General features: G+C 60.4%; 60 protein-coding genes and 1 pseudogene (1 of these 61 running past the window's edge). 48 read left to right on the top strand and 13 right to left on the bottom strand.

Translation table 11 applies throughout. From position 1 onward, the window contains the following. The 3 genes from BHQ40_RS10975 to BHQ40_RS10965 form a co-directional block, all read right to left on the bottom strand. Window positions 1–239 carry the start of an amidohydrolase gene (locus BHQ40_RS10975; RefSeq protein WP_435593912.1) on the bottom strand. Its footprint begins 1,324 nt before the window's first position, so only the first 239 of its 1,563 coding nucleotides appear in the window; it begins with the start codon at window positions 237–239; its stop codon lies beyond the left edge, outside the window. 44 nt (window positions 240–283) lie between these two features. After that, a complete protein-coding gene (locus tag BHQ40_RS10970; protein WP_070155861.1) occupies window positions 284–3,094 on the bottom strand; it encodes a TonB-dependent receptor domain-containing protein in 2,811 nt (936 codons plus the stop codon). Between the two features lie 464 nt (window positions 3,095–3,558). Continuing rightward, complete coding sequence (locus BHQ40_RS10965) at window positions 3,559–4,050, bottom strand: Lrp/AsnC family transcriptional regulator (RefSeq protein ID WP_070155816.1); 492 nt, start codon at window positions 4,048–4,050, stop codon at window positions 3,559–3,561. A gap of 136 nt (window positions 4,051–4,186) precedes the next feature. Here BHQ40_RS10965 and BHQ40_RS10960 point away from each other — a divergent pair, with 136 nt between their 5' ends. The 9 genes from BHQ40_RS10960 (at window position 4,187) to BHQ40_RS10920 (ending at window position 14,570) form a co-directional block, all read left to right on the top strand. Then, window positions 4,187–6,643 (top strand): zinc-dependent metalloprotease, encoded by a 2,457-nt coding sequence (locus BHQ40_RS10960; protein ID WP_070155814.1) that lies wholly within the window; start codon window positions 4,187–4,189, stop codon window positions 6,641–6,643. 197 nt (window positions 6,644–6,840) lie between these two features. Beyond that, window positions 6,841–7,101, top strand: coding sequence for a hypothetical protein (locus BHQ40_RS10955; protein ID WP_070155809.1), 261 nt, complete (start codon window positions 6,841–6,843; stop codon window positions 7,099–7,101). Window positions 7,102–7,175: 74 nt separating this feature from the next. After that, the gene (locus BHQ40_RS10950) at window positions 7,176–7,424 is read left to right on the top strand and encodes a hypothetical protein (RefSeq protein WP_070155807.1); all 249 of its coding nucleotides are present in this window, start codon (window positions 7,176–7,178) and stop codon (window positions 7,422–7,424) included. Window positions 7,425–7,537: 113 nt separating this feature from the next. Next, a complete protein-coding gene (locus BHQ40_RS10945) occupies window positions 7,538–8,641 on the top strand; it encodes a calcium:cation antiporter (RefSeq protein WP_070155805.1) in 1,104 nt (367 codons plus the stop codon). A gap of 162 nt (window positions 8,642–8,803) precedes the next feature. After that, window positions 8,804–9,520, top strand: a complete 717-nt coding sequence (locus BHQ40_RS10940; protein WP_171905829.1) for a TetR/AcrR family transcriptional regulator — start codon at window positions 8,804–8,806, stop codon at window positions 9,518–9,520. A gap of 145 nt (window positions 9,521–9,665) precedes the next feature. Beyond that, window positions 9,666–11,897, top strand: a complete 2,232-nt coding sequence (locus BHQ40_RS10935) for a TonB-dependent receptor (protein ID WP_083276848.1) — start codon at window positions 9,666–9,668, stop codon at window positions 11,895–11,897. Between the two features lie 79 nt (window positions 11,898–11,976). After that, on the top strand, window positions 11,977–12,417 hold the full coding sequence (locus BHQ40_RS10930; RefSeq protein WP_070155801.1) for a nuclear transport factor 2 family protein: 441 nt from the start codon (window positions 11,977–11,979) through the stop codon (window positions 12,415–12,417). 27 nt (window positions 12,418–12,444) lie between these two features. Further along, window positions 12,445–13,782 (top strand): aromatic ring-hydroxylating oxygenase subunit alpha, encoded by a 1,338-nt coding sequence (locus BHQ40_RS10925; RefSeq protein ID WP_070155799.1) that lies wholly within the window; start codon window positions 12,445–12,447, stop codon window positions 13,780–13,782. 41 nt (window positions 13,783–13,823) lie between these two features. Continuing rightward, window positions 13,824–14,570: an SDR family oxidoreductase gene (locus BHQ40_RS10920; RefSeq protein WP_070155797.1), complete on the top strand. Its 747-nt coding sequence runs from the start codon at window positions 13,824–13,826 to the stop codon at window positions 14,568–14,570. Between the two features lie 91 nt (window positions 14,571–14,661). On the opposite strand, the gene BHQ40_RS10915 is transcribed toward BHQ40_RS10920, so the two are convergent. The 5 genes from BHQ40_RS10915 to BHQ40_RS10895 form a co-directional block, all read right to left on the bottom strand. Further along, a complete protein-coding gene (locus BHQ40_RS10915) occupies window positions 14,662–15,432 on the bottom strand; it encodes an HvfC/BufC N-terminal domain-containing protein (protein ID WP_070155795.1) in 771 nt (256 codons plus the stop codon). Beyond that, window positions 15,429–16,256, bottom strand: a complete 828-nt coding sequence (gene bufB / locus BHQ40_RS10910) for an MNIO family bufferin maturase (protein WP_070155793.1) — start codon at window positions 16,254–16,256, stop codon at window positions 15,429–15,431. The genes BHQ40_RS10915 and bufB overlap by 4 nt, the downstream gene beginning before the upstream one ends. A gap of 54 nt (window positions 16,257–16,310) precedes the next feature. Then, the gene (gene bufA2, locus BHQ40_RS10905) at window positions 16,311–16,577 is read right to left on the bottom strand and encodes a BufA2 family periplasmic bufferin-type metallophore (protein WP_070155792.1); all 267 of its coding nucleotides are present in this window, start codon (window positions 16,575–16,577) and stop codon (window positions 16,311–16,313) included. An 84-nt stretch (window positions 16,578–16,661) separates the two neighbouring features. Continuing rightward, window positions 16,662–17,303: a DUF1109 domain-containing protein gene (locus tag BHQ40_RS10900; protein ID WP_070155790.1), complete on the bottom strand. Its 642-nt coding sequence runs from the start codon at window positions 17,301–17,303 to the stop codon at window positions 16,662–16,664. After that, on the bottom strand, window positions 17,303–17,839 hold the full coding sequence (locus BHQ40_RS10895) for a sigma-70 family RNA polymerase sigma factor (protein WP_070155788.1): 537 nt from the start codon (window positions 17,837–17,839) through the stop codon (window positions 17,303–17,305). The genes BHQ40_RS10900 and BHQ40_RS10895 overlap by 1 nt, the downstream gene beginning before the upstream one ends. 201 nt (window positions 17,840–18,040) lie before the next feature. On the opposite strand from BHQ40_RS10895, the gene BHQ40_RS10890 reads away from it, so the two are divergent. Next, window positions 18,041–18,313 (top strand): BufA1 family periplasmic bufferin-type metallophore, encoded by a 273-nt coding sequence (locus tag BHQ40_RS10890; RefSeq protein ID WP_070155783.1) that lies wholly within the window; start codon window positions 18,041–18,043, stop codon window positions 18,311–18,313. Between the two features lie 70 nt (window positions 18,314–18,383). Continuing rightward, window positions 18,384–18,863: a DoxX family protein gene (locus tag BHQ40_RS10885; RefSeq protein ID WP_070155781.1), complete on the top strand. Its 480-nt coding sequence runs from the start codon at window positions 18,384–18,386 to the stop codon at window positions 18,861–18,863. Between the two features lie 65 nt (window positions 18,864–18,928). On the opposite strand, the gene BHQ40_RS10880 is transcribed toward BHQ40_RS10885, so the two are convergent. Beyond that, window positions 18,929–19,579, bottom strand: coding sequence for an MBL fold metallo-hydrolase (locus tag BHQ40_RS10880; RefSeq protein ID WP_083276847.1), 651 nt, complete (start codon window positions 19,577–19,579; stop codon window positions 18,929–18,931). A gap of 167 nt (window positions 19,580–19,746) precedes the next feature. Between BHQ40_RS10880 and BHQ40_RS10875 the strand changes: the two genes are divergently transcribed. From BHQ40_RS10875 to BHQ40_RS10830, 10 genes and pseudogenes are all read left to right on the top strand, one after another. Beyond that, entirely contained in the window at window positions 19,747–20,949 is a 1,203-nt protein-coding gene (locus tag BHQ40_RS10875; protein ID WP_070155779.1) for a tyrosine-type recombinase/integrase, read from the top strand. 139 nt (window positions 20,950–21,088) lie between these two features. Next, window positions 21,089–21,472: a type II toxin-antitoxin system RelE/ParE family toxin gene (locus tag BHQ40_RS10870; protein WP_070155857.1), complete on the top strand. Its 384-nt coding sequence runs from the start codon at window positions 21,089–21,091 to the stop codon at window positions 21,470–21,472. Beyond that, window positions 21,456–21,758 carry a helix-turn-helix domain-containing protein gene (locus BHQ40_RS10865; protein ID WP_070155777.1) on the top strand — a complete coding sequence of 101 codons (303 nt, stop codon included), beginning with the start codon at window positions 21,456–21,458 and terminating at the stop codon, window positions 21,756–21,758. The genes BHQ40_RS10870 and BHQ40_RS10865 overlap by 17 nt, the downstream gene beginning before the upstream one ends. 70 nt (window positions 21,759–21,828) lie before the next feature. Next, window positions 21,829–22,602, top strand: a complete 774-nt coding sequence (locus tag BHQ40_RS10860; RefSeq protein ID WP_216094874.1) for a TIGR02391 family protein — start codon at window positions 21,829–21,831, stop codon at window positions 22,600–22,602. Window positions 22,603–22,615: 13 nt separating this feature from the next. Next, on the top strand, window positions 22,616–22,882 hold the full coding sequence (locus BHQ40_RS25050; RefSeq protein WP_253183324.1) for a hypothetical protein: 267 nt from the start codon (window positions 22,616–22,618) through the stop codon (window positions 22,880–22,882). Window positions 22,883–22,947: 65 nt separating this feature from the next. Then, window positions 22,948–23,451: pseudogene (locus tag BHQ40_RS10855) on the top strand (IS21 family transposase); the annotation flags it as partial. A 177-nt stretch (window positions 23,452–23,628) separates the two neighbouring features. Further along, window positions 23,629–24,018: an ATPase gene (locus BHQ40_RS10850; protein WP_070155773.1), complete on the top strand. Its 390-nt coding sequence runs from the start codon at window positions 23,629–23,631 to the stop codon at window positions 24,016–24,018. Window positions 24,019–24,807: 789 nt separating this feature from the next. Further along, window positions 24,808–25,635, top strand: coding sequence for a DUF932 domain-containing protein (locus BHQ40_RS10840; protein WP_070155769.1), 828 nt, complete (start codon window positions 24,808–24,810; stop codon window positions 25,633–25,635). A 65-nt stretch (window positions 25,636–25,700) separates the two neighbouring features. Beyond that, window positions 25,701–27,746 (top strand): ParB/RepB/Spo0J family partition protein, encoded by a 2,046-nt coding sequence (locus BHQ40_RS10835; protein ID WP_070155767.1) that lies wholly within the window; start codon window positions 25,701–25,703, stop codon window positions 27,744–27,746. Between the two features lie 64 nt (window positions 27,747–27,810). After that, window positions 27,811–28,020 (top strand): hypothetical protein, encoded by a 210-nt coding sequence (locus tag BHQ40_RS10830; protein ID WP_070155766.1) that lies wholly within the window; start codon window positions 27,811–27,813, stop codon window positions 28,018–28,020. Window positions 28,021–28,150: 130 nt separating this feature from the next. Here the strand turns inward: BHQ40_RS10830 and BHQ40_RS26170 are convergent, their stop codons facing one another. Then, on the bottom strand, window positions 28,151–28,315 hold the full coding sequence (locus tag BHQ40_RS26170) for a hypothetical protein (RefSeq protein ID WP_171905828.1): 165 nt from the start codon (window positions 28,313–28,315) through the stop codon (window positions 28,151–28,153). 808 nt (window positions 28,316–29,123) lie between these two features. Between BHQ40_RS26170 and BHQ40_RS10825 the strand changes: the two genes are divergently transcribed. Continuing rightward, the gene (locus BHQ40_RS10825; protein ID WP_070155852.1) at window positions 29,124–29,438 is read left to right on the top strand and encodes a DUF736 domain-containing protein; all 315 of its coding nucleotides are present in this window, start codon (window positions 29,124–29,126) and stop codon (window positions 29,436–29,438) included. A gap of 15 nt (window positions 29,439–29,453) precedes the next feature. On the opposite strand, the gene BHQ40_RS10820 is transcribed toward BHQ40_RS10825, so the two are convergent. Next, window positions 29,454–30,089, bottom strand: a complete 636-nt coding sequence (locus BHQ40_RS10820) for a hypothetical protein (protein WP_070155763.1) — start codon at window positions 30,087–30,089, stop codon at window positions 29,454–29,456. A gap of 52 nt (window positions 30,090–30,141) precedes the next feature. Then, on the bottom strand, window positions 30,142–30,432 hold the full coding sequence (locus BHQ40_RS10815) for a helix-turn-helix domain-containing protein (protein ID WP_070155760.1): 291 nt from the start codon (window positions 30,430–30,432) through the stop codon (window positions 30,142–30,144). Window positions 30,433–30,684: 252 nt separating this feature from the next. Between BHQ40_RS10815 and BHQ40_RS10810 the strand changes: the two genes are divergently transcribed. From BHQ40_RS10810 to BHQ40_RS10770, 9 genes are all read left to right on the top strand, one after another. Continuing rightward, a complete protein-coding gene (locus tag BHQ40_RS10810) occupies window positions 30,685–31,035 on the top strand; it encodes a DUF2958 domain-containing protein (RefSeq protein ID WP_070155849.1) in 351 nt (116 codons plus the stop codon). Window positions 31,036–31,401: 366 nt separating this feature from the next. Next, the gene (locus BHQ40_RS10805) at window positions 31,402–32,157 is read left to right on the top strand and encodes a DUF7011 domain-containing protein (protein WP_070155758.1); all 756 of its coding nucleotides are present in this window, start codon (window positions 31,402–31,404) and stop codon (window positions 32,155–32,157) included. Window positions 32,158–32,282: 125 nt separating this feature from the next. Further along, window positions 32,283–32,579 (top strand): helix-turn-helix transcriptional regulator, encoded by a 297-nt coding sequence (locus BHQ40_RS10800; RefSeq protein ID WP_070155756.1) that lies wholly within the window; start codon window positions 32,283–32,285, stop codon window positions 32,577–32,579. A gap of 41 nt (window positions 32,580–32,620) precedes the next feature. After that, complete coding sequence (locus BHQ40_RS10795; protein ID WP_435593911.1) at window positions 32,621–33,472, top strand: replication initiator protein A; 852 nt, start codon at window positions 32,621–32,623, stop codon at window positions 33,470–33,472. A gap of 265 nt (window positions 33,473–33,737) precedes the next feature. After that, complete coding sequence (parA, locus tag BHQ40_RS10790; RefSeq protein ID WP_070155755.1) at window positions 33,738–34,376, top strand: ParA family partition ATPase; 639 nt, start codon at window positions 33,738–33,740, stop codon at window positions 34,374–34,376. Further along, window positions 34,373–34,636 (top strand): chromosome partitioning protein ParB, encoded by a 264-nt coding sequence (locus BHQ40_RS10785; RefSeq protein ID WP_083276852.1) that lies wholly within the window; start codon window positions 34,373–34,375, stop codon window positions 34,634–34,636. The genes parA and BHQ40_RS10785 overlap by 4 nt, the downstream gene beginning before the upstream one ends. Then, window positions 34,633–35,166: a DUF2840 domain-containing protein gene (locus tag BHQ40_RS10780; protein ID WP_070155751.1), complete on the top strand. Its 534-nt coding sequence runs from the start codon at window positions 34,633–34,635 to the stop codon at window positions 35,164–35,166. The genes BHQ40_RS10785 and BHQ40_RS10780 overlap by 4 nt, the downstream gene beginning before the upstream one ends. Next, window positions 35,163–35,762 carry a S26 family signal peptidase gene (locus BHQ40_RS10775; RefSeq protein ID WP_070155749.1) on the top strand — a complete coding sequence of 200 codons (600 nt, stop codon included), beginning with the start codon at window positions 35,163–35,165 and terminating at the stop codon, window positions 35,760–35,762. Before BHQ40_RS10780 ends, BHQ40_RS10775 begins: the two co-directional genes overlap by 4 nt. Window positions 35,763–36,222: 460 nt before the next feature. Beyond that, window positions 36,223–38,199, top strand: a complete 1,977-nt coding sequence (locus BHQ40_RS10770; RefSeq protein ID WP_070155747.1) for a relaxase/mobilization nuclease domain-containing protein — start codon at window positions 36,223–36,225, stop codon at window positions 38,197–38,199. 26 nt (window positions 38,200–38,225) lie between these two features. Here the strand turns inward: BHQ40_RS10770 and BHQ40_RS10765 are convergent, their stop codons facing one another. After that, entirely contained in the window at window positions 38,226–39,131 is a 906-nt protein-coding gene (locus BHQ40_RS10765; RefSeq protein WP_083276842.1) for a LysR family transcriptional regulator, read from the bottom strand. Window positions 39,132–39,269: 138 nt separating this feature from the next. Here BHQ40_RS10765 and BHQ40_RS10760 point away from each other — a divergent pair, with 138 nt between their 5' ends. The 17 genes from BHQ40_RS10760 to trbL all read left to right on the top strand — a co-directional run. After that, on the top strand, window positions 39,270–40,064 hold the full coding sequence (locus BHQ40_RS10760; RefSeq protein WP_070155745.1) for a glutathione S-transferase family protein: 795 nt from the start codon (window positions 39,270–39,272) through the stop codon (window positions 40,062–40,064). Window positions 40,065–40,080: 16 nt separating this feature from the next. Further along, a complete protein-coding gene (locus tag BHQ40_RS10755) occupies window positions 40,081–41,046 on the top strand; it encodes a glutathione S-transferase family protein (protein ID WP_070155743.1) in 966 nt (321 codons plus the stop codon). A 19-nt stretch (window positions 41,047–41,065) separates the two neighbouring features. Then, window positions 41,066–42,421 (top strand): glutathione-disulfide reductase, encoded by a 1,356-nt coding sequence (gene gorA / locus BHQ40_RS10750; protein WP_070155741.1) that lies wholly within the window; start codon window positions 41,066–41,068, stop codon window positions 42,419–42,421. A gap of 42 nt (window positions 42,422–42,463) precedes the next feature. After that, a complete protein-coding gene (locus BHQ40_RS10745; RefSeq protein WP_070155739.1) occupies window positions 42,464–43,057 on the top strand; it encodes a 2-hydroxychromene-2-carboxylate isomerase in 594 nt (197 codons plus the stop codon). A gap of 35 nt (window positions 43,058–43,092) precedes the next feature. Continuing rightward, window positions 43,093–43,719 carry a glutathione S-transferase family protein gene (locus tag BHQ40_RS10740; protein ID WP_171905827.1) on the top strand — a complete coding sequence of 209 codons (627 nt, stop codon included), beginning with the start codon at window positions 43,093–43,095 and terminating at the stop codon, window positions 43,717–43,719. Window positions 43,720–43,874: 155 nt separating this feature from the next. Then, the gene (locus BHQ40_RS25025) at window positions 43,875–44,798 is read left to right on the top strand and encodes a catechol 2,3-dioxygenase (protein WP_083276841.1); all 924 of its coding nucleotides are present in this window, start codon (window positions 43,875–43,877) and stop codon (window positions 44,796–44,798) included. Window positions 44,799–45,329: 531 nt separating this feature from the next. Beyond that, window positions 45,330–45,731 carry an HlyD family secretion protein gene (locus tag BHQ40_RS10735; protein ID WP_253183323.1) on the top strand — a complete coding sequence of 134 codons (402 nt, stop codon included), beginning with the start codon at window positions 45,330–45,332 and terminating at the stop codon, window positions 45,729–45,731. A gap of 236 nt (window positions 45,732–45,967) precedes the next feature. Next, a complete protein-coding gene (locus tag BHQ40_RS10730) occupies window positions 45,968–46,912 on the top strand; it encodes a LysR family transcriptional regulator (protein WP_070155734.1) in 945 nt (314 codons plus the stop codon). Continuing rightward, window positions 46,909–47,187: an EexN family lipoprotein gene (locus tag BHQ40_RS10725; RefSeq protein WP_070155732.1), complete on the top strand. Its 279-nt coding sequence runs from the start codon at window positions 46,909–46,911 to the stop codon at window positions 47,185–47,187. Before BHQ40_RS10730 ends, BHQ40_RS10725 begins: the two co-directional genes overlap by 4 nt. Window positions 47,188–47,420: 233 nt before the next feature. Continuing rightward, window positions 47,421–49,424 carry a conjugal transfer protein TraG gene (locus BHQ40_RS10720; protein WP_070155730.1) on the top strand — a complete coding sequence of 668 codons (2,004 nt, stop codon included), beginning with the start codon at window positions 47,421–47,423 and terminating at the stop codon, window positions 49,422–49,424. Then, the gene (locus BHQ40_RS10715) at window positions 49,421–49,885 is read left to right on the top strand and encodes a ribbon-helix-helix protein, CopG family (RefSeq protein WP_070155728.1); all 465 of its coding nucleotides are present in this window, start codon (window positions 49,421–49,423) and stop codon (window positions 49,883–49,885) included. The genes BHQ40_RS10720 and BHQ40_RS10715 overlap by 4 nt, the downstream gene beginning before the upstream one ends. Then, window positions 49,882–50,934, top strand: coding sequence for a P-type conjugative transfer ATPase TrbB (gene trbB, locus BHQ40_RS10710; protein ID WP_070155726.1), 1,053 nt, complete (start codon window positions 49,882–49,884; stop codon window positions 50,932–50,934). Before BHQ40_RS10715 ends, trbB begins: the two co-directional genes overlap by 4 nt. Window positions 50,935–50,975: 41 nt before the next feature. After that, entirely contained in the window at window positions 50,976–51,308 is a 333-nt protein-coding gene (locus tag BHQ40_RS10705; RefSeq protein WP_435593910.1) for a TrbC/VirB2 family type IV secretion system protein, read from the top strand. Beyond that, complete coding sequence (locus tag BHQ40_RS10700) at window positions 51,305–51,574, top strand: VirB3 family type IV secretion system protein (protein ID WP_024110176.1); 270 nt, start codon at window positions 51,305–51,307, stop codon at window positions 51,572–51,574. Before BHQ40_RS10705 ends, BHQ40_RS10700 begins: the two co-directional genes overlap by 4 nt. 10 nt (window positions 51,575–51,584) lie before the next feature. Beyond that, a complete protein-coding gene (gene trbE, locus BHQ40_RS10695; protein WP_070155720.1) occupies window positions 51,585–54,035 on the top strand; it encodes a conjugal transfer protein TrbE in 2,451 nt (816 codons plus the stop codon). Continuing rightward, window positions 54,032–54,760, top strand: a complete 729-nt coding sequence (gene trbJ, locus BHQ40_RS10690) for a P-type conjugative transfer protein TrbJ (protein WP_070155718.1) — start codon at window positions 54,032–54,034, stop codon at window positions 54,758–54,760. Before trbE ends, trbJ begins: the two co-directional genes overlap by 4 nt. Before the next feature lie 11 nt (window positions 54,761–54,771). After that, the coding region (trbL, locus tag BHQ40_RS10685; RefSeq protein ID WP_070155715.1) for a P-type conjugative transfer protein TrbL at window positions 54,772–55,760 on the top strand (989 nt) is incomplete at its 3' end.

The raw sequence follows: 55,760 nt of genomic DNA, 5'->3' as shown, positions 1-55,760 counted from the left end.
ATGCCGGCCACGCCCCGTGTCACGGTAAAGCCATTCTCCTCCAATATTTTCGTCAGATATTCCGAGGTCCTGACTTCCTGGAAACCAGGCTCCGCATAACTGAAAACCTGATCCACCATCACCTGTATCTGCTTGGTCTGAGCGTCGACTGCAGCGGATGCCGCAGTCTTCATGGCTTTGGGCGCCGCAGCCTGTGCAAGCGGAGTGAACAGCGTTGTTGTAAGGGCGACGGCAGCCATCGCCTTCCTTATGCGGGTCATGGTCAGGATCCTCCTTGCTGGTCTTAGAATTGGAAGCGGGCTGCTACCCTGAAGACGCGGCCGACCACGTCATATTGGGAGCGGCTGGTCTGGGCGTAGGCGGGGATGTTGTTGCCGTCTGGACCATAAGCAGCCAGCACAGGATCCTTGTTGAGCAAATTGTTGACGATGAACGTCAGCGTGCCCTTGCCTCCATATGCGTTGAACTTGAACCCCAACGATGCATCGAAATAGGTCGCGCCGTTGATGTGATTAGTGTTCAGCGTCCGGTATTGCGTGCTCGATGTCGGGCAACCGGTCGTGCATTCGACGAAGTCGTTGCCGTAAACGCCGTCGCTAAATCCGCGCGCCACCAGATTGAAGGTAAACGGATCGGCCTCATAGAAGGCGCTGATGCGATAGACCCAGTTCGGCGAGGAGAAGGTTCCCGCCAGCGATCCACCGTTTACGCCTGCATAGTCGATCGGAAAGCTGATGCCATTGTCGATGACATTCTTGATATAATGCGTGACGATCGAATGAATGGTGAAGGTGCCCGGCAGGCTTTCGGACAGATTGGAAAGCGGAAGGCGATAGCTCGCCTCGATGTCGAAGCCTTCCGCCGTCTGCTGGGAAAAGTTGATCGGGCGCAGGACGATGCTGGTGAGCGTATTCCCGCTGAAGATAACATTGTTGCAGTAGCTGGAAATACCTTCGGAATAGCACAGATCGACCGTATCCTGAGCGGTCACGTTGCCGATCGCCTTGTCGATCTTGATCGAGTAATAATCGAAGGATGCAGAAAAGCCCGGCAGGAACTGGGGCTTGAACACAGCGCCCAATGTCCAGCTATCCGCCACTTCCGGCCTCAATGCAGGGTTGCCGACTTGGTTCTGAACGAATTGCAGCGACCCGGTGGCTGGGGCATTGGCTCCTGTGGGAATGATCACGGTGTTGGTTCGGGCCGTTCCGGCCGCGAACAGTTCCTGGAGATTGGGCGCGCGGATGTCATGACTGATGTTGCCGCGCAAGCGGATGTCCGGGATCGGCTCGAATGTTGCACCGATTTTCCATGTCTGGACCGACCCTGATGTCGAATAATCAGTATAACGCCCCGCGGCATTGACGTTGAGGCCCTTGATCACCGGCAGATCGACTTCAAGGAAGCCTTCCTTGACCGTATATTCGCCGCGATTGACGAGGAAATTGCCGTATAGCCAGCCGGTATTGAACTGAGGGTCCACCTGCCCGTTGATCTGCTCCTTGCGCCATTCAGCGCCAAATGCCACCGCAGCAGCACCACCTGGCAGATCGAACACTTCTCCGTTTGCGCTGACGGCGGCGACATCCTGCTTAATTGTCTGGTCACGCTGCGGTTGTGCTGCGCCGTAGATGTAAGCGAGGGCCTCAGCCGAAGGCCCCATGGTGCCCAAGCGATTGATGGGAACACAACCATTGGTGGGATTGGTCAGGGTTGACCGGCAGACAATGCTGCCGCCCGGCCCAAACACTGCATCTTGCGCCAGAGTCATGCGGGCGTTGAACCAGGTGTTGGTCAGTTCCTCATGCGCCTTGGTAACGCCATGCTGATAATAGCCATTCCACCCCCATTTGCGGTCGAATAGCTGGAACCGGCCTTCCGCGCCGCCGACAAAGCGGTAGACCTCACGCTTGATGTTGCTGCCTGGCACCGGGAAACCGGCATTGCTGGTGCCCATGGTAAAGGACCCCAGCCCGCGCGTGGCCATTTCCGCTGCGATCTGCGGATAATAGGTTGCGAGATAAGCATTATCCGCCTGGATGGTGACGCCGGTGCTGGGCGTCTGCTGATAGAAGCTGCGGCTGGTCGACCGGTTGTATGAGAATTGGCCAAAGACCGTCACATCTGGCGTGATGTCGAAAGCGGTGCGGTTGAAGAAATTCAACCGCTCATCGTGCGGGATCAAAGAGTTGGTGCCAATGTGGCCCGCCAACGTAGTTGCTGTGTCACCACCGACCATCCAGGGGCTGAGCACCGTACCAAAGGTCAACTGTCCCGTTTGGCCGGGACCCTGGAAATAGGTGCCGCGCAGTGGTCCTGCGCCGATCAGGCCGCCCGTCGTGTAACCGGACGGGCCAAAGCCCGACCCGACCAGCCTTTGTGGCTGGCCATTAGTGGCGGTATAGGCCGGATTGTTGATCATGAAGAAGCCGCTGTCATTCCAGTCGCGGTCGATCGTATCTACGCCCTCCTGACGGAAATATTCGGCGTTAAAGAGGACATGCAGCCGGCTATCGAGCAGTAGCAGCCCGGCGCTGCCGGTGAACTTGTAGTTATGCCCGTCGCCATATGTGGAAATGCCTTGATCAGCGCCGATGCGAAGGCCGGTAAAGGTCTTGTCGAGCACGAAGTTGACGACACCGCCGACAGCGTCCGATCCATAGGCCGCAGATGCGCCGCCAGTCACAACCTCAACCCGTTCCACCAGGTCCTGGGGGATGGTGTTAATATCAACAATGCCGCCGACGGTTGAGGCAACGGAACGCTGCCCGTCTACCAGGACGAGCGTGCGGCCAACGCCCAATCCCCGCAGACTGATGGAGTTGATGCCGGCGCCCGCGTTGGAAAGGGCGCCGGAATTCGTTCCTGAGGTGCCGCTGCCTGCGATCGATGGAAGCTGATTTACGAAGTCGGAGATATTGGCGGGCGCTTGAGCCGCGATGTCCGCCTTGCTCAAAACCGCTACCGGCGTGGGTGCATTATAACCATCACGGACGATGCGCGTGCCGGTCACGACAATCTCCGCCGCTGGAGCACCCTCCTGGGGTGCTGCGTCCTGCGGCGCGACAGGCATATCCTGTGCTGCGGCGGGCATGGTCGCCAGCGTAAAAAGCAGAGATCCCGCCGTGGCGAAAAGCTGAGCGCGTAACTTGCTGCGGCGATTATATGCTGTTCCCGGAATTTCCATTGTCGGTCCCCTTTTGTCGTGTCGGGCCGTCAGTTATCCTCCGGGCGAACGACGGGGCGCGCGCCATGCAGGCGCGCAGGCCAGGGGCTGGCTTGAGCGGTATTGTGCTTGTCCCCTGGGGCAACCCCGATACGGTCCCGACTTTCCGGGCACCACGATAACCCTGTTGTCCCTGCATCGCGTGCCGGCCTGCATGCCAGACAGCTCACTCAGGAACGCCCCAATGATACACAACAGAGGTCGCAGCTTCCCGTGAAATTTGGCGAACGAGCCGGTTGCTATTGATGGATTCAAGCAACCAAATTCAGAATGATGCAGAAATCCTGCATCGCTTTGGCAATGAAGCCGTCTGATTCGAACCAAGGCGCGACCTATTTTAGCCCGTCGAAAAGGACGGGAGGCACCGTGCGTTGCGCGACCGGCCTCATGACAAAGCTGCTTCGTATCTTGGCGACATGGGGCAGGGTGGACAGCTCCTTGCGATAAACCCGGTCATAGTCGTCGAAAGACCGTACATGCACCGTCATCATGAAATCGGTATCGCCAGAGACAAAGCTGCAATAACTCATCGACGGGCAGCGGATCACCGCATCCTCAAATTCCGTCAAAACCTGTTCTGTTTGGGATACAAGCTCAATTGACACATGGACCACGATGCCGAAGCCCAGGCGGACCAGATCTGGCTTGGCGGCATATCGGGCCACCATTCCGCGATCTTCCAATATCTTGCGGCGACGTGCAGCGGCGGTACTCGACAGATGGACTTTTTCGCCGAGCGCGACATCCGAGATACGTCCGTCTTCGACAATCTCGCGCAGCAGGCGAAGGTCGGTGCGATCAAGGTCATGAGGATCAATATTCATCAAAAATCACATCCTTCACGCTGAAATTCATCAATATCTGGGCAAAAATCCCCTGATTGTGACAGGATGTCCAACGGATCATATGGTACAATCCCCCATCGGTGAGATCGCTATTTCAACCAAATTGGGGGGACGCATGGGTTTTCCACAACGCGCTTTTTGTGCGGCATCTTGGGCTGCAATCGCTTTTGCCAGCCTTGGCGCAGGCATAGCTCAGGCGGAACCGGTCGATGTGCGGACCTCAAGTGATGGCGTGTTGTTGCCGGTCAAGGCTGACGTGGCCGACGGACGGGTCCTGCTTACATTGCCCCCGGCCGACGCGCAGGGCGTGTCCGGCCGCTTTCTCTACACCGCAGCGATCAAGACTGGTCTTGGCTCTGCGCCCATCCGTATCGATCGGGGGATGCAAGGCGATGCCCAGATCCTGGCCTTCCGGCGGTTGGGCAAGAAAATGGCGATCACTTACGAAAATCCGCGTTACCGGGCGATCGGCGACGCGGACATCCAGAAGGGCGCCACCGGCAGTTTTCCGTTCAGCACCATGGCGATGGCCGATATCGTTTCGACGGCTGCCGGTGGAGCGGTGACGATCGACATCGCGCCTTTCTTGACCAGCGACACGATGAAGCTTGCCGATGCGTTGAACAGCAATGGCAAGGGGTTCAAGCTGGCGGAGAGCCTGAGCGCGGCGGATCCTGCTTCTGTAAAGGTTTTCCCCGACAATATCGAAATGGAGGCTATCCAGACCTTTGTGTCGGACACGCCTGGCGAGGAAGTGGACACCATCGCGCCGGACGGCCGCAGGGTCAGTTTCACGGTCCACCATTCTCTCATCCGTCTCCCAGCGCCGGGCTTCCGGCCCCGGAAGTTTGACATACGTTCCGGCGCGCACGCTACGCAGGCCTATGATTTCACGAGCAAGCTTGGCGATCCCGTGATGGTTCAGTTCGCCAATCATTTCCGCCTGGATAAACTTGACCCGGCTGCTCCCCGCTCTCGTGTGCGGAAGCCGATCATCTTCTATATCGACAATGCTGCGCCGGAACCGATCCGCACTGCATTGGCCGAGGGCGTTGGTTGGTGGAGTCAGGCTTTCGACGCAGCCGGCTATATAGATGCTTTCCAAGTCAAGATTTTGCCGCCCGGCGTCGATCCGCAGGACGTGCGTTACAATGTCGTCAACTGGACGAACCGGCAAACCCGCAGTTGGTCCTATGGCGGCGGCATAATCGACCCGCGCACTGGCGAGTTCATCAAAGGCAATGTGGTATTGGGGTCGCTGCGGCTACGGCAGGATATCCTCATATATGAAGCGCTGGCGGGCACTGCGCAGAATGACAGCAATGGCCCCAACGATGCAGTGCGGATCGCGCTTGCGCGGATAAGGCAGCTTGGCGCGCATGAGGTGGGTCATGCGATAGGCTTTTCCCATAACTTTGCCGCAAGCCTGGACGACCGGGCGTCGGTAATGGACTATCCTGCGCCCTTGGTGAAAATTGTCGATGGCAAGCTGGACCTTGGAGATGCCTATGCAGTCGGCATTGGCGCATGGGACAAATTCACGGTCGATTGGCTTTATGGTCAGCCTATGCCCGGCGTTGATCCGGACGAGGATGCAGCGCGCAAGGCAGCGAAGATTGCGGCATCCGGCGCCCGTTACATGACCGATATCGATGGCCGCGCATCAGACTTGGCGGTGCCAGGGGTGAATATGTGGACCGAAGGCGCAGACCAGCCCGCCGATCTGGCTCACATTCTTCAGGTGCGAAAGATCGCGATCGCCAATTTCGGACCCAATGTTCTGAAGGCGGGTGAGCCTTTGTCGGACCTGCGCCGCAAATTCGTGCCGGTCTGGCTGTTCCATCGCTATGCTGTGGCGGCTATCGGGAAGGTCGTGGGCGGCGTCAACTATCATTATGCCGTTGTCGGAGATGGCACGCCATCGCCGACAACTGTAGCTGCGGCCGACCAGCGTGCGGCGCTCGACGCGCTGATCGGCACCCTGTCTGCAGATGTTTTGACGGTGGGACCGGATCTGACACTGGCGCTATCGTCCGGCGTGAATGGCCGGTCTGATCCGCAATTCGATACTGAGGTATTTGCCAATGCGGGCGCGTCGGTGTTCGACCCTCTGGTTGCAGCGGATGTGGCGGCGCAGCTTACGCTGGAGAGCCTTCTCGCGCCTTCCCGTCTCAGCCGTGTATATGCTCAATATGCGCGTGACCCCGCACAGCTTGGTCTGGGCGAACTGTTCGACCGGCTGCAGAGCGGCGTAATCGACCGGCATAGCACAGCGGTCGAACGGCGGATCGCGCAGCGCACTATTCTATCGATCGCCAAGGCCAGACGGTCGCCTGCAACCTCTGTCGACGTCGCTATCATTCTCGACGAACGCCTGCGCCGCATTGCTGACCAATTTTCCCGCGCCAAGGGTAAAAGTGAAGATGTGGCATGGCAGCATGGCATTGCCGCCCTCCTCAACAATGAGTCCGCATTGGCGCAGGAAATCAGCAAGGGAAGCCGTCCAGAACCTGTCATTCCTCCTGGCATGCCGATCGGTGGGGAAACGGGCTGGTTCGACGAGAACATCTGAGCGTTTCCTAACGGACCGAACACGCGACCTCCTCTCCGATCGGTGGGGCGTCAGAGGTATTCGTCAACCTGAGGAAGATATCGGGTCGCCGGGAAGCCGCATGTCTTGCGCTATTCCGCCAGGTCATTGTCAGGCTGGAGGTTATCGGCCTGACGCTGGACTTGCCTGTAATAGCATCGGCGACCATAGTTTCATTCATGGATTTGGATGACCAGTTGCGCCGTTATTTTGGCAGCGCAGACCTTATGGCATTGCCGGTTGCCGCCCTTGAGGCGGGTCTGGACCGCGCCAGGGTGGACTTTGGGTTGGAAAAGGACCCCGCCCGCCGCTTCGCGTTGTGGACTTTGTTATATAAGCTTGACGCTGCGCCAGACTTGGATGTCGCCTTCAAAAGCGACGAGGAACGCGACGCTGCTCGGACCTTCATGGATATGGTGGACAAAGCGGGCGAGGGCTGAAATTAGCCGCTGTTTATCGGGCTTGCCGCACCAATCAAAGTCGTCCAGGCGCGGCATGGCGAAGGGAGCAAGAAATGAAGACTGTCATATGGGATCAGACGGCGACCCTGATTGATCTGGATGGGAAGGCGCCGCTCATTTCCACCTTGCGCGAATGTGTGCGGCATTTCGCCATGATGAAATCGACCGCCCGCGCCGAAGCTCGCGTCCTTCTGACGCAACCGACATTTCGTGAGGGCCGCAAGACCCGGACCTGGATATTGGAGCCGTCCGAAATCGAACAACTCACCCTGCTGCTTCGTGAGGAGGAAGCATCAGCCTAGCCCTGATTATCTAATTGATATGTCTGTATATTTCTTATGATTTCTACCTTATAGCTCCGATGTAGAAAGAAGCATAAGGCGACAAACGCGCTGCCTCGCGCTAATGCCGTCCTATGAACCTGTCTCATTTTCGTCTGATTGCCGCCTGGGCGACGGTTGCGATCTTCCTGATCGCCGGTCCGGGCATGGTTGCAAATCCCCATCCGCTGGTGGCGGTATCGCTGTTCGTCTGGTTGCTGGGCGTCGTCCTTTGGGCAGCCTTTGGCGTGGTCCACGAAGCCGAAGAAGTGGCGGAACGCCTCGGTGAACCCTTCGGTACGCTGGTCCTCACACTGTCCATCGTGATTATAGAGGTTGCGCTGATCGCCGCCGTCATGCTCGGAACCAAGGGTGTGCCGACATTGGGCCGGGACACTATGTTCGCCGTGCTTATGATTGTTCTGAATGGCGTAGTGGGCCTCGGCCTGTTGCTCGGCGGTCTGCGTTTTCACCAGCAAAGCTATAATCTGCAGGGTGCCAGCGCCTATCTGTCAGTGATCATCCCGCTGACGGTGATTGCGCTGGTCCTGCCCAATTTCACCACTTCTACCGGGACGGGAACGCTGTCCCCGGTTCAGGCAGGCTTCTTCTCGCTTTTCACGGTAGGACTCTACGGCATTTTCCTGTGGTTGCAGACTGGCAGGCACCAGGGCTTCTTCACTGCCACAGATGACGGAGCCGATGGCGAAATAGGTTTGCCCTTGCCGCACACCCACCCAGAAGGCGGGTCGACAAGGACCCACGTCATCCTGCTCTTTGCCAATATCTTGCCGATCATCATATTGTCCAAAAGCCTCGCCAAGCTTCTGGATCATGGCATTGCGGCGCTTGGCGCGCCCGCCGCGCTAGGCGGTATCATCATTGCGATGATCGTGTTTACGCCGGAGGGCATATCCGCCCTAAAAGCTGTCGCGGCCAATCAACTGACACGCGCGATCAACCTGTGCCTGGGCGCAGCGACCTCCACGCTTGGGCTAACGGTGCCAGCCGTCCTGATCATAGGCTTGCTAACGGGGCAGCCGGTCATTCTTGGCCTGTCGGCTGCCAACATGGTGTTGCTGGTCGTGACGTTGATCCTCAACACCCTCACATTTTCGGGTACGCGGACGACCATGCTGGAGGGCGCGGTCCATCTCTCCTTGTTCTTCGTCTTTCTGGTTTTGATATTCAGCCCCTGACAGGTGGTTTAACGGTTCGCGATCAGCAACGATGTCGGCCCGACCCGTATCTGGCGGCGGCCGTTAACCCCTCAGCGCATCTGCGGAGACAGCGATTTGCGTTGACGGTGCGGAGATCATAGACATCCGGGTCGGGCTGGTTGGCCGTTCATGATGAGTTTGATGAAAACGAAGCACAAAATTGCGGATGGCGTTCCGTCGTCACTCAAGCGGCTGACGTCGAAAGGTGAGCGGACCCGCACAACCATTCTCGACGCTGCCGAGCGTCAGTTCGCTGCGCGCGGCTATGACGGTGTTTCTCTGCGGCAGATTATGGATGAGGCCGGCGTGCAGATGGGCCAACTCCAATATTATTTCCCCTCAAAGGAAGAGGTGTTCGTCGGTGTTCTTGATCGCAGGATCGAGGAAGTGATGATCGTCTATGGCCGCTCCGTCGAGGAACTTGAACGGTTGGAAGCGGCGGGTGATGTGACATTGCGTGTCATCATGCGCGCGGTGATGGCCATTTCACGCGCCTGGCTGAGCGAGGATGATATCGGCCGCCACCGTTATCTCCGGGTCCTTGGCCTTTCTACGATGAACTTCAATCAACCTGAATATGTGCGGCGGCACAGCCGGGTCTTTCACCCCCTCAACAATCGCGTTGCGGCGGCGATCGGGCGTCTGTTCCCCGACGTGCCGGAGGCCAGGGTGCTGGATGCCTATCATCTGATAGAGGCCAACCTTCTTTCACTCTACGTCAATATTGATTCCGTTCTCGCCCGTCGCGGTGAATTGCGCACCGGCGAAGCCGTCGAGCGGATGTATGATGAACTTGAGACTTTCCTGGTCGGCGGCGTCGAGCGCCTGCTGCGCGCACCTAGCACATTAGGTAGCTAGCTCTTTCCCAAAAATGGTGCGATTGCACTAAATATGGACAGGCCAAAGGCGTGTTCCAGATGGAAACGGTGCGCCGTTGCCATTGAATCGACCGGTCATCGCGCCGGCAAAATCGGCTTGCCGATATAAAATTGGGAGAAAAAGGATGTTGGGGAAATTCAGGACCCTTCGCACGATATTGTCGTGCAGCGTGCCGCTCTTTCTGATCGGCATACCGCAGGCGATTGCGCAAACTGCCGAAGCCGACGCTGTCACTGGCGCCGGACAGATTGAGGATATCGTCGTTACGGCGCAAAAAAGTGCGCAAAACCTGCAGACGGTGCCGATTGCGGTCACAGCCATTAGTGGCGACACGCTCGCGCGTACGCAGGTCACCAACATTCAGGCGTTGGCGAACGCCATACCGAATGTGCAGATCAACAGCTTTTCCAACTCCCCCGATTCCGCCGTTTTCACGATCCGGGGCGTGGGTGTGAACGACGCCGACCCCTATGTTGGCACGACCGTATCGGTGGTGGTGGATGGGGTGCCCGTCGGCGTCAATACCGCGGCCCTGCTTTCCCTTTTCGATATCGAGCGCGTGGAAATATTGCGCGGACCGCAGGGGACGTTGTTTGGCGCGAACACCACGGGCGGTGTCGTCAATGTGATCACGAAGCAACCGACCGGGAAATTCGGTGGAGAGGCGCAGATTGTCTACGGCAACTATAATCGCCTGGATATTAACGCCGCGATGAATTTCCCGATCACTGAAAATCTTGCGGGTAAAGTCAGCGTTCTGCACACGGGTTCGGACGGGTTCTTTCGCGATACCCAGGATAATCGCCGTTTGGGCAAGCGCGATATGACGTCGTTGCGGGGATATCTGAAATATTCCGTGGGCGATTATGACGCGACGTTGATCGCCGGATATGACCGGAGCCGCAACGACTCCCAGACCGGGGTGATGATCGCGGGACCGGGCGAGCTGTTTTACACGCCCGGCGAAACCGATCAGGGCATCAATTTCAGGCGTGGGCAGAGCCTCGACCAGCCCAATTTCAATAACCGGGACAGCTATAACGGGACGCTCACGCAAAATCTGAAAACCGGCATCGGCGACGTGGTTTCGATCACCAGCTATCGCGAATATAAGAATGATCTCTACAGCGACGATGACGGCGTATCCGCCATATTGCTGCAAACCCATCGCACGTCGAAACAGCATCAATTTTCTCAGGAATTGCGCCTGCATGCCGACCTGACCGACCGGATCAGGATGATCCTGGGGGGCTTCTATTTCAAGCAAGCCTATGACCTGCAGCAGGAAGGCAAGCTTGACGGCTTCGCTCTTGGCCTGGGGCAGCCGCAAACCCAGCATCAGAAGAACTGGTCGATTTCGGGCTTTGCACAATTCTATGCCGATCTGACCGATACGCTGCGCCTGCAGGCAGGTCTGCGTTACAGCCACGAAAAAACGACCGCCACGTCGACCACGGCGAATACCTTTACCACGGTACCGGGCGGCTATTCCTCCTTTGATGACCCGTTGATCCCCGGTTCTCTGATCGTGGCCAATGGCAGCAAGGCCTGGAATAATGTGGGTTACAAGGTCGGTGTCGACTGGCAGGCCACATCGGGCACGCTGCTTTATGGCTATTATGCCCGCGGCTTCAAATCAGGCGGCTTTACCGGCCGCATCGCCGTTGCAGAGGATATCGGGCCGTTCAACCCCGAACATCTCGACACCTTTGAACTGGGCATAAAGTCCGATCTGCTGGACCGGCACCTGCGCCTGAACCTGGCGGCATTCTATAATAATTACAATAATATGCAGGTCACGCAGAACCTGACTTACCCCAGCGGTGCCAACAGCGCCGCGATCCGCAATGCTGGTGGCGCCAAGACCAAGGGCGCTGAGCTGGAAATTACCGCCCTGCCGGTTGAAGGCATCACATTGACCGGGTCGCTCGCCTATCTCGATGCCTATTACACCACCTATGATACGTTCGTTCTGGACGGCACGGGCAACACGGTGCCGGTCAGTTTCGCCGGCAACCGGTTGATGAATGCGCCGAAGTGGAATGCCACCGTCGGCTTTTCAATCCGGCAACCAGTGGGCGGCGGATATGTCACGGCGACCGGCCAGTATAGCTACACCAGCAGCAAATATACGGCCTTCACGGGCAAGCCGGAGGAATTGGTCGCGCCGATCAACTTGGTCAACGCCACTCTCGGCTGGGCGCCCGACGGCGAAGCCTGGTCGGTGGTTCTGTGGTCCCGCAACCTGTTCAATGAAAAATATTATGGTCAGAAACTCAACCTGACCGGAATCGGCACTTTGGCGTCGCTCGGCAATCCCCGCGAGTTCGGCGTCGATTTTAAGGTGCATTGGTGACTGGTTCCGGCCGGAGGAACACCCTCCGGCCGGGCCTTTTTCCATTTGTTCTTACGTTTACCGGAGGAGAAGTTCCGCCATGATCGCTATCCCGCTCGAAGACCGGATAGGTCTGCAGGACCTGATGACCGCTTATTGTTATGCGGTCGACAAGCTGGACGATGTTGCTGGCCTGTTGTCTCTATTCACCCCGGACGCGGTGCTCGACTTTACGGCGATCGGCCTGCCGCTGATGCATGGGCATGGCGAGATCAAGGCGTTCTTTGATCGCGTGTTCGCGGATATGAGCCATCATTCCCACTATATCAGCAACTTCCGGCCCATCCGCTATGACGGCGCAAGCGGGGCGATGACGGCCTATGTGGTGGGCCTTGGCCGGGCCAAGGACGGGAACACTGTTGAGGTTAACGTGCAATATACGTTCGATGCGGTGAAGACCGGCTCTGGGTGGCTGTGCACCCGATATTCGATGTTTGCGATGATGCCGCTGCCCGGATCGCTTGCCGAAATCCACGGCTAGCTTTTCCCTTCTGCAAGGAGGCCCCTGATGGCCACGACAGCCAATACCCGCCCGACCTATCCCACGCATCCCGATGCGGCGCAGCCCGCTCCGCGCGGCGACGCGATTACCGGCGACCGCTACTGGTCAAAGGATTTCGCGGATCGCGAATGGGAGCATTTGTGGAAACGCGTCTGGCATGTCGGCGGCCGCGTTTCGCAACTGGAGGAAGCCGGCGATTTCATCGTCCACAATTTCCGCCATGAATCGGTGCTGATCGTGAAACAGCAGGATGATAGCATCCGCGCATTCTTCAACGTCTGCATGCACCGCGGGAACCGGCTGGTGAACGTGAGCGACGGCGCTGTCAGCGGCGCATTCAGTTGCCCCTATCATGGGTGGAAATGGAATATCGACGGCCGGCTGGACTGGGTGCAGGACCCGGAAGATTTTGCGCAGGGCGACCCGTGCGGAAAGCTTCGCCTAAAGGAGCTCCGCTGCGAAACATGGGGCGGGTTTATCTTCTGGTCGTTCGATCCCGATGCAGGACCGCTGCTCGATTTTCTCGATCCTATTCCCACGCTTTTTCAGGGCCGGGACCTGGAAAACTATACGCGGGTCGTCTGGCGCACATTGCGGGTCAATACCAATTGGAAATTCGCCTCCGACAATTTCAATGAAGCCTATCATATCCCGGTCGTGCACCCCCAGTTCATGCCCATGATCGACGACCATTATTCGACGACGATATTCGAGATGTACCCCAACGGGCACAACCGGATGATCGAGAAGCTGCAGCCTTCGAGCCGCTATCCCGATGCGCAGCAGGTCAAGCCGCTCTGGGCGTCGCTTTTGCAGGAATGGGATATTGATCCGGCAGACTATGAAGGCCGCGCCCAGGAGGGACGGCTGGCGCTGCAGCGTGCGCGTCGCGCCTTGGGGCCGGCGCGGGGCTTTGAATATTTCGAGCAACTGACCGAGGATGAGCTGACGGACCAGATGCATCACACCTGTTTCCCAAACCTCACCCTGACTGCGACACCCGAAGGATTGCACGTATTCCGCACGGAACCCGATGCAGACGATCCGAACTGGTCGACATTCGATTATTGGTATCTGGTGCCCCATGTGAAGGGCGCGCAAGAGGTCGCCACCCTGTACGGCATGCGTCCCTATCGGGAAGCCAGTCAGGAACTGGGCAGTTTCGACGATTATCAGGCAACGATCGCGCAGGGCGACTTCCTGACGCAGGACCTGTCGCTCGCCGAAACGCAACAGCGCGGCCTTCGCTCCATGGCCTTTGGGGACTGCTATCTCGCAGGGCAGGAGGCGCGAGTGCGCCGTTTCCACGAGGTTATCAACGATTATCTGGAGGGGCGGCGCTGACCCGCCCCCGCCAACGAAAATCATAAAGAGGATAATGAAGCGTGGGACGCATTGAAGGTAAGGTTGCCGTCATTACCGGCGGCGCGTCTGGACTGGGCGCGGAGGACGCCAGGGTCCTGGCGCGTGAGGGCGCAAAGGTCGTCATCACGGACGTACAGGATGAATTGGGCGCGAAGGTCGCGGCGGAAATTCCCGGCGCGATCTATCTCAACCATGACGTGCGCAGCGAAAGCCGTTGGGCCGAAGTGATAGCGGAGACGATCAAGGCATTCGGCCGCCTGGACATATTGGTCAACAATGCCGGAATTGTGCGCTTCGGCTCTGTCGAGGATATGTCTTACGCGGATTACAAGCTGCAAGTCGATGTGATGCTGGACGGCACGTTCCTGGGTTGCAAGGCCGCAATTCCGTTCATGACCAAGGGCGGTGGCGGTTCGATCATCAACATGGCCTCGATTGGCGGGATCAAGGGGATCAGCGCCATTCCCGCCTATGCCGGAGCCAAGGGCGGCATCATCGCCATGACCCGCAGCATAGCCGTGCATTGTCAGGAGAAACGCTATCAGATCCGGTGCAATACGATCGCGCCAGGCGGAATAGAGACGCCGATGACGGCGCAGGCAGTCTCTGAACTGGATGAAAACGATCCCGGCCTTGAACAGAACCGCGCCCTCGGCATGGGGAAGCCAGAAGATGTGGCAAATCTGGTCCTGTTCCTGGCCTCGGAAGAATCGCGCCACATCACCGGCACGACGATCACGGTCGACAATGCCGAAACCATCCGGTGACGGGGCGGTAAAGGCGGGGCATGAACGATTGCGCGGGTTTGGTTCGATTGCGCTCCCGTTGGTTTGGGGGAACATGATTCCGGCGAACTAACTAGCCAATCGTTCCGGGCTTGGAGTCTTTCACGCCAATAATCAGGCCATCCTTCACCCATCGCCCAAGCATTTCTCCTGCGCGCGGTACGCCTTGCTTCTCTCCATGTTGGGCAACCAGATCGTTACAGACGGTCCCGAAACTTTGACCCGCGGCCATGGCGTCGATCGCTGCGGCTTCGTCCGCTTCCAGAATACGGAAGCAGGATGTGAAGCCGGACCGCCAGACGAGGACGTGGGACGGCGTGGGCAGGGTTATGGCGTTTGGCGGCTCCTGCGCTGCGGCCAGCGCTGACCATATGGCCGGGGCGTTCGTGCCCATGCTGCGCGATCGCATGTTTGGCGTGAGCAGAAGAACCGCGTCCTCCCACATCACGTCCGCGAGCGCGCTTGGCGGCAGTGGATCATGGTCCGGTCCGACAAAGGCATCCGCCAGCGCGACCTCCAGCCAAGCCAATTCGGCGATTTCGGGGCTGTCGCTATGGATATCCGCCAAGGTCGAAGGGAAGCTGGACGGGTAGGCGTCAAGCGTCCATGCATGCGGCGGAGACCGGTCGATATGCGTCGCCGCAGCGGCGAAGAACGCCTCATCGCCAATCCAGGCGCGAAGCTGCTCACAGGTGGAGGCAAGGCAGTCGATCAATTGAGCGCGATAGGTGTTCTGATATACCCTCAGACCCGGCGCCGCCGAACTGCCAAAGCTGTCCGTAACGGCAGGGGACTCCTGCTGCAGGCGATCGCGAAAATTGCGCTGCATGGCGAGCAAACTCATGCCGCCCTCCGCGATGGCTGGACCGCGCGGGCGATGTCGAGTTCCATCAACAATGTTTCCAGCGGCGGGATGTCGTCATCACGTTCGATCATCGTCGCGACCGGACCCAGCCGATCGAGAGCGCAGGCATAGAGCGCCCACACGGATTCCGGCACGGGCCTGTCATGCGTATCGACCAGCAGATCTTCGCCCTGACTATGTCCTGCAAGATGTATTTGGCGGACATGGGCAGCGGGAATGCCATGCAGATAGTCGATGGCGTCGAAGCCGTGGTTGGCTGCACTGACGACTATGTTGTTGACGTCCAGCAGCAATTCACACCCTGTGCGCGCGCATAACGCATCAAGGAATTGCCATTCGGTCATCTCCGAATCTGCAAAGGCGATATAGCTTGACGGGTTTTCGATCAGCATGGTGCGGCCCAGCATATCCTGCGCCTGCGCGACATTGGCGCAAACGCAATCAAGAGCCTCCTGCGTGTATGGCAGAGGCAACAGGTCGTGCGACTGGAAACCGTCTATTCGCGTCCAGCACAGATGATCCGAAACGAAGATGGGATCTATTTCATCGACGAGCTGTCTAAGCCGCGCCAGATAGCGGCGGTCCAGACCATCGGCCGATCCCACCGACATTGATACGCCATGCAGGGCAACGGGATAACGATCGCGCACGCGCCGCAGGATGTCGAGCGGACGGCCGCCATCGATCATGAAGTTTTCAGAGATGACCTCGACAAAATCGACGGGCACCCGCCGCTCCAGAAAATCCTGATAATGCGGCTTGCGCAGGCCGAGGCCATAGCGGAAAATTTCGGGCTTGGTCATGGATCGTTCCCCGAAGGTCGGGATCCGGCCAGAGGGCGGCCGGATCCCGTCGCGTCACTTGGGTTCGGTAAGGGTGCCGCCTGCGGCTGCGCAGGCTTTCGTGGTCAGAATCTTGAAGCCCTGGGTTTTGCATTCATTCTGGCCTTTGCACTCGTTCTTGGCCGTTTTGCAGTCCGATGTGCCCTTGCAGCTATTGATGCCGTAGCAATGGACTTCCTTGGCCCCATCGGCGGCAAAGGCCGGGGCGACGGCCGCGCTGGCGGCGATGGCGACAAGGGCGGCCGAGGCCGCGTAACCTGCGCCGGATGCGATGCTGTTCATAGTCATTCTCCTGTGGATGCCTGATGTATGGCACTGGGATTTCGGAGTTTGGCTGGCAGCGGTTACGCGGTCCGGCAAATTTTCCTACCAGCGCAAAACGCGCGGTCCCAGAAGCGCGCCGACGCCGGCCGCCAGCACTATGCCCAGCGTATACCATGTCAGGACAAATATCGCGGAGACTTCGGGGCAATGGAGGCAATAGAGCGTTGCCGCCCACGCACCCGCAGCCAGCCCGGCGGTGCCGCCTGCCGCCCGCAACCGTGTGGGCGCAAGCCTGCGGAAAGACCAGAGAAAGCCGATGAAGATCGGCGCCGACAGCAGAAGCACCATCAGCGAACATATCCTCCAGCTATGGCCCAGCCACATCGCCAGCCAATCGGCGGACGGCGTACGCGCCAACTCGACAGCGCCAAATCCCGCCAGCGCGGCCAATGGCAACACGACAAGCCACAGGGACGGGGGACGTGCGCCATCAGGCCGCGCCAGCCGTGCGGTCGCCCATATGGCGATCGTGCCGAGCGAAATGGTGTAGGTCCATTTCATCCAGAAATTGAAACCCCGCATTGCAAGATCGAGGTCGGAGCGAAGCCCCAGCATCAGGGCGATGACAATGATCGTCACCATCCCGCCCCCGATAAGGCCAACCGCCAGACGCCAGCCAACGGCGTTGCGGCGGACGGGGGGGACATTCTGCGTCAGGCTTTCGATAAGCGCTTCAGTATTCATTACGCATCTCCCCGGATGCGCGCCGCCAGCGCCTTGATCCCGCGATGAACTGATACTTTGATATCGGACTGGCCAATGCCGGCCCGGTCCGCCGCCTCAGCGACGCTAAGGCCGTCGATATGGGTTGCGCGGATCGCATGCGCTTGCTTCGCGGGTAGCGTATCGAGCAAGTGGTTCACATCCAGGCGGGCGATGCTCGATGCCTCGAAATCGTCCGCCAGGGCCACATCCTCTATATCGTCCATTGCGACTGTGCGGCCGTTTCTGCGGAAATGGTCGATCATCTTGTAACGGGCGATGGCGAACAGCCATCCTGAAAAAGGGCGGCTCACATCATAGGTGGCCCTTCGGGTATGAACGGCGATAAGCACTTCCTGCACAAGGTCCTCGACAAATTCCGCCTGGGAGCCGCAACGCCGCTGATAGAAGACGCGCAGCAGCGGAACGATTGCGCGAAGCAGCGACGCGTGGGCGGCGGCGTCGCCACTAAGGCCGCCGATCATCCATTGCTTCAACTGATCCTCACCGGCTTTCATGCGCGCTCCCGTCATCCATTCGGTCGAGGCGGGGCCGAGGTTACAGCCTGGCCGGCGAGGATGCGAAAATTCTTTTCTGTAACCGCGCCGCCTTGCGCTTCGAAAAGGCCATCGTGACCGCATAGCCCCCATCGGTCACCGCGCGGCGGACCATTTACCGGCCGCCGCGCGAAGGGCGCGCCTTTCAATTGGAGAATAGGAATGACATCCACACATGCGGCCATCGCCGCCTCTCTCGCGCTGGCCTTCGCTGGCAACGCTACCGTTTCGCACGCGGCCGACACCGCCAAGATGGAGAAATGCTACGGTGTTTCCCTTGCCGGCAAAAACGATTGCAAGGCGGGCGCCGGAACGAGCTGCGCAGGCACCTCCAGAACCGATTATCAGGGCGATGCGTGGAAGCTCGTCAAGGCAGGAACCTGCACGCAGATCAAGACGCCCAAGGGGCCGGGATCGCTGACGCCAAAGGTTTGACCGTGGCGCGCGCCCGTACGGCCCGCTCGCTGTACGGGTGCGACGCCATCCGTCCGAAAAGGATGACATCATGCAATCATTTATCGATCTCTATGACCGCGGGAGCAGCGCGGCCCGCTTCATCCTGCCAACCAGCTTTCTACTGCTCGTCGACCGGCTCGGTATTGCGGCAGTGTTTTTTCTGTCCGGGCGGACGAAGGTGGAAGGCGTGTTGACCATCACGCCGGGCACCTACGATCTGTTTCGTACCGAATATGCCCTTCCGCTCATCCCGCCGGAAATTGCGGCGCACGCAGCAACCTATTCCGAGCACATCTTCCCGATCCTGCTCGTGCTTGGGCTCTGTACGCGGGGTGCGGCCTCGGCGTTGTTGGCCATGACGCTGACCATCCAGCTATTCGTCTATCCCGACGCATGGCCGACGCATCTGAGCTGGGCGGGACTGATGCTGCCGCTCGTCGCCCTGGGTGGCGGCCAATGGTCGCTCGACGCGGTCCTCCGGCGGAGGATCAAGGGGAATGCGAGATGGCCTGCAGAGAGCCTTGCTTAACTCGACGATCTGGCGATCCTATCGACCGGATGGGTCGATCCGCCTGGAGAGCGGCTGGGTTGCCTTCAGGGGGCAGGTCTGGGAGGAACCGGATAGACGATGAAGTCGGCTGCCCGGTCGATCACCGGGGCCGGACCGGCCTTGGCGGCCATATGCTGGAGAATGGTGATCGCCTCTGGCTTGAGCGGCAGCGGATGCTCCAGCGGGTGCGTTGCCGCCTCCATTGGATAATCCTGTCCGGGCGTGGTCGTCATTTCAATGTGCGCGCCAAGCAATGCGCGGACCGGATGCTTGGCGGCGAAGGCGGCAAGGCGGTCGGCGCTGGCGCGGAACTCGCCGAACTTGTCGGTCGGCACGTAGAGCCTTCCCGGGTAGAGCATGTCGCCGGAAAACAACAATCGCGTCCGGCCGTCATAGACCATGATGTGCGCAGGCTCATGACCGGGCGTAGGGATGATGTCGAGAACGCGCCCGCCCAGGTCGAAGCGGGCAATGTCGCGCGGCCAATCGCTGATGTGGAAATATGACGCGACGTCCTTCGGCGTCAGGCCCACAATGTCCGTGTCGGGCCGGTCGCGGAATTCGTCGTCCCCGGCATGATGATCGCCATGGCCATGCGAGTGGGCAATGATGAGACGAACCTTTGCGTTGTCGTGCTTCGCCTGCCAGTCATCGACCAGCCGATCGATGGCCGGACGGATTTTAAGCCAGAGCATGGAGTCCGCACCGGGGTAACGCTGGGCTTGGATGCAGCTTGCTATAGCAGGTTTTCCGTAAAGCCAACGTCTTGGATTATATGCCGGTGCGGGATGCAAACCGCCCCGGTTCTCTTTCGCCTGGCTCCTAGCCGGCTCCTGGAATCGGGGGACTCTAGGAGCGACAAATGGCAAAGATCAAGCTGACCAAAAGCGTTGTTGACGCGGCTCAGGCACAGACCTGCGACGTTGAACTCCGGGACACGATTGTTCCGGGCTTCTTATGCAAGGTTACACCAAGTGGCCGCAAGGTATTCATGCTTCAGTACCGCACGAACTCCGGCGTGCGCCGCAAACCGGCGCTGGGCCAGTTCGGCGAATTGACCGTCGAGCAGGCGCGGTCGCTGGCGCAGGACTGGCTAGCCGAAATCCGGCGCGGCGGCGACCCCGGTCACGACAAGGCCGAGGCCCGGAAGGCGCCGACGGTCAAGGAACTGTGCAGCCGGTTCATGGAAGACCACTCCAAGCTGCACAACAAACCAAGTACGCAGGCCGGCTACCAGTACCAGATCGATAACTTCGTCATCCCAGCCTTCGGAACCAAGAAGGTCCACGAGGTTACCCGCCACGACATCACTGCGCTGATGAAGCGCATGGAGAAGTCACCCACGCAGGCCAACCGCGTGCTGTCGCTCGTTCGCAAGATGCTCAACCTGGCCGAACTGTGGGGCTACCGGCCCGACGGTTCCAATCCTTGCCGCCATGTACCCAAGTACCCGGAGAAAGGCTCGACCCGCCTCATCACCGACGAGCAGATGGTCAGCCTGTTCGCCTATCTGGACAAGGCCGAGGCCGAGGGGCTGGAACACCCGATCTATTTGTTGGCCGTCCGGCTGCAATTCGAGTTCGCGGCGCGCATGTCAGAGATCCTGCTGTTGCAGTGGGACTGGCTCGACTTGCCCAATGGCCGGGTTGTCTGGCCGGACAGCAAGACGGGCGATATGTCCAAGCCGATGAGCGAGGAAGCCCGCCGGCTGCTGACGAACGCGCCTCGCTACGGTAATTCGCCCTATGTCTGCCCATCCATCCAGGATCACGACAAGGCACTTAGCCCCCATGCCTACTACTCGGCATGGCGGCGCATCCTTGAGCGTGCCGGCGTGCCAAAGGTGGGCACCCACGGTATCCGTCATCGCTCGGCAACCGACATTGCCAATTCCGGCATCCCCGTCAAGGTCGGCATGGCGCTGACCGCGCACAAGACCGTGGCGATGTTCATGCGCTACGTCCACACCGAGGATGACCCGGTGCGTAAGGCAGCCGAGTTGGTGGCCAGCCGGCGCAAGTCGGTCGTCGGCACGCGGCAAGAGCCCAAAGAGGTAACCGCATGATCGGCGACCAGTGCCCCGGCATGTCGGCCCTGATTGCCGTGTCTCCGTCACGCCAATCGGCTCGGCAACCCTCCCCGCCCGTGCATCGCGCTGGGGACTGGAAAAGTATGCCCGTTTCGGGTATAGTTTGGAGGTCAAGATGACGCGCATCCTCAAGCGAAAGGACTTTGCACGGTGGCAGGCGGGCGAAAAGCTGCGAGATGCCGCCTTGTGCAAGGCAGTTCAGGAGATGGAAAGCGGTCTGATTGACGCGGACTTGGGCGGCTTCCTCTACAAGAAGCGGGTTGCCCGCTCCGGCGGCGGCAAGAGCGGCGGCTACCGCACGCTGCTGTCGGCCCGGATCGGCAGCCGCTACGTGTTCCTGCATGGGTTTCCCAAGAGCGACAAGGCGAACATCACGCAGGACGAGAAGAAGGCGCTGCAATTCGCCGGCAAGGTGTTCTTGGAACTGTCTGCCGAGGCCTTGTCGAAGGCGTTGCAGTCAGGCGTGTTATTGGAGGTGCATTGTGAGCAAGATCATTGAATCCCTGCGTGGCGACCTGGCCGCGCTCCACGAAGCGGGAGCGATCAGCAAGGTAACGATGCGCGAGTTCGACACGATCTGCCCGCCGCCGGTGCGGGAGTTCAGTGCTTTCGACATCAAACGGCTGCGTGAAAACTTGAAGTTCAGCCAGCCGGTGTTTGCTCTTCATTTGCACACGTCGGCCTCGACCGTGCGCAAGTGGGAGCAAGGCGAAACCCATCCTACGGGGCCGGCGCTCAAGCTGCTCAACGTAATCGCCGACAAGGGCCTGCAGGCCATCATCTGATGGCCTGATGAGGGAAACAGGCATTGGCGACGCGAATTGACCCTTTCAGCTCACAGCATCTTGAAGCCGCGTGCCGCGTGCTCGCCGATACCGGGCGCGCGGCCTGAGCGGCACGCAGATCGAACGTCTGCTGCAAGAAATCGAGATTGCCGACACGTCGCCCGGCATGACCAAGTGGAAGCGGTTGTTCAATGCGCTGGCCGGCGCACAGAACCAGCACCAGGTTGGCAACCATCTCATCATGTTCATCAATCGCGCGATGAACCCGGTGAACTACGCTCGCGATCCTGCGACGTTTGCATGGCGGCGCGATGAACTCAATGTCGTCCTTGCCTTCTCCGGCTTCTACGTACGCGAAGACGGCAAGGTCGGGCACGCCGACAAGGCCACGACGCTCGATGCTGCGCGTGCCCGCGCGGGGCGACTCAAGGCCGCACTAGAAAGCCGCGTCGTCCACGCGGAAGTGCTGAACTACTGCCGCGCCGAGTTGCTGGACGAAAACTACTTCCATGCCGTGTTCGAGGCAATGAAAGGTGTTGCGGAGCGGATTCGCCTGCTGTCGGGCCTGAACGGCGACGGCGCGGACTTGGTGAACAAGGCATTCGCAGGCCAGCAACCCGTTCTCGCCTTGGGACCGCTCACCACCGAGTCCGAAAAGAGCGAGCAGAAAGGCTTTTCCAACCTGCTGATCGGCTTATTGGGCGCCGTGCGCAATCCGCTGGCCCATGCGCCCAAGACGAATTGGCCCATGTCCGAACAGGACGCACTGGACATCCTGACGCTGGTATCGCTGATTCACCGCAAGCTGGATGGCACCACGAAATTAGCGGCCGTATCGCCGTAAGGGAGAGACAGGGATGGACGAGGCGATCGTTGTCTTCTCTCGAAAAGGGATTTTCCAGACCACGATTGCCGCGCGCGACGTTCGCAGCCGGGAACATGCGCGCAAGCTGTGGCCCTTGGTGTCTCCAGGCGCAGAGCGCCAGATGGTGACATGGGTCAGCCCCTCCTTTGAAAGCGGGAAGCTGCGTCGGCGATCCCATTTCCGCGTACTTCCTGCCCAGCACACCTTTAACCCCAAAGCGTGTTGTTGCCGGCCGAAAACTGACCATCAATCGGGGTGAATTCCGGTTGAAATTTGACCAGGGTGTTTAACCTCCCTGCCTCTTTTTGAGGCAGAGGAAGCGAGGTGATCACCATGGAAATGCTGGGCAAGGTCAGACGGATGTATTACCGGGACGGACTGTCCCGTTCGGAGATTTCGCGGCGCACGGGCTTGTCGCGCAACACGGTCAAGAAGTGGTTGAGAGCTCCGGAAGGGGCCTCGGCGGCTTACCGGCGGGAATCCACGCCGGGCAAGCTGGGGCCGTACCAGGCTACCTTGATCCAAGCCCTTGAAGCGGACGCGCGAAGGCCCAAGCGGGACCGTCGCAGCGCCAAGGCACTGCTGGCTGAGCTCAGGGGCTTGGGTTACACCGGTGGCTATACGGTACTCACCGACTTCATCCGGGACTGGCGCCTTGGGGTGGGGGCGAATGCGCCGAGCCGCGCCTTCGTGCCGCTCAAGTTCGCACTGGGCGAAGCCTTCCAGTTCGACTGGAGCGAGGAAGGCCTGGTGATTGGCGGAGTCTGGAGAAAGCTACTGGTTGCTCACCTGAAGCTGTGCGCAAGCCGTGCCTTTGTGCTGGTGGCTTAGTGGTGTGAGACGGTCTTGCTATCCCCTTCACCGTATCACGGCGTTCTCGCCGTCAAGGGCTGCGCGCGCTTTGCGCGTTTGCTTCCTGGCGGCCGTCTGCGACCCCTGACTGCTTGCGCTGCGCCGTGCTGGCGACGGTTCCGGGCAATTCCGCCCGAGCAACCGGAGATCGTCATGAACGACAAATCACACGTTTCAATGGAACAACACGTCTGCCTAGTCTGCGGCCTGGCCTTCGATACCGGCGCCATCCTGCTGGACAAGCGCCTTCGCGCGAGCATGGAGCGCCACACGACGACGGGCTGGGGCCTGTGCGCCGAACACCAGAAGCTGGCCGACGATGGATTCGTCGCGCTGGTCGAATGCGACCCGCAGCGCAGCGGCTCGCCGGGTGGCAGCCTGAAGCCCGAGCACGCATATCGCACGGGCCGCTTGGCGCACCTGAAGCGTCATGTGTTCGCCAAGGTGTTCAACGTGCCGATCGAGGCCAACCAGCCTTGTGTCTTTGCCGAACCGGGCGTCATTGAGCAGCTTGAGGCGATGGTCTCGCCGGCGACGAGCTGATCGCGCGCTGACCACCTGGCGCGTCGTCCTTTCGGGCGACGCGCCTTTCATTTTGCTGCGCCCGATGTCGATGCTTTCGCGCCTGCGGCGCTGCGCGCTGCGCTTGCCTCCAGGGGAAAGCCCTGCGGGCTATCCCCGCCGCGCGATGCTTGGCTCCCCTCGAAGACCGCCTAACTGGCTGCGCCGGATCGGCCAGAAACCAATCACAGTCCCAGCAGAACCAGCTCCTCGATGCCTTGTGCATGAGGACTGTCCTGGGCGTGGTGTTCATCGTGCATCGAAGTCAGGGCGTCCCCGACCAAGGAAACATGACCGGTCGCGCTGTCGTGCTGCGCATCGAGCCACCTTGCAGTGTCTCGTCCCCTTCGGGCTTCCATCGTTCCCTCGCTCCGCTCGGCTGACGCCTCCGGCCCGGCTTCCAGATCCGGGCCTGCGCGCTTCGCTTGCCGTGCGGTCGGCACACAGGGCCGGCCGTTGCCTGTCCAGCCATCTTTCTTGACTCCATCACCTTGTTCGCGACTGTAGCCCGCGGCCATGTGCCGTCAAGGCGCGCAGGGCCGTGTCCTCGGCTGCGCCTGTGGGCCGCACCAACCCCGCGCTTGTCTCCTTGACGGCCCCCGTCCGCGCGCTCCTGACCGTCGCGGGCGATGAACTCAGGAAAGACGGTGGCAACGAGGCCAACCGGGTTCCTCGTGCCGACCGCACCGAACAGCCGAAAGGCTGGGCTCCGAATCTTGGAATCCGGTGTGCGGTGTGAATAGCAAACCCTTTTTTGTCAGGAGAAATGCCATGCAACTTGCATCCCGCTTCGCTTCCCGTTCCCCGTCGCTGCGCAGCGATGCCCCGCTGTCTGATGACAAAATCCTGCGCGTGGCCCCGTCCATCTTCGCGGACGCCCCGCATGAGAGCCGTTCCGAGCGGTACAGCTACATCCCCACCGCCGCCGTGCTGACCGAACTGCGCAAGGAAGGCTTCCAGCCTTTCATGGTGACGCAGACCCGCGTGCGCGATGAAGGCAAGCGCGAGCACACCAAGCACATGATCCGGCTGCGCCACGCCAGCCAGATCAACGGCGCGGAAGCAAATGAAATCGTGCTGCTGAACTCGCACGACGGCACCAGCAGCTATCAGATGTTGGCCGGGATGTTCCGCTTCGTTTGCAGCAATGGCCTTGTCTGCGGCGACACCGTGGCGGACGTGCGCGTACCCCACAAAGGCGACGTGGCTGGGCTCGTCATCGAAGGCGCTTACCAAGTGTTGGGCGGCTTCGAGCAAGTGAAGGAATCGCGCGACCTGATGCGCGGCATCACGCTGGACGATGGCGAATCCGAAGTATTCGCCCGTGCTGCGCTGGCCCTCAAGTACGACGACCCGGACAAGCCTGCACCCATCACGGAATCGCAAATCCTGATGCCGCGCCGGTTCGACGACCGCCGCCCCGACCTGTGGAGCGTGTTCAACCGCACGCAAGAGAACTTGACCAAGGGCGGATTGCATGGCCGCGCCGCGAATGGCCGCAGGCAGAGCACGCGCCCGGTGCAGGGCATTGACCAGAACATCCGTCTGAACCGCGCCTTGTGGCTGCTGGCCGATGGCATGCGCGCCCTCAAGGCCTGACCCGTTCCCCCGCCGGAGGGGCGGTTTCCCCTCCATTCCTTGTTTCATTCGATTGGAGATACACCATGAACGCCAACAGCCAAACCGAAACCCAAGCCATCCACGCTGCCACGCTGGAAGCCGCCGACCTGAGCAAGAACCTGATTCTGGTTCCGCTGTCGCGGCTGGTGCTGCGGCCCACGGGTCGCAACGCGCGCAAGACCCCGCGCATGTCCATTCCCGAACTGGCCGCGAGCATCCATCGCGTGGGCCTGCTGCAAAACCTGATCGTGATTGCATTCGCCGATGGTGAGCATTACGAGGTGGTCGCCGGTGGCCGTCGCCTCGCCGCGTTGAAGCTGCTGGCGAAGAAGCGCCGCATCAGCAAGGAATGGGACGTGCCTTGCCTGCTGGTGGCCGATGGCACGGCGCGAACCGCCAGCCTCACCGAGAACGTGCAGCGCGAAGCCATGCATCCTGCAGACCAGTTCGAGGCGTTCGCCGCGCTGGTGGCCGAAGGTCGGCCCATCGAGGACATTGCGGCGGATTTTTCCGTCACGCCGCTGGTGGTACAACGCCGCTTGAAGCTGGCGAACGTCTCGCCGCGCCTGATGGCCGATTACCGCGCCGATGCCGTTACGCTCGATCAGTTGATGGCGCTCGCCATCACCGACGATCACGCCGCGCAGGAAAGCGCGTTCTACGATTCGCCGACGTGGCAGCGCCACCCGTCAAACCTGCGCGAACGTCTCACCGAGCGGGAAATCGACGCCCACCGGCATCCGCTGGTGTGCTTCGTCGGGCTTGGTACCTACGAGCAGGCAGGCGGAGGCGTTCGCCGCGACCTGTTCGCGGAAGGCGATGCGGGCGTGTATCTGACCGATGCCGCGCTGTTGGAACGACTGGCGCAAGACAAGCTGGCGGGCATCGCCGCCACTGTCCGCGCCGAGGGGTGGGCATGGGTGGATGCCACGCCCGGCGTGACCCATGCCGACCTGCACGCCTTCCAACGTGCGCCGAGGGAGCGGCGCGAACCGACCAAGCGCGAAGCCCAGCGCATTGAGAAGCTGCAAGCCAAGATGCAGGAGGTAGGCGAAGCGCTCGACGCCGCGCTGGACGCGGAGGACGAAGAAAAGGCCGACGCACTGCAAGAGGAAGGTGAAGCCCTGGGCGAACAATTGCAGGCGCTGGAAGATGGCTTGCAGGACTACAGCCCGAACGTGAAGGCCGCAGCCGGGGCCATCGTCACCATCGACCACAACGGGCAGGCCGTGATTCATCGCGGGCTGCTGCGCGAGGCCGAGGCCAAGGCGCTGCGCACGTTGGAACGGCTGCGGCAAGGTTTCGTGGAGGGTGAAGCCGCAAATGACAACGAAGCCGAAACGGCAGACGACACGAAAGCCACCACCATGTCTGACCGGCTGGCGCAGCGCTTGAGCGCGCATCGCACGGCGGCGCTGCAAATAGAAGTGGCCCGGCATCCGCAGGTGGCACTGGCCACGCTGGTGCATGGCATGGTGCAGGCCATCTTGCAGGACAGCCACTACGGGAACGGCCTGCCGCTGGGCGTGCGCCTCACGGTGCAAGACCGGCTGGAAGGCATGGCCCCGGACTGGCCGGAGTCGTCTGCCGCCGTGGCGCTGCGCGAGCTGCAACAGGCATGGGCTGGCAAGCTGCCCGAGGACGGCACCGAACTGTTCGCCGCGCTGCTGGCGATGGAGCAAGGCGAACTGGTCAAGCTGCTGGCCGTGTGCGTCGCCTCGACGGTGGACGTAGTGACGCCTCGCGCCACGCCGCGCCAGCCCGGCGAGGAACTGGCGCAGGCGGTGGGCCTCGACATGGCCGCATGGTGGCAGCCGACCGCAGAAGGCTACTTCAAGCACGTTCCGAAGGCCGTGATTCTGCAAGCCGTGGGCGAGTACGCACCGGAGCGCGTCACGCGGCTGGCGAAGCTCAAGAAGGCCGACATTGCCAGCGAAGCCGAGCGGCTGGCCGATGGCACGGGTTGGATGCCCGCCATCTTCAATGTCGAAGCCCCGCAGGAGGATGTGCCGGAGGCTGTCCCTCAGCAGAACGCCCCAGAGGGTGCCGAAGCCGCGGCGGATGAACCTGCCGAGGCGCTGGCCGCTTGACCCGCGCCGAAAAGCAAGCGCCCCGGTTTCGTCCGGGGCGCTTCGCTCGGAAGGAGAAATGCCCATGACCAGCAGCACCACCAGTCGCCCGCGCATGGCGGCGATCTATGCGCCCGGCACGGTACGCGCCCGCCGTTGGCACGGCGATGGCGACGTGCGCGGCTATCGCCAGCCCTCGGGCTGGACGGCCCGCGCCGACGTCACCGACATTCACCCCATCACGGGCCGCGCCTTGGTGCGCGCCGTGTGGTGGCTAATCGAAACGAAGGAATAACCGCGATCAGCACCGAGCCCAGGCCGTTCAGCCCTGGGCTCGGTGGACGCAAAAATCCGGGCGCGGCAGTGGCCGCGCCCGGTGTCGAAGGCCGGCAGCCGAATCAAAACGATGCCGCCTTCACGGTTGCTCAGGCGGCGGTGTTGATGTGGCCGGGCATCCCGCCCGGTAGCTGCAGGCCCGCATGGGCCAGAAAGCCAAAGCGCGCGTAGTGCGCGGAATCATCCAGCGGCTCACAGCCCGCCGCCTGTATCGTTCGCAGCAGCACCGACAATTCCGATTCCATCAGGCGCATGTTCGCGTTTCTTGCTTAGAAATCTGGAACGGCCTGGGCGTGTCGGCGCGATGCGCCGCCGGGCTTTCGGGCTGCGCCCCGTGCCGTCCTTGCCGTCACGGCCATTCGGCTTCAATCCCTCACGCCTTCGCGCCTGCAGCGCTGCGCGCTTCGCTTGCCTCCAGGGGATCGGAGCAAGGCCCATCCCCGCCGCGCGCAGCTTGGCGCCCCTCGAATACCGTCGAACCGGCTTGCGCCGGATCGACCAAGCCTGCGCCCCGCCGCAATAGGCAGGGCATAGCGGATACGCCGTGGCTTGCTGCGGCAGGTTGTACGAATGTACGCCTTCCTCAACGCTGGCGGTTCTAGCCCGTCACATCACGAAAACGGTTCACCGACAGCCGCCCAGCTTCGCTATGGAGCTTCTACGTCACGCCTCAAGACCAGCACCGCGGGGTGCGGCGGGGGCGTTCTCGCCTGTCGTCGGGCGCTTGACCTGGCCCGCGTCAGCAAGCGTGCCGGCGCAGCCTTCGTGCGGGAAGCCGAGTCGGCCCCATCTCCTTTCGGAGCGGTTCGGCCCAAGGCGTCCTTGTCTCGTTGTGAATCCTGGCGAGGGCACGGCTGCGCCTCGGGCTTCATGGCTGCAACCGTCCGACGCAAACAATTTCCCCGCCGCTGCGCGGCTTCCTCGCGGGACAAATTCTTTGCGCCTTCCAGTTCTCCACTGCGTTGCGACCGCAAGCGGTGCAGCCCGCCCGTCCCCCGCCGGCCGGATGACAACAAGGACGCGATGGGCGCGAACCTTGTTCAACCGAAAGGAAAAATCATCATGGCCAACATCGGCACCTTCACCGCAGACAAAGACGGCTTCACTGGCACGCTGCGCACCCTGACCCTCAACGTCAAGGTCAAGCTGGTTCCCAACGACAAGGGCAGCAGCGAGAACGCCCCCGACTTCCGCCTGCAGGCGGCCAGTCACGATATCGGCGCGGCGTGGAAGAAGACCAGCGAGGCCGGGCGGGAGTACCTGTCCGTGACCCTCGACGATCCTTCGTTCCCGGCGACGGTCTATGCCCGCCTGATCGAAGGCGAGGACGGCACGCACGACCTCATTTGGTCGCGCAGCAAGCCCCAGGCGGCGTGACCGCCGCGGAAACGCTCAACCCATGACCCGGATGGGAGGCCGACCTTCAACCGGCATCTCCCATAGTTGCTTTCGCGTCATACGAATACCCGGCCGGTTGATTTCTCTGTCGTTGGCCATTTGCAGCGTCCGGGCGATGCTTGTGCGGAGATGGTCCAACGTACAAGGCGTCTTTTCCAGGTAGTCGTGAAAGCTGATGGTGTTTGCCACGTCCTTTTCCCAGTTCCTGACCTGATGGACGCCCGCATAGAAGCCACTGGGCGGGGGAACAAGACCGACGTGTAGTTGCTGCAGCCAGCCGTTGATCTCCGGATACTTGGTCGATATTGCGGTTGGAACGATCAGTTGTTCCGGCAGGCCATGGAAGAAGAAGTCAGGCTTCTTGACCCATGCACGCGCCAGGAATTCAACGGGCGTTATCAGCGTCTTGCTGGTTCTCAGTTCCGCGTAGAAGGCCGCAGAGGTGTGGTCAGCCACGATGTAGTGTACGACATGCTCTTTGTCTGCTTCCTCCACCTTGTCGAGCTGCACTTCCATGGCCTTGTCTTGCCATTTCAGCCGCCCGTCCTTCAGCACGTAGAGGTGCTTGGATGGCGTGACGAATAGCTGATGGATGTAGTTCGGATACGGGGAGCTGTAGCGGTTGATCATGCCGAAAGCCTGAGATGGGTTGACCGTAGATGTGGTTTGCGCTTCGGTCCGCTCACACCGTGTTCGACGCTGCTTGCAGTTCGGCAATTTCAAGGCGCACGCGCTCCACAAGCAGGTCGACGCCCTTGGCGTCGCCACCATATGCCAGAGCCAACAGGGTCATCGGGTGGATTTCCATCACCTCGCACAGCTCGGCCAGTTTGTTGAGCGTCGGGCTTTTCAGGTCACGCTCCAGCGAACTCAGGTAGGTCCGGCTGGAGACGTCGGAGAATGCTTCCTGGCTCAGACCGCGTGCCTTCCTGACCATCTTCAATGCCTTCGCCAATGAGCTTTTCGCTGCCATCCCGTGGTTTCCTCAAAAACCAAGATGACAGTCGATTGCGCTCTATAGGACTACAATCTATAGTGTTCATTCGACGGTGAATCATACGACTTTGCGCCTTTACAGAAATCCGCATCAGCGGATTTCGCCAGAACCGGAGAGCCGCATCCGTGTCTTTCCTGACCTCCACAAATCCGCTTCTACGTTTCTGTCCCTGTGCGGATTCGATGGCATGCGCTTTCGTGCATCCTCGGTTCCGTGGGGTTCCTGACCATGACCCAACTGCTCACCACTGCCGACCAGCGCGCGCAATTGCTCGCCAATGGCACGGCACGCGCCGCTGGCCAGAGCATTGACCCGATGCCCGTGGTGCGGCTGTTCACGCCGGATGCGCACGCGACTTGGTTGCTGGCTGCGCTCGACCCAGCCGATGGTGATTCGGCCTGGGGCCTCATCGACCTCGGCATCGGCATGCCGGAGTTGGGGACGGTCAAGCTGTCCGATCTGGCAACCATCGTCGGGCCGCGCCAGCGGCCCATCCTGCGCGACCAGTATTTCCACGCATCGCGACCCTTATCGGAGTATGTCCGGCTGGCGCAGATCGATGGCTCGATCCCCGACTGATCGAACCGCATGGCTCTGGCACGGCAGGCCATCCAGACACAGGCCGTTGCGGCGCATTGTGTCTTTTTCGGTCTGGCTTATGACACTGTCAGTCTGAATCGCCACTCTTGCGCCACGGCGGTGCGGCCCTGATCGAAAGGGGCATGATGCACGGCGCGGTTTGCGGCAGGGTGTCCGGCGCTGCGCCCCTTTTCCGGGGCAGCCGTCGCATTCGGACGATCCTTGCAAGACTTCGGAGCCCATCTGTCTTGACACCGCTCGTTACAGCTTGAGTGTATTTCTTAGGTGATAGCGCGTGGAGGTTTGATGGCCTAGCTTCAGCGTGCCGATTGTGGCGACGATGCCTGCCCAACAGGAGGTTGCCTCATGGCTGATCGAAGCGCCGAACCTTGGTATCCCACTGCAGCGTATCTCTACGTGCTGCACCTGGACGACTTGGCACTGGCCTGGGAGTATTTGCGCCGCCATCCCGACTACCGCCGCGACTGGCTGCGCCGTCGCCGCAAACCGGACGCCGCCCACGGTTGGGGTCTGCGCATGCTGGAAGACCCGGCCTTGGATGCGCGCGATGCGCATCCCGCCTGGCTTCCCGGCCATCCCTGCGCAGCACAGCTTCACCCGGACATCGACCCGCCACCGGATACCGTGGCATTCGAGTTGTGGCGCATTCCCGGTCAAAAGAACCTGGTCCACGATGGCAGACGCCTGATGCTTGCCACGCGCTGGCCTGGCTGCTGCCTGCGTCTGACGTTGGCGCCGGGCTTAGAAGATGGCATGGCCTATGTCTACGCCATCCGCGCGTGCGACATGCCTTGCGCGGGCCATTGCATGCTCCGCGCCGAACTGGACAAGCTGGCCGTGGCCCCTGAAGGTGCGCCCGCAGCGGCAGCTCGGCCACGGCCTGCGCCGACGGCGCTGCAGGAACTGCACACCCTGCAGGCGCTCGACGCCACCTTGGCAGGGGCGTCCTTGCGTGAAGTCGCCGAAGGCCTGTTCGGCACCGATGCCGTTGTCCATGGCTGGTATGCCGATGGCGGCCTGCGCTCCCGCGTGCGCCGCCTAGTGCGACGCGGCCTGACGCTGATGCGCGGCGGCTATCGCCACCTGGCTCGACTCCAATGACTTGAGCAGGGTCGTTTTGCCTTCGCTGCAAAACGACCCTCAACGGGACGCATCGCTTTCTTGAGACTGCCTCCATCTGGCCGCGCAGTGCGGCTGGACTGTCCTGACCGATGGAGGCATACCCGATGCGACCTGCTCCCTTGCGGCCTGCTGCCGCACACGCCACGCAGCAGCAACCCGCTGCTACTGCGCAACCTCAACGCTACCTGACGAACGACGAGGCCGCTGAATACCTGCGCCTGTCGCCGCGCACGCTGGAAAAGCAGCGCGTGATCGGTGGCGGCCCGCGCTTCCGTAAGTTCGGTCGTCGCGTCATGTATGCGGTGGCCGACCTCGACGCCTGGGCCGACCAGCGCAGCTTCGAGGCCACGTCCGATCCCGAATACGCCGAGCAGCACTCGGCTGACAGCCGTGCGCGCTGATCGGCGCTTCGCCGGTGGCCATCGCCATGTCCAGCGCATCGCTGCCGTCCCGATCATCGGGGCAGCGATCGACGCAGGAGCGGGAACAACTCGACCTGTTCCGCGCGCTGCCGGGCGACATGGCGCCGCGCGACAGCCAGGATTTGATGGCCTTTCCGTTCTTCTCGCTGGCGAAGTCGAAGCGCGTCCAGCCGATCGACTTTCGCGCTGGCGGCGTGACGATCCGCGTGGAGGGAACGCAGGAGCACGGCATCGCCACGATCTGGGATGCCGACATCCTGATCTGGGCGGCCAGCCAGATCGTGGAAGCGCGCGATGCGGGCATCCGCCCGTCGCGGCTCATGCGCGCCACACCCTACGAGATCCTGCGCTTCATCGGGCGCGGTACGTCGCTGCGCGACTACCAACGCCTCAAGGCAGCCTTGGATCGCCTGCAATCGACCACGGTGGCCACCTCCATCCGCGAGACGACCGGGCGGCGCTTGCATCGCTTCTCCTGGATCAACGAATGGAAGGAACTAGCCGACGCCCGCTGTACGCCACTGGGCATCGAGTTGATCCTGCCGGACTGGTTCTTTGTCGGCGTGATGGACGCGGCGCTGGTGCTGACCATCGACCCGGCCTATTTCAAGCTCACGGGTGGCATCGAGCGCTGGCTGTACCGCCTGGTGCGCAAGCACGGCGGCAAGCAGCCCGGCGGCTGGCAGTTCGACTTCAAACACCTGCACCGCAAATCGGGCAGCACGGCGAAGCCCTACGACTTCGCCTGCGACCTGCGCGCGCTGGTGGCCCGGCAGTCGATGCCGGGATACGTCCTGGGCATCGAGCGGATGCCGGACGACGGGGTCGAATTGCTGACCTTCCGGCCCGTGCTGCGCACGGCACGGGGATAACTCGGGGAAAACCTGTGAATGGCCTCGTGCTATCAGGCGTGCCGGGTATCGTGCTATCGGGCGTGTCCCTATCGTGCTATCAGGCGTGCGAAACCGCCGAAATCTTAATAGCGGCGAGGGTTTTCGGTCTCTCTAACTTCCCTAACTTAAATTCTTTAACTAATAAAAACAGCGCGCCGTTTCGGTGGATAAACGACAAACGGCACGGCACACGACGATTCGCGCAGTACAGAAAACCCAGCTTTCCAGCCAGGAGGGCCGGGCCATGATCATCGCCTTGCTCAATCAGAAAGGCGGCGTTGGCAAGACCACGCTCGCCACGCACATCGCCGGCGAGCTGGCCATGCGCGGCCAGCAAGTTGTTCTGCTCGACGCCGACCCGCAAGGCTCGGCGCTGGACTGGACTCAGCGGCGAGCCCAACAGGGCTTGCCACGCTTGTTCAGCGCCGTGGGCCTCGCACGCGAAACGCTGCACCAGGAAGCCCCTGAGCTGGCACGCCGGGCCGATCACGTCGTCATCGACGGCCCGCCGCGTATCGCCGCGCTTGCGCGCTCGGCGCTTCTGGCGGCCGAGCGCGTGCTGATTCCGGTGCAGCCCAGTCCCTACGACTTGTGGGCGTCTGCCGAGATGGTGGCGTTGATCCGCGAGGCGCAGGTGTTCCGGCCAGCGCTGAGCGCGGCTTTCGCCATCAATCGGCGTGTCAGCACGACCATCATTGGCCGTGAAGCGCGCCAGGCATTGGCCGACCAGCCGCTGACCGCGCTGCGCTCGGAGGTGCATCAGCGCATTGTTTTCGCCGACAGCGTGGCCGCCGGTCGGCTGGCCCGGGAAACGGCACCTGACAGCGCCGCGGCGCGCGAGATCGCTGCGCTGGTCGACGAACTGCTGCGGTGGCCGACATGACTGGAATAAACAGCAAGCGCGTCGGCATAGGAGTACGGCCACCCGCGAACCCGCACGCAGAGGCGTGGGTCCGCCAGGGCGAAGCCGACGCCTTACAGAAAGGCGATCTCTACACCGCGCGCCTGACCCTCGACATCACGCCCGCGATGCGTGCGCGCATCAAGGTGTCGGCCTTCACGCAAGGCGTGACCGTGGCCGAACTGCTGCGCGCATTGCTGGAACGCGAATTCCCGGACGTATCCACGGAGAGAACACCGTGAACGCTCATGCCTTGCCAGCCACGGCTGCACCACCAACGTCACTCGCTGAACTCGTTAACCGAGCCGGCACCGCACCACTGACCCGCGTTTCGCTGGCCTACATCGAACAGCGCATCGACATCTATCTGCGCTTCGGCGAACCGGTGCGCACCGTCCGGCTCGACCGTTGGCGGCGGGTTGCGATGTTCCAGCCAAGCGCCGTGTTTTGTCGCATCCGCTGGCACGCCAACGACTATGGCACCGTGCGCTGGCAGCTCATGGTGATGCAGGCTTGCACGCCGCTGGATGCGGCGCAGCGCATCCCCGGTGTGCTGCCCGGTGCGCGCCTGCTGCTGCACGCCGAGGGTGAACCCGCCGTGCGCGCCGTGTTGGCGCAACTCGACGCCATCGAGGCGCAAGGCATCGCGCCCGCCGACGTGTCACCCGCGTACTGGCGCACACTCGGCAACCGCCTCGCTGCGCGCCTATCGCTGCCGGCGTACACAGCCAAGCGGCACGCCGCCTGGCTGGCAGGGAGGGCGCTGTCATGACGATGCTTTCCACATCCGGTGCCACGCCGCATCCTCGCTCGCGACAGCGCGCTCGCCTCGCGCTGGCGGGCCTGTCCGTCAGCGGCCTCGCTGCGCTGGCCTGGGCATCCTTCCTGCCCGATCACATGCGGCCGTTGCCACGCCTGATCTACAACCCGTCCGACAGCGTGGCGGTCGGCTGGTATCGCGTCGAACCTCTCGACCATCGCGCCGGTTCGCTGCCAAGTCCATTGTCCGTGAACAGTATCGTGCTGGTGCCGCTGCAGGCCGAGGCCGCCGCATTGGCTGCGCAGCGCGGCTACCTGCCGACGCGCGTTCCATTGCTCAAGCGCGTGGGTGCGATTGCGCCGCAGGAAGTGTGCATCGCGGGCGGCATTGTCCGCATCGACGGCGTGCCTTCGGCCGCCGTGCTGCGAGCTGACCGGCTGGGCCGACCGCTGCCATCGTGGCAGCAGTGCCGCCGTCTTGAATCCGGGGAGCTGTTCCTGTTGAGCGTGACGAATCCGTCGTCGTTCGACAGCCGCTATTTCGGCCCGGTCAGCGCATCCACGGTGATCGGTGTTGCGCATCCGGTCTGGCTGGAGACACATCCATGATGGCCGCCGATTCGCTGGCCATTTCTGTGCACCTCATCGTGCCATCTGACGTGTCGTTTCACTGGTCGTCTCCGTGTCGTTGCGCGTGCAGTGCGAGCGTTGACTTTGCGTATTCGGCGCCGCACGTCGCGCAACATCCGGCGCCGCTTTCCCACGTGCGGGCGTCTTGCCTCGAACGCGCCCGGCCGAGGGCCGTCGCCGCGTTCGCCGGCGCGCTGGCTGCAAGCAGCGCAGCGTCGCCGGGCCGCCGACGTTCGGAGCGCCAGCGAGGGGCAAAGGCGGAAGGCAAGACAAAAGCACGCGGCACCGGGCCGCGTCGAAAACCAGTCTGCACATGGGGGTGGCGCGGCACGGAGCGGCGTGGGCGCCGTGCCGCGCAGGAAGCGAAGGCCGCGCCGATGCAGGCATGTCCGCGTGCTTCGTACGGCCGGACACGCCGGAGCTTGCAGGGAGAGCAGCCATGAGCGACCGTCGCGATGACGATTTCCGTATCCGCCCCAGCACCCCGAAGAAGCGGGGCCAGGGCTTCGTCTCCAAGGTTCTCAAGCAGGCAGGCAAGGCCAGCAGCGGCAAGTCGTCGGTGCGTCTTCCTGGCGTTGCCAGCGGCTCTGAGAGGGGCACGGGCCAGCGGCCAGGCTCGCGCCTGGGGCGCGGCCACACTGCGGCGCGCTTCGCCGGGGCGAAGCTGACGCCCATGTCGCGGCGCGTGACCATCAAGACGCTACTGGTCAACCAGCGCCGAGCCAGCCCGCGGTCGCTCGCCAAGCATCTGCGCTACATCGAGCGCGATGGCGTAGGCCGCGATGGCGAGCCGGGCCAAGCCTACGGATCGCAGACCGATGCCGCCGACCTCGACGCCTTCAAGGAACGCTGCGCTGACGACCGGCACCATTTCCGCTTTATCCTCTCGCCTGAGGATGGGGCCGAGCTGGAAGACCTACGCACCTACACGCGGCACCTGATGGGCCGCATGGAGGGCGATCTGGGCACGGGCCTCGATTGGGTGGCCGTAAACCATTGGAACACCGATAACCCGCATACGCACATCGTCGCGCGTGGACGCGATGACACCGGCGAAGACCTCATCATCGCGGGCGACTACATCGCCGATGGCTTCCGCCATCGCGCCGCCGAACTGGCGACCGAATGGCTGGGGCCGCGCACCGAGCTGGAGATCCAGCAGACATTGAAGCACGAGGTGGAACAGGGGCGGTGGACGAGCCTCGACCGTACCTTGCTACGAGAGGCTGGCGAGGATGGCCGGGTGCAGATCGAACGGTTCAACGAACCTCGGCTGCAACGCCAGCGCCTGCTGCTGATCGGCCGGCTGCAACGCTTGCAGCGCCTGGGCCTGGTCGACGAGATCCGGCCGGGCACCTGGGCCATCCATGCCGACGCGGAAAAAACCCTCCGCGCCCTGGGCGAGCGTGGCGACATCATCCGCACGATGCAGCGGGCCATGAGCGGCGAGCCGCGCGAACTGGCGGTGTTCGAGCCGGGCGACGACGGCCGAACCATCCTCGGCCACGTGGTGGCGAGGGGGCTGATCGACGAGCTGCGCGACCGGGGCTATCTGGTCATCGATGGGGTGGACGGCAAGGCCCACTACGTCGCGCTTAACGCCCGCGACGAACTGGAGAACTTTCCGACCGGCGCCGTGGTTGAGGTACGCAGTTCCGCCGAGGTACGGGCGGCCGACAAGAGCATCGTTGCTCTGGCGAGCGATGGCGTGTACCGCACCGATCATCACCTGGCGATTGAGCAAAGCCGGGCCAAGGCGGGCCGCGACCCACAGGAAATTGTCGCGGCCCTTGTCCGCCGGCTCGAAGCCCTGCGCCGGGCCGGTATCGTGGAGCGCGTGGCCGAGGGGCTATGGCGGGTGCCGGACGACCTGCCCGAGCAGGGCCGCCAGTATGACGCGCGGCGCCTGGGCGGCTTGGCCGTGGAGCTGAAATCGCACCTGCCCATCGAGCGGCAGGTGCGTGTGATCGGGGCAACCTGGCTCGACCAGCAGTTGATCGGCGGTGGCTCGGGACTGGGCGGCCTGGGCTTTGGCGGCAAGGTCAAGCAGACGATTCAGCAGCGCGCCGACTTCCTGGCCGAACAGGGTTTAGCCGAGCGGCGCGGGCAGCGCGTGATACTTGCGCGGAACCTCTTGGCCGCGCTGCGCAATCGGGAGCTGGCGCAGGCCGCCAAGGACATCGTCGCGGAAACTGGCCTGGAGCACCGCCCAGCGGCGGACGGGGAGCGCGTGGCTGGCATCTACAGGCGCTCCGTCATGCTCGCCAGCGGGCGCTACGCGATGTTGGACGACGGCATGGGTTTTAGTCTGGTGCCGTGGAAGCCGGTGATCGAGCAGCGGCTGGGGCAGCAGATTGTTGCGACGGTGCGAAATGGTGGGGTGTCCTGGGAACTTGGTCGGCAGCGCGGGCTGTAATTCCACGAATGCGTGAGGATGCGATGCTATCCAATATCGCCACCGAAAGAAGACGAGAATCTGCTTGTTAAAAAATCCAGAAGAATCTTCACTTTCATCGGCATATGCTTCCGATGCGGATAGACCGCGTGGATCTGTTGTCGCTCTATCTTAAATTCAGGAAACAATTGGACAAGCTGTCCGCGTTCGATGTCGCGCGAGACCATGAAGGCCGATAGACGTCCGATGCCCCCACCCAACTGCATGTACTCGTGGAGTAAGTCGACATTGTCGGTCACAAAGTTTCCCTTTACCTCGATGACCTCGATTCCCCGGGCGCTCCCAAAACTCCAACGGTTAAATGCTTCATTTGTCGATAACCTTAGGCAGTTATGTTCTTCAAGATCCGATGGAAAACGCGGCTCACCATGTTCTTTTAAATAGTTTGGACTTGCACAGACTATACGGCGGCTCTCCCCCAATTTCAGTCCTACAAGACTCGTATCTTTGAGCTTTCCAAGTCTTATCGCAAGGTCAACATCCTCCGCGATCAGATCTATAGCCTGCCCGGTCAATTGAAATTCCACGGTTAATCTAGGATACAGACGTTGGAATTCAGGCATCAAGGGCAACAAAAGATGCTTTGCGAAACCAGGTGTGCTGTTGATACGAAGCGTCCCGACAGGTACATGGCCAAAGCCGATAAGCGAGTCCTCCGCGCTCTCGACCTCAGCAAGAATATCCACACAGCGCTCGAAATAACAACGGCCGCCTTCTGTGGGACTGATAGCCCGAGTGCTTCGATTTAGCAATCGCACGCCCAAACGTGTCTCAAGGCGGCTCACCAACTTACTGACCGCCGATGGCGACAGGTTGAGATGGCGTGCAGCAGCGGAGAAGCTACCCCGGCGCACCGACTCAACGAATACTTGCATCTCAGTCCATTTTTCCATGCGACCACGCCAATCTATGAAATTCCTTCACAAATGATTTTCCACCTTTGACGATTATCGCACTTCCATGCAGCAGATACCATGCATCCACCTAGTCATTTATTCCCCGCTACCAGGGGTTACAAGGAAGGTGTCTTCATGCTTGAGCTCTATACGCATCCCATGTCGCCATGTGCCCAAAAAGTCCGAATTGTCCTGGCCGAGAAGGACTTGCCATGGGTTAAGCGCCACGTTGAATTGTCTCAGAAAGAGAATCTTCGGGAGGAGTACTTGAAGCTGAACCCGCTCGGCGTAGTGCCGACGCTTGTTCACGACGGACGGCCTGTAATCGAATCCAATGTCATCTGTGAATACTTGGAAGACATTCATCCGACGCCGAGCCTGAAGCCCAAATCGCACTACGAAGTCGCCGACATGAGGCTCTGGATGAAGCACGTCGACACAAAGCTTCATCCTTCGTGTGGTGCGCTTCAGTGGCCACTAGTAATGCGGCCCGCACTGATGGAGAAGACAGAGGAAGAACGGCGAGCACTGCTTGAGAAGGTTCCGGAAAAGCCTCGCCGCGAACGCCAAAAGCGATTGGTTGAGTTTGGCCTGGATGCGCCCGACGTTGTTGATGCAGTACATGTGTATCGGAAGACGATCCTTCATATGGAAGAGATGCTGAAAGCGCATCTGTGGGTTGTAAGTGACACGTTTAGCCTCGCCGACGCCAGTTTGGCTCCGTATTTTCAAACGATTCTTCAGTTCGGCTGGACTGAAATGTATGAGGACTGCCCTCGCGTGGCCGACTGGTTTGAACGCTGTCGTGCCCGCCATTCCTACGAGACTTCGGTTGCATGCGATTTCCCGCCTGAAACCATGGCAGACCTTCACGCAAAGGGCGAACAGGCTTTACACAAAATCCGCGAGCACATGAACGCTCTTAAGTAGCCGACAAGGAATAATCATGGGTTGGTCGACCGGACAAAAAGCTCCCGATAAAGACGGATCATTCGTTAGGGCTGATTCGGCGTTTCGCAACTGGATTACCAGAGACGGAGCGCCGGGACCAACTGGCAAAGGGGGCTTTCAAGCAGAGGTGGGGCGGTACCACCTAATCGTCGCCTTAACCTGCCCTTGGGCACATCGAACGCTGATCTACCTGCGTCTTAAAGGCCTTGAGTCAATAATATCCCTCGGCATCGTCCATCCTCAAAGGACATCGAAAGGTTGGTCATTTCATCCGTTTCCCGGTTCAACTGAAGATTCAGTGCTCAATACGGAATATTTGAGTGACTATTACTACCAAGCCGATTCTGACTACCAAGGTCGTTTTACTGTACCAATACTGTGGGACAAAGCGCAAAGAACCATCGTAAGCAACGAGTCTGCTGACATCATCCGTATGTTCAACTCAGCATTTGATGAACAGACCAAGTCAACTGAAGACTACTACCCTAAGCAGCATAGAAACGAAATCGACAAAATCAATGGATTCATTTACCAACATTTAAATAATGGTGTGTACAGGGCTGGATTTGCGACGAGTCAATGCGCATACGAAGAGGCGTATCACGATGTCTTTTATGCGCTTGAGTTTCTGGAATCTCAACTAAAGCGAAGGCGCTACTTGATAAGCGATGAACCCACAGAGGCGGATTGGCGCCTGTTTCCGACTCTAGTGAGATTTGATTCTGTCTATTATTCGTTATTCAAATGCAATCACCGGCGCCTTATTGACTATCCTTCTCTTTGGGAATATACGCGCCGCTTATACCATCATCCGCATATCCAAGAGACGGTTAATTTTACGCACATCAAGCATGGTTACTGGCGGAAAAGTGACCGAAATCTAACAGGAATTGTGCCCCTCGGGCCGGAATTGGATTTTTCGCTCCCCGGAGAAACGGAATCCTCGATCAGGTCACAATAAAACCTGCGGTGCTTTCAATATGACATCTTACGATTATGATCTTTTCGTTATTGGCGCTGGATCTGGGGGTGTGCGTGCCGCGCGCCTATCTGCAGCTCAGGGCGTCCGGGTGGCGATTGCAGAGGATTTATATGTAGGTGGCACTTGCGTCAACGCGGGTTGCATACCAAAGAAAATCCTGGTTTTTGCATCAGACTTCAACGCAGCCTTTCAGCTCGCGCCTGCCTATGGATGGAGCGTATCAAGCCCAACATTCAATTGGCACACCCTCATACAAAACAAGAACAGAGAAATCGGGCGTCTGAATAACATCTATAGAGAAATTCTCAATCGATCAGGCTGCACCCTAATTGAAGGACGGGCGAAGATTTTTGATCCTCATACGGTCCAGGTGGCCGATAAAAACATAACGGCTGAACGCATCTTGATTGCGACAGGGAGTTGGCCCTTTGTACCAGAATTTCCAGGGCGAGAGTTCGTCACTACCTCCAATGAGGTATTCCATTTCTCTGACATTCCAAAGCGCGTGGTCATCGTTGGAGGAGGATATATTGCTGTTGAGCTTGCTGGAATATTCTCCGGACTTGGCGCAAAGACGGAACTAGTGTGCCGTGGTGACAAACTGCTGCGTGGTTTTGACGAAGATATCCGCGTGATGGCTGGAGCTGAAATTGAAAAAAATGAAGTTTCTATTAACTACTCAAGCGAAATCCTTCACGTTGAACGTTCAAGCCTAGGTGAACTGAAGGTAACGCTAAACAACGGTAAGGAAGTGATCGCGGATCGAGTCATCTACGCCACCGGGAGGAAGCCAAAAACTGAAGATCTGGGATTGGAAAGCACCGCTGTCCAACAAGACAGCGATGGGGCGATCATGGTGAACGAAAACTTCCAGACAGCTCAATCCTCGATTTTTGCACTCGGTGACGTCATCAATCGCAAGGCTTTGACGCCGGTCGCTTTGGCTGAGGCTTCGCATCTTGTGCAGCACCTGTTCGGCCAAAAAGCGCAACCGATGAATTACGACTTAATCCCAACAGCGGTATTTTCGCGTCCAAACATCGGAACAGTTGGTCTGACTGAATCGCAGGCGCGACATATATACGGCGACATTTCGATATTCAAATCACACTTCACGCCACTAAGAAATGCACTAGGCGGTAGTAATGAACGAATCTTCATGAAAACTATCGTTGATAGATTGAGCGATCGGGTTCTGGGCGTCCACATGGTAGGGCAGGAGGCGGGAGAAATCATTCAGGGAATAGCTATTGCGTTAAAAGCAGGGGCAACCAAAGCGATTTTCGACTCTACGATTGGCGTACATCCAACCGTCGCCGAAGAGTTTGTGACCATGCGAGAAGAATCAAAATAAGAATAGTAGGCTATTAATTGATATTAATTAGTGGAGTAGGTAATGAGCGCAATTGTCCATGTTAAATTGTTTTTTAATTTCAGAAGCCCTTACTGCTATCTCGCCAGCAAAAAGATGTGGCCAATTCTCGATGATTTTAATAGCCGTTTGCTTTGGCGCCCGGTAGGCGGTTGGGATCTTCGTTCAACGCCGGACCGGGCCAAGACGAAAATGCCACTGTCGCGCCAGGATCTTGGCCGATTTGCACGGCGTCTAGGTATTCCCGTGGTGCCGCCTCCGGTAAGTACAGACCCAACCTTGGCGGGAGCAGGTTCGTTTCTGGCCGAAAAGAAGGGGCTGCTGCGTCCTTATATCATTGAAATGATGCGTGCAGAGTGGAGCTACGGTCGCGATATTGGGCAAGAGGACGTACTGCTTGATGTGGCAGCGAGTATAGGGCTCGACAGAAATGAGTTTGTTGAGGCCATCCACAGTACGTTCAACCACGAACAGCTCAGAAAGAACGCAGAGGAAGCGGTTGAGCTTGGGGTTATTGGTGTGCCGACATTTGTTATTGATGACCAAGTTTTTTGGGGTCAAGACCGTATTGATTTCGTTATTGATGAATTGCGTGAGAGGCGCGCTTCTAAGATTTAGGAAGCACACCTTAGCTTATGATTGGGGATTGGTTTATGGCAGATATTATTCTGTACAACAAACCGGAGTGTCCGTTTTGTTGGAAGGTACGAATCGCGCTCAATGAAATCGGCCTTTACGCGAATTTGGTAGATTCCAATGCGCCAGAAACACGCCTGGTATGGGAGCCACTCAACCCAAAAAAAACGGTTCCTGTTTTTGTTCATAACGAAGTCATAATTTATGAATCCAATGTGATCCTGGAATATCTGTCGGATATCACGGGTGAGCTAATTCCGTCCATTGCTCGCGATCGTGTCTTTCCTCGCCTAATTAATTCATACAGCGACACGGTCATTGGCGTCGGATTAAAAGAGGTGATTTTTGAAAAGCGAAGCAAGGATGAAGGTAGCTGGGATCTAAATCGAATTCAGGCCGGAACGAAAACTTTTTGGGAGTCCATTTTATATCTGGAGAACGCCTTAGGTGATGGTGATTTTTTTGCGGAAGAGTATTCGATTGCCGAATGTGCTCTGACAGCGCGATTTGGGCTTGCTGAAGCATATGGGGTCGCAATTCCAGACCAGTTTCCGAAATTGCGTAATTGGTATTCAAGGATGAAGAAGCGACCTAGTTTCCGCGCGACTGCTCCTGAAAATTTGCTCTTTGAGAGAACTAACTAGTGGATCGTAAAGCATTCAGCTTTAAATCGCGAAAATACTTAGTTTAAGAGCATTGAATTTGAGAATTTAAATCTGCTCGGAATCACTTCTTCGAATTAAGAAATGAAGCAAATTTTCATTCCAAAACCGATCTGATACATATATAGGTGACTGAAATGAGAAAAGGTGTAATCCGACCAGGCCATATACAGCTAAGAGTAATGGATATGGACGCGGCATTAGCCCATTACCGTGATCTACTCGGCATGATTGAAGTTGAGAGGGACGAATCCGGGCGGGTCTACCTCAAAGGCTGGACGGAAGTCGACTGTTTCTCCCTTGTACTCCGGGAAACTGATTCCGCTGGGATGGATTTTGTGGGGTATAAGTGTTTGGATAGCGCAACGGTCGGTACGCTTAAGCGTGAGCTGATTGAATTTGGATGTAATGTAGAAGAAATTCCAGCCGGCGAATTAAAAGGATGTGGGGCGCGGGTTCGGTTTGATTCGCCTACGGGGCATATTTTCGAGTTATATGCCGAGAAGGAGCAGACGGGCAAGTGGGGAATCAATAACACGAATCCCGAAGCATGGCCACGTGGCCTAAAGGGAATGCGAGTTCTTCGCTTCGATCATTGTCTGCTGTATGGTCCAAATATCGCCGGAAGTATTGATCTGTTTTGCAAAATATTGGGATTCGACATGGCAGAGCAGGTCGTCAATTCTGCCGGGGGGCGTCTTTCTGGTTTTCTTTCACTTGGCATGAAGGCTCACGACGTGGCTTTCATAGAGCATCCTGAGCCTGGCAAGCTCCATCACGCAGCGTTTTTCCTAGAGTCTTGGGACGATGTGCTTCGCGCTGCTGATTTAATTTCGATGACCGATACTTCGCTTGACCTGGGCCCAACAAGGCATGGGCTCACTCATGGGAAAACCATCTACTTTTTTGATCCATCCGGAAATCGCTCTGAAGTATTTGCTAATGGGGATTACCATTACCCCGATCATCCTACAGTTACCTGGACTGAAGATGCTTTGGGAAAAGCCGTTTTTTATCATGATCGAGTCCTAAACGAGGCCTTCTTGACTGTTCTTACATGAATATTCTCTTCGAGAATAGGCAAGAATAGGTGCTCCTAAAACTAAATCCTCCGTCTGAAATGCGTCTTTGTATGTATTTCAACGTCTCTTTCCGAGAGATCGAAAGGTCTCTCGTTTTTTTATCTACAGACGATCTTTGCCGGTTATTGGCTTTTTAATGTTATTGCCGCAATCAGTGTGGTCCGGATTCGGCCAATTGCGCGTCCATAGGTTTTTCGGCTGACCTTTATGTTTTTGTTTTGCGGAGATGAAATGTATTTATCCGCTCCCCATTTTGCTAAATTAACTTCCCTTAAGTGGCGTTTTCTAGGCTAAAAAAGGTTATATGGATATATGGGGCCCACGGCGTGGTCTGATACAGGGCGCCCTCCGTGGCTTTCGAGCGGTAGCCCCGTGGTTATCCCTTGGGCGCTGGCGTCGTCGATTGTTTCTGGTAGGTGCGACACTTCTTGCAGGTCTTGCGGCTATCACGTTTGCCATGTGCGCTGATCTCGCCATCGAAATTCACAGGCGAATCTACTTTGAGCTGTGGTGGTCGACCCTGATTATCGCACCTGCTGGTTCGGCCAGAAATCGGTACGTGTTGGCGCATTCGTGAATGCTGGCAAGCCGTTGCTCGCGGTTATCCCGCTCGATGCCGTTTACATCGCGGCCAACTTCCGCGAAACGCAGTTGGCGCGCGTACGAACCGGGCAGTTGGTGGACATCAAAGTAGATGCACTACCTGACACTGTATTGCAGGGAACGGTGGAAAGCTTGGGGCCAGCCAGTGGCGTCAGCTATTCGGCTGTCGCACCACACAACGCCACGGGCAACTTCACCAAGATCGTCCAGCGCCTGCCCGTGCGTATTCGCATCAATCAAGACCAACCAGGTGCGGCGAATCTGCGTGTCGGTATGTCCGTGACGCCGAAGATCCAGATCGGTAAATAGATCATCAGTCCAACATGAGGAGCCACACAAATGCGGAAATACCCTTATCAAGAAACTCTCGGGCAATTGACGGATTTACATGGTGGCCCCAGTTGTCATAAGCCTCTTGAGTGTGAGGAAGGAATAATGCCGATCTCATTTATTCCGTTACGTGGAATCGAAGCTGAGGTGATTTCAGTGACTAGGTGGACCCGGCTGCATTTGCGGTTGGTCTGAACAACGTGATGTGAATCGTCATGGAGCTTCGCCACCTTCGATATTTCCTGGCCGTGGCCGAAGAACTCCATTTTGCTCGTGCGGCGGAGAAGCTGCATATTGAACAATCGCCGCTGTCGCGGGCCATCAAGGAACTGGAGGAAGAACTCGGTGTGGCGCTGTTTGCACGTACCACCCGCAGTACGCGGCTAACCCATGCCGGAACATTGTTCTTGGTGCATGTGCGTCGTGTGTTTTCCGCCTTGGAACAAGCGCGTGATAGCGTAAAAGCGGCAGCTAATGGCTTCCATGGACAATTGCGAGTGGCATTGTCGGACGGTATTACACCGTCGCGTTTGCCGACTTTGTTGGCGTTATGTCGTCAGGAAGAACCCGAGGTCGAAATCCGCTTTTTCGAGGTGCCGCTATCGCAGCAGATAAAAGGGTTGCACGATGATCTATACGACGTGGGATTTGCTCAGTCCGACGAGGTAGGTGATGGCATCGTCGCGTTACCGGCTTGGAGTGATGTGCTGATGGTGGCGGTTCCCGCTCGCCATCCTCTATTGACCTACAAGCGTATCCCTTTGGATGAACTGTTGCGCTATCCGCTGGTATTGTGTGATCCGCAAGTGTGTGAAGGCTATGCCAAAAGCGTAGAACGAGTGCTGCGTCGTGCTGAAGTGGAACCGTTGATCGCAGAGCGAGTTACCACATGCGATCTGATGATGGCGCTGGTATCAGCCGGCTTCGCGCTCGGGCTGGCGGGCGCTGCGCACATTTCCGCCAGCCGTGAACCGGGAGTGGTAGCGCGGCCACTTGCGTCGCGTGTACCTCCGCTGACGACTTACTTGCTTCGTCTTGACGGTGATCCGTCCGACGAACTTGCACGGTTCATCGAACGGGTACAGACAATTGAAACGCCGGAGACTCCCAGGCCCATCCGAGGCCGTAGTTCTGATCCACCGGAGGAATTGATGCCGTGAAGAAAATCATTCCGTTCTTGCTCGTGACTGCCCTGTCCGCTTGCGGCCAAGCCGAGGCACCTCAGAAGGCCGCCGATTCGGAGACAAATATTCCGACGGTGGAAAAACTAGCGGCCAACCCTGACCGGCTTAAAGAACTGCGCCAACAGTGCAAGACGGATCGCCCCAAGCTGGGCGACGTGCTGTGCAACCGGGTGGCCGAAGCCACGCGCAAGCGGTTCTATGGCGACGGCGACACCCCCTACACTCCGCCGAAAGAGCCGCCCAAGTTCTGATTGTCGGAAGCTTGCCGCTTCGCCTGCTTTTTTTCCAACACGCCGCGAAGCGCCTGCGCTTGCGGTTTTTTTCTTTGGCTTGCCACCGCTCTCATTCTTTCTTTTTCCTCGACCTTTCTGCTCTAAACGGTCTTTGACCGGCACTGACCCGGCACCGATCCTGATGCCTGCGGCACGCCCTTATGCCGCTTCTTCCATAAGGAATCAGCGCAGGAGAAATCGGAGGACAGGTCATGCAAGGGACGAACGTGCTGTTCGGTCAGATTGCCGTGGTATTCGGCATCGTGATCGCCGGCGTGTTGGGCGCCACACAATGGACAGCAGCCGCCCTTGGCTATCAAGTGCGCCTTGGCTTGCCCTGGTTCGATTTTCTCGGCACGCCGATCTACCACCCGTGGAAGCTGTTCGAGTGGTGGTTCGTTTTCGATGCTTACGCGCCGCGCGTGTTCGATACTGGTGGCGCCATCGCGGGCGGCAGTGGGTTACTCGCGGTGGTCGTCGCCATCGGCATGTCGATCTGGCGCTCGCGCCAGTCGCGCCTGGTTACGACTTACGGCTCGGCCCGCTGGGCGAACGCGGATGACATTCGCAAGGCAGGCCTGAAGCAACCGGCCGGCGTGTTCGTCGGCCTGCACGACCGCCAGTATCTGCGTCACGACGGCCCGGAACACGTCCTGACCTTCGCGCCGACGCGCTCCGGCAAGGGCGTCGGCCTGGTAGTGCCAACGCTGCTCTCCTGGCCCGCGTCCACCGTCATCCACGACATCAAGGGCGAGAACTGGTCCATCACCGCCGGCTGGCGCTCGCGCTTCTCGCACTGCCTGCTGTTCAACCCCACCGATGCCAAGTCGGCGGCCTATAACCCGCTGCTGGAGGTGCGGCGCGGCGCGCATGAAGTGCGCGACGTGCAGAACATCGCCGACATCCTGGTCGATCCCGAAGGGGCGCTGGAACGGCGCAACCATTGGGAAAAGACTTCGCACGCACTGCTGGTCGGCGCCATCCTGCATGTCCTCTATGCCGGCGAGGACAAGACCTTGCGCGGCGTCGCCAACTTCCTCAGTGATCCTGCTTACCCATTCGAGCTGACGCTGCACCGGATGATGACGACGCGGCATCTTGGTGATGCCCCGCATCCCGTCGTCGCCTCGGCCGCGCGCGAAGTGCTCAACAAGAGCGACAACGAGCGCTCGGGCGTGCTGTCCACGGCCATGTCCTTCCTGGGCCTGTACCGTGATCCCACGGTGGCCGAAGTCACCTCGCGCTGCGACTGGCGCATTGCCGACCTGATTTCAGCAGAGCATCCGGTATCGCTGTACTTGGTCGTGCCACCGTCCGACATCAGCCGCACCAAGCCGCTGGTGCGCTTGATCCTCAACCAGATCGGCCGGCGCCTGACCGAGTCGCTCGATGGCAGCGACGGCATCGCGCGCCGCCACAAGCTGCTGTTGATGCTCGATGAGTTTCCGGCGCTAGGCCGGCTCGACTTCTTCGAGACGGCGCTTGCATTCATGGCCGGCTACGGGATTCGCAGCTTCCTGATCGCGCAGTCGCTCAACCAGATCGACAAGGCCTATGGCCAGAACCATTCGATCCTCGACAACTGCCATGTCCGGGTGACTTTTGCCACCAACGACGAACGCACGGCCAAGCGCATTTCCGAGACGCTGGGCACGGCCACGGAACTGCGCGCGCAACGCAACTACGCCGGCCACCGGCTCGCGCCGTGGCTGGGGCACTTGATGGTGTCGCGGCAAGAGACGGCACGGCCACTGCTCACCCCGGGCGAGGTGATGCAGCTTCCACCCGACGAGGCCGTGGTTATGGTGTCCAGCGTGGCACCGATCAAGGCGAAGAAGCTGCGCTATTACGCCGACGTAAATTTCAAGCAGCGCGTGCTGCCGCCACCGACGCTTGCGGCCAATCGCTATGCGGATGTGCCGCCAGTACGGCCCGACGACTGGAGCGAACTGGCAATTCCCGCCGTGCCAACCGCACCCGCCGCTGGGGTCATGGCCGACAGCGAAGCCAGCACCGCCGATGACGGTGGTCCGCGCCGTCAGCCAGAGCTGTCCGAAGTCGTCGAGTACCACCCCGAACAGGAGCCTGCCAGCAATGACCTGGCGCTGCTCGATGACGACGACTTGCCATTGCCGCTTCCTCGCCAGCTCGACCCGGCCATGCAGCGCACGGCCCGGCTGGCATCCCTCGACCCTGACGACGGAATCCAGCTATGAGCCAATACCGCCTCAACCTGTTCATTCCGCCCGAGCACGCGAAGCGTCTGGACGAACTGGCCGCCAAGAAAGGTGTGTCCAAGTCGTCGATCGTCGCGGCAGCACTGGCGTCCTGGCTGTCGCCGGATGCGGGCGATCAGCGCGAGGCGGCGATTGCCAAGCGACTGGATCGGCTGTCACGCCAGTTCGAGCGACTGGAACGCGATCAGAACATCGAGATCGAGACGCTGGCGCTATTCGTTCGCTACTTCCTGACCGTCAGCACGCCGGTTCCCGAGGCGCATCAGGAAGCGGCCCGCGCCCAAGGCAAGGCTCGCTTCGAGCAGTTCGTCGAACAGCTCGGCCGTCACCTGTTGCGTGGGCGCAGTCTGGTGCGCGACGTGGTGGAGGAACTTCAACCCGATTCTGTGCGGCTGGACAAAGCGGCGGCGTTGGCCGAAGCCCAGGAGCACGCCTCATGAGCGCACAACCCGAGTCCTTCGCCGCTACGTCGCTCGACCGGCGCATCCGCATGCTGCGCACGGCCATGGGGCCGGTGATCGCCGCCGCGCTGGAAGACCCGGACGTGGTGGAAATCATGCTCAATCCCGACCGGTCACTGTGGGTGGATCGCCTGTCCTCCGGCCGCGCACCGCTGGGCGTGGAGCTATCCGAGGAGGATGGCGAGCGAATCATCCGGCTGGTCGCCGCACACGTCAGCGCGGAAGTCCATCGTGGCCAGCCGCTCCTGACCGCCGAGTTGCCCGAGACGGGCGAGCGTTTCGAGGGCATCCTGCCGCCCGCCGCACCGGGACCTGCCTTCGCGCTACGCAAGCGGGCTGTGAACATCATCGGCCTGGATCGCTACGTGGCCGACGGCATCCTGTCCGCCGCGCAGGCCGAATTCCTGCGCCGTGCAGTGCGCGAGCGGCAGAACATCCTGATCGCCGGCGGCACCAGCACTGGCAAGACAACGCTGGCGAACGCCTTGCTCGCCGAGATCGCCGTCACCGGCGACCGCGTGCTGGTGCTCGAAGACACCATCGAATTGCAATGCGCTGCACGCGACCATGTGCCGCTGCGCACGCGCGCGGGCGTTGTGTCCATGACCGAGCTGGTGCGCGCCACGATGCGGTTGCGCCCCGACCGCGTGGTCGTCGGCGAAGTGCGCGGTGGCGAGGCACTGGATCTCGTCAAGGTGTGGGGAACAGGTCACCCCGGCGGCATCGCCACCATCCACGCTGGCTCAGCACTGGGTGCGCTGCTGCGCCTGGAGCAGTTGGTTCTCGAAGTCGCGGTCAACCCGCCGCGCGCACTGATCGCCGAGGCGGTGAACGTCGTCGTGTTCATCGTCGGCCGCGGTCGCAAACGCCGCATCGAGACCATCGCCCGTGTCGCTGGCTTCGACGGCAAGGGCTATCGCCTGGCGGACGTTCTAGAAACGCCGTTTCCAGAGCTGCTGCCGCAGTCTTCCATCGTTCGTTCCGTCGTTTCTTCCCCATCCCTCAACCACTCTGGAGAACTGCCATGACGCACGCCCATGCTTTCCGTATTTCCGCAAATCCGGCTTCGATCTTCGCTCGCCTGCGCCGTCTGGCCGAGCCCGCCCATCACGGCCTGTTGCTGGCTGCCGCGATGCTGATGACGGCTGGCACCGCGAAGGCGGCCGGTTCCTCGATGCCCTGGGAAGGGCCGCTGCAATCCATCCTCGACTCCATCCAGGGGCCGGTGGCGCGGATCATCGCGGTGATCATTATCATTTCGACGGGCCTGGCGCTGGCCTTCGGCGACACATCGGGCGGCTTTCGCAAGCTGATCCAGATCGTTTTCGGTCTGTCCATCGCCTTCGCCGCGTCCTCGTTCTTCCTGTCCTTCTTCAGCTTCTCCGGCGGGGCCGTCGTATGAGCACGGCCAACGACTTGCCGGGTTTCGAGATTCCGCTGCATCGCTCGCTGACCGAGCCGATCCTGCTGGGCGGCGCACCCCGCACCGTGGCGATTGCCAACGGCACACTGGCCGCCGCCGTGGGTCTGGGCCTGCAACTGTGGATTCCGGGCCTGGTGCTTTGGATCGTCGGCCACTCGCTGGCGATGTGGGGTGCGCGCGTCGATCCGCAGTTCATGCAGGTGTTTGCCACCCACCTGAAACACAAACCGCTGCTGGACGTGTGAGGACCATGCCATGCTGAACCTCACCGAATATCGCCAGCGCCCACCCTTGCTTGCCGACTGGCTGCCCTGGGCCGGCCTGGTCGCGCCGGGTGTTGTGCTCAACAAGGATGGCAGTTTCCAGCGCACCGCACGCTTTCGTGGGCCGGACCTGGACAGCGCCACGCAGGGTGAGTTGATCGCCACCACGGCAAGGTTGAACAACGCGCTGCGCCGGCTTGGCTCTGGCTGGGCGCTGTTCGTCGAAGCCGAGCGCCGGCCGGCGGCGGACTATCCACACTCGGATTTCCCGGAGCCCTTGTCCTGGCTGGTGGACGAAGAGCGGCGCGCGACCTTTGAAGAATCGGGCAACCACTTCGAGAGCGGCTATCACCTCACGCTGCAATACCTGCCGCCCGAGGAGTCCCGCGCCCGTGCAGCCAAGATGCTCTACGAGAACACGCCCACACAAGGCGTGGACTGGCGCGAACGCCTGGCTGCCTTCGTCGCGGAGACCGACCGCATCTACGACCTGCTGGACGGGGTGATGCCGGAGATCGCCTGGCTCGACGACAGCCAGTCACTGACCTACCTGCACGTGACCGTCTCGACGCATCGTTACCGCGTCGGCGTGCCGGAAGTGCCGTTCCACCTTGATGCACTGCTGGCCGATGCGCCCCTGGTCGGCGGCTTGGCGCCCATACTGGGCGACCAGCACCTGCGCGTGGTGACGGTGCGCGGCTTCCCGACCTCGACCTGGCCGGGCATTCTGGACGACCTCAACCGGCTCGGTTTCGCCTACCGCTGGAGCACGCGCTTCCTGTGCATGGACAAGGCCGAGGCAGAGAAGGAACTGGGCCGCCTGCGCCGGCAGTGGTTCGCCAAGCGCAAGAACGTCCTCGCGCTGCTGCGCGAAACCATCTTCCAACAGGAAAGCCCGCTGGTCGACACCGATGCCAGCAACAAGTCCGCCGATGCGGACGCGGCCTTGCAGGAGCTGGGCAGCGATCAGGTCGCCTTCGGCTACGTCACGGCAACCGTGACCGTGCTGGATGCCGACGTCGACGCGGCCGACGAAAAGCTGCGCAGGGTGGAGCGAGTCATCCAGGGCCGTGGCTTCGTGACGATCCCGGAAACGCTGAATGCCGTGGAGGCCTGGCTGTCGTCGGTGCCGGGCAATGCCTACGCCAATGTTCGTCAGCCCATCGTCTCGACGCTGAACCTCGCGCACCTGATGCCGGTATCGGCAGTGTGGGCCGGGCCGGAGAAGAACGACCACTTCGACGGCCCGCCGCTGATCGTCACGCGCACCGAGGGCGTCACGCCGTTCCGGCTGGTGACGCACATCGGCGACGTGGGGCACACACTGGTGGCTGGGCCAACCGGCATGGGCAAGTCGGTTCTGCTCGCCACGCTGGCGATGCAGTTCCGCCGCTATCCCGGCTCGCGCATCTTCGCCTTCGACATGGGGCGCTCGATGCGCGCCACCATTCTTGGCCTGGGCGGCGAGCATTACGACTTGGGCGCCGACGGTGCAATCGCGTTCCAGCCACTTGCGCGCATCGACCGGGAAGGCTATCGCACCTGGGCCGCCGAGTGGGTTGAAGGCCGCTTGCGACACGAGGGCATTACAGTTGGACCGGACGAGAAGGCGGCCATATGGTCGGCGCTCGTGAGTCTTGCAGGCGCGCCCGTAGAGCAGCGCACGTTCACCGGCTTGTCGGTGCTGCTGCAATCCAACGTACTGCGCCAGGCACTCGCGCCCTACGTGCTCGGCGGTGCGCACGGCAAGCTGCTGGACGCCGATCACGACCGCCTGGGCGCGGCCGACGTGCAGTGCTTCGAGATGGAGGAACTGATGCACAGCAAGGCCGCGGTGCTGGCCGTGCTGGGCTATCTATTCGCGCGCTTCGATGAGCGTTTCGACGGCGCGCCGACGTTGCTGATCCTTGATGAAGCCTGGCTGTTTCTGGACGACCCGGTGTTCGCAGCACGCATTCGCCAGTGGCTCAAGACGCTGCGCAAGAAAAACGTCAGCGTCATCTTCGCCACGCAGTCGTTGGCCGACATCAAGGACTCGACCATCGCGCCCGCGATCATCGAGAGCTGCGCCAGCCGCATCTTCCTGCCCAACCCGCAGGCGACCGAGCCGCAGATTCGCACGATCTACGAGGGCTTCGGGCTGAATACCCGGCAGATCGAAATCGTCGCCACCGCCCAGCCCAAGCGCGACTACTACTATCAGTCGCGTCTGGGCAACCGCCTGTTCGATCTGGACCTTGGGCCGGTCACGCTCGCCTTTGCGGGCGCTTCGACGCCCCAAGACCAACGCGCTATCGACAACGTGCTGCGCAATGCCGGAACGCCGGGCTTCGTAGGCGCCTGGCTGCGCCATCGTGGCCTCGATTGGGCGGCCGACCTGTTGCCGTCCGCCCCGTCGGCCGCGTCCTTCCTTGCTTCTCAACCTTTGGAGGTCTCACCATGAAGAAACGTCTTCTTGCCGTCGCTGCTGCCGCCTTGATCGCTGTCATGCCGGTCGCACAAGCGCAATGGGTCGTCATCGACCCCACGAATCTGGCCCAGAACATCCTGACTGCTGCGCACACGCTGGAGCAGATCAACAACCAGATCAAGCAGCTTCAGAACGAAGCGCAGTCCTTGATGAACGAGGCTCGCAATCTTGCGAGCCTGCCGTTCAACGTGGTCAATCGCCTGCGGAGCAACCTGGACACGACGCGGCAACTGATCGCCCAGGCGCGGGGGCTGGCCTTCGACATCCAGAACATGGACCAGCAGTTCGCGCAACTGTACCCGGAGCAGTACGCCGCCAGCGTGAGCGGCAACCGGATGTTCCAGGACGCGCACCAGCGCTGGCAGAACACGCTCCAGGGCTTGCAGACCGCCATGCGCATGCAGGCGCAGGTGTCGCAGAACCTGAACCAGGATGAGGGTGTGCTGGCCGATCTGATCGACCAGAGCCAATCGGCCACCGGCGCCTTGCAGGCGATGCAGGCCACCAATCAGCTCCTGGCCCTGCAAGCCAAGCAGTCCATCCAGACCCAGCAGCTCCAGCTCACGCAGGGCCGCGCGGCTTCTCTGGAACTGGCTCGACAAGCCGCCGCTGTCGAACGTGGGCGTGAGGTGACACGCCGCTTCCTCGGCGGCGGCACGGCGTACACGCCGCAGTCCGTGAACTTCTACGGCAACTGACGGGTGCGGCCATGAACGACGTCTCCGTCATCGACCGTTTCCTCAATGTCTTTTCCACGTACATCGATTCGGGGTTCGGTCTACTGCACGGTGAAGTCGCTTTCCTGACCGCGACGCTGGTGGCGATCGACATGACCCTGGCCGGTCTCTACTGGGCGCTGGGCCATGCCACCGGCCAAGGTGACGACGTGATGGCCAAGCTTTTGCGCAAGGTGCTCTACGTCGGCGCCTTCGCCTACATCATCGGCAACTTCAACTGGCTGGCGAGCATCGTGTTCCGGTCCTTCGCCGGCCTTGGCCTGACGGCTTCCGGTTCGACCTTGACCATGGCGACCTTCCTGCAGCCGGGGCGGCTGGCCAAAACCGGCATCGACGCCGCTGCGCCGATCCTGCAACAGATCAGCGAGATGGCCGGCTTCCCGGAAGTGTTCATCAACATCGCGCCCATCGTGGTGATGTTCCTCGCCTGGCTGATCGTCATCATCAGCTTCTTTGTGCTGGCGGTGCAGCTCTTCGTCACGCTGATCGAGTTCAAGCTGACCACGCTCGCCGGCTTCGTGCTGGTGCCGTTCGCGCTCTGGAACAAGACCGCTTTCCTTGCCGAAAAGGTGCTCGGCAACGTGATCTCCTCGGGTATCAAGGTGCTGGTGCTGGCCGTTATCGTGGGTATTGGTACGGGGCTGTTCGCCGAATTCCAGGTCACGTCGAATGAGCCCTCCGTCGACCACGCGCTGGTGGTGATGCTGGCTTCGCTCTCCCTGCTGGCACTCGGCATCTTCGGGCCGGGCATCGCCACCGGTCTGGTGTCCGGGGCGCCGCAGCTTGGCGCGGGTGCAATGGCCGGTGCCGCAATGGGCGCAGCCGGTACGGCTGTCGCGGTCGGTGCTGCCGCGACCGGCGTGGGCAGCGCGGTGGTGGCTGGGGCGCGCATGGCGCCCGCCGCCGCGAAGATGGCAGGCAATGGTGCGCGTGCCGCCGCCTCGACCGCAAGCAGTGCGCG

The sequence above is a fragment of the Sphingobium phenoxybenzoativorans genome (assembly GCF_001757355.1).
Classification (GTDB): domain Bacteria; phylum Pseudomonadota; class Alphaproteobacteria; order Sphingomonadales; family Sphingomonadaceae; genus Sphingobium; species Sphingobium phenoxybenzoativorans.
Note: the sequence above shows the minus strand (reverse complement) of the source record. Positions and strands in the feature narration are given on the sequence as shown.

What these genes read in the sequence shown, in the direction of transcription:
- bufA2 (WP_070155792.1), bottom strand. Translation starts at nt 16,577, where the DNA reads ATGAACAGCATCGCATCCGGCGCAGGTTACGCGGCCTCGGCCGCCCTT.
- trbJ (WP_070155718.1), top strand. Translation starts at nt 54,032, where the DNA reads ATGAAGAAACGTCTTCTTGCCGTCGCTGCTGCCGCCTTGATCGCTGTC.
- BHQ40_RS10875 (WP_070155779.1), top strand. Translation starts at nt 19,747, where the DNA reads ATGGCAAAGATCAAGCTGACCAAAAGCGTTGTTGACGCGGCTCAGGCA.
- BHQ40_RS10720 (WP_070155730.1), top strand. Translation starts at nt 47,421, where the DNA reads ATGCAAGGGACGAACGTGCTGTTCGGTCAGATTGCCGTGGTATTCGGC.
- BHQ40_RS10800 (WP_070155756.1), top strand. Translation starts at nt 32,283, where the DNA reads ATGCGACCTGCTCCCTTGCGGCCTGCTGCCGCACACGCCACGCAGCAG.
- BHQ40_RS10950 (WP_070155807.1), top strand. Translation starts at nt 7,176, where the DNA reads ATGAAGACTGTCATATGGGATCAGACGGCGACCCTGATTGATCTGGAT.
- BHQ40_RS10815 (WP_070155760.1), bottom strand. Translation starts at nt 30,432, where the DNA reads ATGGCAGCGAAAAGCTCATTGGCGAAGGCATTGAAGATGGTCAGGAAG.
- BHQ40_RS10785 (WP_083276852.1), top strand. Translation starts at nt 34,373, where the DNA reads ATGACTGGAATAAACAGCAAGCGCGTCGGCATAGGAGTACGGCCACCC.
- BHQ40_RS10825 (WP_070155852.1), top strand. Translation starts at nt 29,124, where the DNA reads ATGGCCAACATCGGCACCTTCACCGCAGACAAAGACGGCTTCACTGGC.
- BHQ40_RS10820 (WP_070155763.1), bottom strand. Translation starts at nt 30,089, where the DNA reads ATGATCAACCGCTACAGCTCCCCGTATCCGAACTACATCCATCAGCTA.
- BHQ40_RS10730 (WP_070155734.1), top strand. Translation starts at nt 45,968, where the DNA reads ATGGAGCTTCGCCACCTTCGATATTTCCTGGCCGTGGCCGAAGAACTC.
- BHQ40_RS10775 (WP_070155749.1), top strand. Translation starts at nt 35,163, where the DNA reads ATGACGATGCTTTCCACATCCGGTGCCACGCCGCATCCTCGCTCGCGA.
- BHQ40_RS10810 (WP_070155849.1), top strand. Translation starts at nt 30,685, where the DNA reads ATGACCCAACTGCTCACCACTGCCGACCAGCGCGCGCAATTGCTCGCC.
- BHQ40_RS26170 (WP_171905828.1), bottom strand. Translation starts at nt 28,315, where the DNA reads ATGCGCCTGATGGAATCGGAATTGTCGGTGCTGCTGCGAACGATACAG.
- BHQ40_RS10925 (WP_070155799.1), top strand. Translation starts at nt 12,445, where the DNA reads ATGGCCACGACAGCCAATACCCGCCCGACCTATCCCACGCATCCCGAT.
- BHQ40_RS10830 (WP_070155766.1), top strand. Translation starts at nt 27,811, where the DNA reads ATGACCAGCAGCACCACCAGTCGCCCGCGCATGGCGGCGATCTATGCG.
- BHQ40_RS10970 (WP_070155861.1), bottom strand. Translation starts at nt 3,094, where the DNA reads ATGCCCGCCGCAGCACAGGATATGCCTGTCGCGCCGCAGGACGCAGCA.
- BHQ40_RS10890 (WP_070155783.1), top strand. Translation starts at nt 18,041, where the DNA reads ATGACATCCACACATGCGGCCATCGCCGCCTCTCTCGCGCTGGCCTTC.
- gorA (WP_070155741.1), top strand. Translation starts at nt 41,066, where the DNA reads ATGACATCTTACGATTATGATCTTTTCGTTATTGGCGCTGGATCTGGG.
- BHQ40_RS10840 (WP_070155769.1), top strand. Translation starts at nt 24,808, where the DNA reads ATGCAACTTGCATCCCGCTTCGCTTCCCGTTCCCCGTCGCTGCGCAGC.
- BHQ40_RS25025 (WP_083276841.1), top strand. Translation starts at nt 43,875, where the DNA reads ATGAGAAAAGGTGTAATCCGACCAGGCCATATACAGCTAAGAGTAATG.
- BHQ40_RS10885 (WP_070155781.1), top strand. Translation starts at nt 18,384, where the DNA reads ATGCAATCATTTATCGATCTCTATGACCGCGGGAGCAGCGCGGCCCGC.
- trbE (WP_070155720.1), top strand. Translation starts at nt 51,585, where the DNA reads ATGCTGAACCTCACCGAATATCGCCAGCGCCCACCCTTGCTTGCCGAC.
- parA (WP_070155755.1), top strand. Translation starts at nt 33,738, where the DNA reads ATGATCATCGCCTTGCTCAATCAGAAAGGCGGCGTTGGCAAGACCACG.
- BHQ40_RS10955 (WP_070155809.1), top strand. Translation starts at nt 6,841, where the DNA reads ATGGATTTGGATGACCAGTTGCGCCGTTATTTTGGCAGCGCAGACCTT.
- BHQ40_RS25050 (WP_253183324.1), top strand. Translation starts at nt 22,616, where the DNA reads ATGGACGAGGCGATCGTTGTCTTCTCTCGAAAAGGGATTTTCCAGACC.
- BHQ40_RS10740 (WP_171905827.1), top strand. Translation starts at nt 43,093, where the DNA reads ATGGCAGATATTATTCTGTACAACAAACCGGAGTGTCCGTTTTGTTGG.
- BHQ40_RS10715 (WP_070155728.1), top strand. Translation starts at nt 49,421, where the DNA reads ATGAGCCAATACCGCCTCAACCTGTTCATTCCGCCCGAGCACGCGAAG.
- BHQ40_RS10770 (WP_070155747.1), top strand. Translation starts at nt 36,223, where the DNA reads ATGAGCGACCGTCGCGATGACGATTTCCGTATCCGCCCCAGCACCCCG.
- BHQ40_RS10930 (WP_070155801.1), top strand. Translation starts at nt 11,977, where the DNA reads ATGATCGCTATCCCGCTCGAAGACCGGATAGGTCTGCAGGACCTGATG.
- BHQ40_RS10850 (WP_070155773.1), top strand. Translation starts at nt 23,629, where the DNA reads ATGAACGACAAATCACACGTTTCAATGGAACAACACGTCTGCCTAGTC.
- BHQ40_RS10700 (WP_024110176.1), top strand. Translation starts at nt 51,305, where the DNA reads ATGAGCACGGCCAACGACTTGCCGGGTTTCGAGATTCCGCTGCATCGC.
- BHQ40_RS10895 (WP_070155788.1), bottom strand. Translation starts at nt 17,839, where the DNA reads ATGAAAGCCGGTGAGGATCAGTTGAAGCAATGGATGATCGGCGGCCTT.
- BHQ40_RS10835 (WP_070155767.1), top strand. Translation starts at nt 25,701, where the DNA reads ATGAACGCCAACAGCCAAACCGAAACCCAAGCCATCCACGCTGCCACG.
- bufB (WP_070155793.1), bottom strand. Translation starts at nt 16,256, where the DNA reads ATGACCAAGCCCGAAATTTTCCGCTATGGCCTCGGCCTGCGCAAGCCG.
- BHQ40_RS10765 (WP_083276842.1), bottom strand. Translation starts at nt 39,131, where the DNA reads ATGGAAAAATGGACTGAGATGCAAGTATTCGTTGAGTCGGTGCGCCGG.
- BHQ40_RS10960 (WP_070155814.1), top strand. Translation starts at nt 4,187, where the DNA reads ATGGGTTTTCCACAACGCGCTTTTTGTGCGGCATCTTGGGCTGCAATC.
- BHQ40_RS10945 (WP_070155805.1), top strand. Translation starts at nt 7,538, where the DNA reads ATGAACCTGTCTCATTTTCGTCTGATTGCCGCCTGGGCGACGGTTGCG.
- BHQ40_RS10760 (WP_070155745.1), top strand. Translation starts at nt 39,270, where the DNA reads ATGCTTGAGCTCTATACGCATCCCATGTCGCCATGTGCCCAAAAAGTC.
- BHQ40_RS10935 (WP_083276848.1), top strand. Translation starts at nt 9,666, where the DNA reads ATGTTGGGGAAATTCAGGACCCTTCGCACGATATTGTCGTGCAGCGTG.
- BHQ40_RS10965 (WP_070155816.1), bottom strand. Translation starts at nt 4,050, where the DNA reads ATGAATATTGATCCTCATGACCTTGATCGCACCGACCTTCGCCTGCTG.
- BHQ40_RS10940 (WP_171905829.1), top strand. Translation starts at nt 8,804, where the DNA reads ATGAAAACGAAGCACAAAATTGCGGATGGCGTTCCGTCGTCACTCAAG.
- BHQ40_RS10755 (WP_070155743.1), top strand. Translation starts at nt 40,081, where the DNA reads ATGGGTTGGTCGACCGGACAAAAAGCTCCCGATAAAGACGGATCATTC.
- trbB (WP_070155726.1), top strand. Translation starts at nt 49,882, where the DNA reads ATGAGCGCACAACCCGAGTCCTTCGCCGCTACGTCGCTCGACCGGCGC.
- BHQ40_RS10870 (WP_070155857.1), top strand. Translation starts at nt 21,089, where the DNA reads ATGACGCGCATCCTCAAGCGAAAGGACTTTGCACGGTGGCAGGCGGGC.
- BHQ40_RS10805 (WP_070155758.1), top strand. Translation starts at nt 31,402, where the DNA reads ATGGCTGATCGAAGCGCCGAACCTTGGTATCCCACTGCAGCGTATCTC.
- BHQ40_RS10880 (WP_083276847.1), bottom strand. Translation starts at nt 19,579, where the DNA reads ATGCTCTGGCTTAAAATCCGTCCGGCCATCGATCGGCTGGTCGATGAC.
- BHQ40_RS10900 (WP_070155790.1), bottom strand. Translation starts at nt 17,303, where the DNA reads ATGAATACTGAAGCGCTTATCGAAAGCCTGACGCAGAATGTCCCCCCC.
- BHQ40_RS10745 (WP_070155739.1), top strand. Translation starts at nt 42,464, where the DNA reads ATGAGCGCAATTGTCCATGTTAAATTGTTTTTTAATTTCAGAAGCCCT.
- BHQ40_RS10915 (WP_070155795.1), bottom strand. Translation starts at nt 15,432, where the DNA reads ATGAGTTTGCTCGCCATGCAGCGCAATTTTCGCGATCGCCTGCAGCAG.